Genomic DNA, 57,671 nt, shown 5'->3' on the forward strand with positions numbered 1-57,671 from the left:
TCCTCGCCTAAACTTATCTTGCCCCTTCGAACCCTGATTCTTTCCGCCAATTTTTCACTTATCCGACCTGCTCCCATTTTTGGATATTTAAATTCCGGTACCAAGGAGATAACCTTGTTGCGATTAAAACCCAAAGCATTCGTCAGAGCCGTCACCATTGACAAATTTTTCACCCTTTGATTTACAAAATCAGCCGACATTGTCTCGCAACCATTTTCCCCCCAAAGCTTGTCGTTGTATTCCCGGTTAAACCACTTGTACAACCCCCATCCAAATCTCGATACATAAGCATCTTTCATAGTAATAATTTTTCTTTTATAAAACACGGACCTTATTTTTTCCCATAAATATGTTAAAAACATATAGAAAGTTTTTGTCGGACTGATATTTTTGACCACATCGGAAATCCTGATAGGATATTCAAAAAATTTACCGAATTGATACATCGGAGTAAGCTTTTTTACCGTAATCATTTCTTTGCCAATTAACTCAGTTAACCATTTGTTTAGCTCTTCATTTTTTGTATACCAGCGGTGTGGTGCCAAATCATAGTTATAGCCACCTTCCCTGATAGTTGCTGCCAATCCACCAACATACTTATTTTTTTCCAACACCAACAATTTTGTTTTTGGCAAGTCTCTCAAAATTTCGTCGGCGCACGACAGTCCGGCCACTCCGGCTCCAAGAATTAAAACATCATAACTTTCGGCCATATCACTTATCTATTTAGAACATATACTCCGACAAAAATCAACAACACTCCGGCAATTTTTTGAATACTAATTACCTCATGAAAGGCTATTGTACCGACAAGTAAGGTAACGACATAAGTCACAGCCAGAGAAGGATAAGCCACCGATACCGGAAATTTCTGCAATACAAACAGCCACATTATCGAAGATAACCCATAAAAAACAAATCCTAGAAAAACCACCGGACTGAAAATTGTTTTAAAAATTGAGGCAATATCAAAAGTCAGACTCGATGAAGTAATTCCTTTTTTCAAAAAGAATTGACCCAACAATGCCCCAATCATTGACATAGCCATAAACAAATACCTCACCATATGTTCAAAGCATAACACAAGCTTTATTCTAAAACTCCATCATCTTTTGGCCAAATATCTCCTGCCATTTTTCTTGGTTGAATTTTACTAAACCTATTTCCCTGTCATTCATCAAATCAGAAAAACATTTTTTATCGCTAAATTGCAAACATCCATATATTTTATCTTCTAAATCAAATAAATTTTGGGGCTGATAACTACCATAACCATTGTAAAGATAACAACCGTGATACAAAGACGACAAGTGTATCCGAGTTAGATAATCAATTCCGGCGATTGCTCCACCCGAATAGCCAAAATGAGTCACGGGTATCTCGAGAAGCACCTTTTTTTCTGCTTGGCATACTTCTTTTATTTCTTCATACCCAGTTTTATAATCTCTTGCTTCCGATGCAAAAAATGGTAGTGATTCGGCCAGGAATATAACTACCAAAATCAACCAGACACGACTGCTCTTGATTTTTTTCAATCCTTCAAGGGCAAAAAATGTCAGTCCAAAATATAATAGAAAATTCCACCTGGCCATGGCTCGAATCGAATCAGCGAAAGGAAAATACCGCCCAATTAGCACATACAGAGTTGGTACTCCGTAAACCCTCGTCCCCAACGAATTTACCAATCCCAAAATCATTATTATCAAAAAAAATAATCGCTTTTTATCAAAGACGAAATTTATCTTTATTTTTTTATTCAGGGCAATCTTTACCAGTCCCGCCAACGCCAGCAAAGACAGAACTATACCGGGAAATTTCCCTTTCTCTCCCTGAACATGCAAATCAAAAGAATTCCATCTTTTCGTTATCGATGTTTTACCAAATATGGTTGGGGAATCGGTTGTAAAAAAATAGTCTGTTAAATGGGCCGCATACATTTCATATTCCGCCCGGTTTCGGACAAAGCCATACATATTTTTCATGCCTATATATCCACCGATAAATACCCCATCAAGCATCAAAAATACTAAGACTACTATCAAAAAGTCCTTAACTTTCCCATGTTTCAGCAGCGCCGAAATCGCCAGAGCTACAAGTAAGTACACCACCAAATATACTGATGCCAAAAATTGAACCGCCAAAGCTACCCCAACCAGCACCCTCTTGTCTTTAAACCAAAAGTACAATGCCAAGAAAAACGGCCAGAATGAAAGCATTTGCGGATGGTTTTGTTGCAAAACCAAAAATGGCCCAAATATAAAAAAAATAGCTCCCAAAAATGCCAAAATATGTGTTTTAAAAATCAGCTTCCAAAAAATAAACAAAGACCAGTAATTTAAAATGAGTGTCAAAAGCAATACTAAATTAAAAACTAAAATTGGATTGTTTGTAAAAAAAGTTAAAGGTAAAGCAGTTAATGACTGGGGGATCAGTAAATCAGAAAAGAACAACGATAATTTATTTGGATAAAAAGCGTTCGTTTCAAAAAATTCGGTGACATTTCCGCTTTTGATATGCCCGATATTCTGAAACATTACCCATATCAGATACGGAGGATCGGACCAACTGACCAGATTAGTACCTATATGAATTATCAAATCCCAATAACTAGCCGTTAATAGTCCCAAAAATACCAAAAAAAACCCAAAACTATTTATCGATCCCAACCTTTGGGATGACCTTTGTACCATTTTATGAGTGATTCTACACTATCCTTGACCGTCCTCTTTGGTACCCAACCCAAAAGCTCAGTTGCCCGACTAATATCGGCATACACCTCAGCATATTCACCTTTTCGTGTCTCACCACTGCCCACCGGAAATTTTATACCCGTTAACTCCTGTACTTGATTTACAATCTCCAAAACCGAATTCCCGCTTCCGGTTCCAAGATTAATCGTGGTGCTTTCTTTGCCTTCCTGCAAATATTTCAATGCCGCCAAGTGCGCCTCGACCAAATCGATTACGTTAATATAATCTCTAATCGGTGTCCCATCTCTGGTATTAACTTTTGGGCAAGTAAGCTTAAAAGGTTCTATCCCCAAAGCACCCCGTACCACATTTTGGATCAACAACTGTGATGGTTTTTTACTATCTCCGATCAATCCGTCTTCAGCTGTTCCCGAAACATTAAAATATCGAAAGATCACATAATTCAATCCATGGATTTCTCCAAACCACCGCAGCATTTTTTCCACTAACAACTTTGACTCACCATAGGGATTGGCCGGAGAGGTCGGATGCTTTTCGTCCATTGGTAAATATTTGCTTTCTCCGCATACGGCACAAGTTGAAGAAAATACTATATTTTTTACTCCGGTAGCTACCATTGCTTTTAGCAAGCTCAAACTTCCGCCAACATTATTTTCAAAATACAGCTCCGGTTTCTCCATTGACTCATTCACCAAACACAACGCTCCGAAGTGGAGTATCCCTTCGGGTTTTGTTTCCAGAAGAATTTTTTCTATGGCCGGATAATCTCTTAAATCTGCTTTATAAAAACACAGTTTATGTTGTCCGTATTTTTCCTGAAGTATTTCTACTGGCTGCATATATCCCCTGAATAAATTATCCACAATCCCCACTTCATATCCGTTTTCCAACAACAACTTTACCGCATGTGACCCGATATAACCGGCTCCTCCTGTTACTAAAATCATTTTATTTATCCTCCGACTTTAAATTACTAATTAAAATCATCACTCCGCCAATAAGGGCGCACAGCACTCCGATTATACCGCTATAGGTGGACACCAGCAAAATTTTTTCGCTTGGTATCCCAATTTGGGAAAAGAAATAAACAAAAAGTCCCTCCCGTGGGCCAAAACCAGCAATCGATATCGGCAAAGCAATAATCAAATTGATAATCGGCACAAAAATAAAAATCGGAATTAACCCGATTCCGGCATCAAAAATCAAACTATATAGCCAATAAGCAATAGTCCAAATCGGTTCCCATAAAAAGGAAAATAAAAGCACTTTAAAGACTCTATTTTTATTTTCTTTTTTCAAAACTATCATTAGCTCAAAAACTTTTTTCAACACAGCAACTTTGCCCACAAATTTTTCAAAATCAAAAAAGAATACTAATATATAAAACAAACAAAACCCCACAAATAATATTATAAAAAACCAAAAAAGTGCGTCCGGAAACTGATACCCCAAAAGCTTTCCGACAATTACCACAATAAATGCCATAGCTGAAAAGGCAGACATCCCGATCATCCTATCTAGCAATACCGAGCTCATTAGCCGGGTTTTTGAAAGATTCGGATACCGCTTCATCAGCGGCATCCACTTAACCAAATCTCCTCCTATTGTCGAGGCCAAAAAAATACTATAAAAATTTCCAATATATGACGCCTTTGTAAACTCCCAGATATCTTTAAACCTAGGTTTATCGAGTAAAAGCATGCTCCATCTCCACGACCATAAAATATTTCCAAACAAAAAATATACCAAAATCGACAGAGTTGCCCACACCGGCACACCGGCGATTTTGACCAATATACCCACCATATCCACCCTTTTGAAGGCAATAAAAATCAAAACGGCAGAAAAGACTACCCGAAAAACTTTTGAAAAGAATATTTTCTTTAACGTATCCTTCACTATTTCATTCTACAATATACATTGAAATGAAGTTCCTATTGTTTTCCCACATCTCCCCGCCAGCCACCGATGGGGGATCAAGACTCTTGTCCCAAATCGGCCAACACCTCTCCAAAAACCACACAGTAGAAACCTTATCTTCCGACTGTCAAAGCACCGATGATTTTATTAATCCCCGCTCCAAATCCCAAAAAAATGGCCTTCCAGTTTATAAGTTTCTTTACCGCCCCTTCAAATTACTGTCTCTGATTTTCCCCTCTATTTTGATTTTTGCCAAAGGCCCGATTTTTAAATTTATCCCGCTTGTTAAAACTATTATAAAAATCCAAAAGTTTAAACCTGACTTCGTAATTGCCGGGCCTTTCCCAACCACTATCCCGATCTATGCCCTGATTTTTTCAAGACTGATAAACCCCCGCCCAAAACTTATCCTGATCCCTTGTTTCCACTTTAGCGATCCCGTATTTTCAAAAAATATTCTCCTAAACATCTTAAGGCAAGCCGATTTTATCTGGTCTCTTACCGGTTTTGAAACCACCATGTACATTAATAAATTTGGTATCCACTCAAATCACATTCTCACTCTGGGGGCCAGTATAGACATAGACACAACTCCCTTGCCCAAACCCAAAATCGGCAATCAAAACTTACTCTATGTCGGTAGTTTTGCCGCTCACAAAGGTATCGATGTCCTAATCGACTCCTTTTCCGCTTTGTCCAAAAAATTCTCATCTCTATCACTCACTCTGGCCGGCCATCCTACTTTATATTCACCATTTATCTATCAAAAAATTCAAAAACTCCCAAAAAATTTAACTCAAAGAATTACGGTCATTCCCAACTTTAAAGATTGCAAGTTGGCCGCTATCATCGATAAATGCTCTATCCTTGTCTTGCCCTCAAAACAGGAGAGTTTTGGCCTGGTGCTCCTGGAGGCCATGAGCAGAAAAAAACCAATTATTACCAGTGACATCCCCGCTTTAGCGGAAATGGTTGATTGCTCCCGTGCCGGTAAAACATTCAGCATTAATCATCCGTCTGATTTGAAAAACGTTTTAGACGAATTGCTACAAGATCCGACGTTGAGACAAAAATTAGGTCTATGCGGATATAAGTACCTTCAAAACAGCTGTAATTGGGATAAAATAATAGATAACCTATGCCAAAATATCTATCCATAGTTGCAATTCTAATCTTGTTCGGATTTCTGGTTTACAAAATCTTGTCAAAAGATTCACCCAAGGGAGTCGTCACCCTCGCCATCAACAATCAAAATTTCGATTTGGAGATTGCCAAAAGTATGGGGCAAAAAAGCGCCGGACTTTCGGGAAGACCCTCCCTGTGTAAAAACTGCGGTATGATTTTTGTTTATTCAACAGATGGTATATATCCGTTTTGGATGAAAGACACTCTTATCCCTCTTGACATGATTTGGATTAGCAAAGACGGAGTGATTACTGATATTTTTACCGCCCACCCGCAGCCCGATACCCCGATTACCAGGCTTACCCTCTATCAAAACACTACTCCCGCCCGATATATTATCGAGCTAAACGCCGGCATATCTACTCAAATCGGGCTAAAACCCGGTAATCGCATATGGATCGATCCCCCAACTTTTCCATAATAATTCCGAACTTGAACGGTAGTTCGTATCTGAAACTCTGTTTGCCTTCTCTTCTCACCTCGGTTTCTAACACCAGAAGCTCAAAATTTGAAATAATTCTTATCGATAACGGCTCAACCGACGACAGCATTGATGTTTTTGGCAATCTTTTGCCGCCATCCGACTTACTTTCAACCAAAATTATCCTGCATACCAAAAACACCGGTGTATCAGCGGCATTCGCGCAGGGGATAGAAAGATCGTCTTTCCCCTGGACTGTAATACTAAACAACGATATTACTTTCAAACCAGACTGGTTTCCTTTGATTTCACAAGCTATTTCCAAAAATAATGACCCAAAAGTTGTCACTTTTTTGGGCACCATCCTAAACCACGACGGTTCGAAAATTGAAAGCCAAGGGCTGAAATTTTTCTACCGTGGCAAATGCCTCAATATCAACAACGGAAAACTCTATAGCTCCAACGATCCATCGCTTCAAAGCTCTCCTACTCTAATTTGGGGGGCTCCCGCTGCCTGTGTCGTTTACCATCGCGATACTATTTTAAAAGTCGGCAACTTTGATCCTGACTTCTTTGCCTACGAAGAAGATGTGGATTTAGCTCTCCGGCTTAGTAACCTAGGTTACAAAACACTCTATATTCCGCAAGCTATCTCTTATCATTTGGGAGGCGCCACCTCCTCAAAGATGGGAAATTTCCGTCATTGCATGGACGCCAAAAATTGGTTTTTCATCATCATAAAAAATTACTCCCTCAAAGAATTAAGAGCCAATTTATTTCCCATTATTGAAGAAAGGCTGAGAAATTTGTCATATCTTGTAAAAAAAACCCCTCTCCGTCTAGTTTTTAATTCAATAGTTGCAACTTATTGGGGAGTAGCCAAACAAATTCCTGCCATGATTCGCAAGCGTAAAGCGATCAAAAAATTGATAAAATCAGCTACATGATCATCTGCATAGACATAACTTCGATTCCTTATGGCACGGGTGTCAGCAACTATACCCTCAACCTGGTCCGTAATTTGGTCAGACTGGACAAGGGCAATAATTATAAGTTATTTTTTTCGTCTTTCCGCCTGCCGATTCCCTCCGAAATCACTGAGCTGAAAAAGTACCAAAACGTCAAAATTTATCGCTATTTCCTACCCATCAGTTTTCTTGAAATTATCTGGAACCGTCTGCATATTTTCCCGATTGAATTTTTTGTCGGCAAATGCGACATTTTCCACACCTCAGACTGGACCCAACCACCCACCGCTCAAGCCAGAACCATAACCACCGTTCACGATCTAGCTCCGTTTTTATTCCCCCAGTGGCAACACCCGAAAATCATTGAAACCCACTCCCGTAAGCTAAAACTAGCCACCAAAAAATGCTCTCGGTTTATCTGTGTTTCCCAAAATACAAAAAAGGACCTCCTCCATTTTTTCCCTCAAATTTGTACCGACAGAATTTCGGTAATTTATGAAGCAGCCGAAGATAAATATGATAAATTCGTCAAACTTTCCAAAGAACTACAAAAGAAAAAAAAGGATATTATCCACCACCAATACGGACTTAACAAATTTATATTAGCTCAGGGAACCAGAGAACCACGAAAAAATCTTACCAAGCTTATCGAAGCCTTTAATCTCTTCAAAAAAGCTAACCCCAGAAGTACTATCGAGCTAGCTATTGCCGGCAAGTATGGTTGGGGACAAGATGTGATTCATCTTAAAAACCCATCTGTAAAAATACTGGGGTATATACCGGAAAAAGATATGGTGGCTCTCCACGCCAGTGCTCTTTGCCTGGTCTATCCCTCGCTTTATGAAGGTTTTGGCTTACCGATTGTAAAATCAATGAAAGTCGGCACCCCGGTCATCGCCGGTAATACTTCTTCCCTGCCAGAAGTAAGCGGAAATGCCGCTATCCTGGTAGATCCCACCAGTGTCGGTAATATCGCCAAAGCCATAGAAAACATTGTTAAGTCGCCCAATCTCCGCCGTAACCTAGTCAACAAAGGCTACAAACAGGCAGCAAAATTTAGTTGGAATTTAGTGGCAAAAAACACTATAGATGTTTATAACTCACTGTGATTATCGGCATCGATGGCAATGAGGCAAATACCTACTCCCGATTTGGGGTAGGACAGTATGCCTTTCACACGCTTATAGCCCTCTATAAACTCGACTATAAAAACCAATACCACATCTATCTAAAAAATCCACCGTTGCCTGATCTCCCGCCAAAAAGAAACAATTGGACCTATCATATCTTTGGCCCATCCCGACTCTGGACCAAAATAACTCTCCCCCTACACTTATATTTTGACCGAGTTAAACTCGATCTTTTTTATTCTCCGGGGCATTACTCTCCCCAATTTTCTCCCTTTCCCACCATGCCCACCATCCACGACCTTGGATATCTTCAATCCCCCAAGCAATTTACAAAAAAAGACTTTTATCAGCTGAAACATTGGACAGAAAATTCCTTAAAATCCGCCTCTCACATCGTTACGGTGTCCGAATTTTCCCGATTGGAGTTAATGAAAATCTATCAAATCCCATCCACAAAAATCACTCTCGCCAGAAACGGAGTAGGGAAGCCGCTTCCCATCTCAAACAACCTATCTGACAAGATTCTCTCAAAATTTAAGATAAAAAAACCATATTTTTTGTGTCTTGGGACCCTTAAACCAAATAAAAACATCCCCTTTCTAATCAAGGCTTTTTCCGAATCAAAAATTGCCGACCATCAGCTCGTCATTGCCGGAAAAAAGGGTTGGCTTTTTGATGATATTTTTGAGGCAGTTCTTAAGGAAAAAATGGAGAACAAAATAATATTTACGGATTTCATCAGCGAAAAAGAAAAATGGGCACTATACCAAAATGCTATCTGTCTGGTCATCCCAAGCCTCTACGAAGGTTTTGGCATCCCTGCCATTGAATCGATGAAAGTCGGCACTCCGGTAATTGCTAGCAACATCCCCTCTCTTTCTGAGGTAACAGGAAATGCCGGGCTGCTAGTAGACCCCTTCGATTCAAAAAGTCTGGTTTCAGCCCTCAGACAATTGACAAACCCGAAGATCCGTCAAAAGTTATCCGCCAAATGTTTACCTCAAGCCAAAAAGTTTACCTGGGTCAACACTGCCCGGTCCCTCATCTCTGCATTTACTAAAGTAACCAGGATTTAATATAATCAAACCATGAAAGATAAAAACGGCAAAAACCTTGAATCCGGGGAGGTCTTTGAAAAAATATCCAACCGCATCGGCTCAGTCAGTCTGGAATTTTGGCTGATGGTTCTTCGTTTTGTCGGGTTTATTCCCCTGCATACGGTACGAAAACTTTTTTATCTTGCCTCGGGTCTAAAAATTCCATTCTTTGGCTCTACCATCCATATTGGCGCCAACTTTTTTAATCCCGAAAACATAACAATTGGCCACGATACTATTATTGGCGACCACTGCTTTTTGGACGGACGAGCTTCGCTGACTATCGGCAGTCATGTCGGCATTGCTTCCCAAGTCTTAATCTACAACGATGAGCATGATATAAATTCACCCGATTACGGCAACTCATTTGGGCCAGTAACTATTGAGGATTATGTTTTTATTGGCCCTCGGGTCATTATTTTACCAGGAGTAAAAATTGGTAGGGGAGCGGTAATTGCCGCCGGAGCTGTTGTTACCAAAGACATCCCTGCCCTTGAAATCTGGGGAGGGGTACCGGCTAAAAAAATAAAAAATAGGGAGATAAAAAACTTAAATTATCGTCTCGGTCGACCAATGCTTTTCCAATGAACATAAAAAAAATCGCAAAATTTGTTCCCTTGTTCTTTTTTAATCTTCTGGCTGTCTTTTACCTGATCGCCCCCCTCCCGGCAATTCCGGACTTATCAAACAGCGCCAAATCTGACGAACCCGGAGACACCACCCAACTACAAAACGTAGCCGGGTATTACACCAACCTCAGCCGCACCGAAGTTATAAATTTCTATAAAGCCAATTATAATGGATTCTTTCGAATCCAAATCAACCATCCACCTGAAAAAGCAAAACAGATTATCAGAGATACTATCCAAAGCTACTATCTGGAAGAATTTATCCTGCCTTTCAGAGAATCATTGTTCGTTAATGGTTTTGAATGGAAAAACGACGTATTTACAAAACCGGAAAAAAGAATTGCCAATCGTCTTCTCTTTAAAGGCATAGAATACCAAGCAAAAATTACTACAAAAACTTTCCCCGTCCCGATTTTAAACCGATTAGTCTCTTTCTTCTTTATTGAAACAGTCGTAATTATTCTCTTAAAAATCTATTCGGGTTTTATCTTTAAAAAACGTCATGCTTAAACCGGTAATTTCCATCATCATAGTTTCTTTTAACACCGAAAAAATCACTTTCGACTGTATAAAGTCGGTCCTAGCTGACAAAGGATTATCTTTTGAGCTCCAAAGAATCGATCTGTCGGGAAAAACTCCAGCAGAACTTATAGTTGTCGACAACTACTCCCGTGATAATTCATTAAAAGAAATCGCCAAATTCCCCTTTATCAAGATAATAAAAAATAAATCAAATCTGGGATTTGGTAAGGCCAACAATCAGGGGATCAATAAAGCCCTTGGCAACTACCTCCTTTTTTTAAATTCCGATACCGTAATCCTTCATTCCGCCATCAGCCAAGCCCTAAACTGGCTCTCTTCACATCCTGAAGCCTCTGCATGTACTGCTCAATTACTCAACTCCGATCAAACTATTCAAGCATCTGGAGGTTTTTTCCCGAATTTGCTAAATGTTTTTACTTGGTCGACAGGGCTTGATGACCTACCTCTGATAAACAAACTAATTCTACCCCTCCACCCTCACACTCCGCAGTTTTACACCCATGATGATTTTTATAAAAAGGATCATCCCCAGGACTGGATAACCGGAGCATTCATGCTCCTCCGAAAATCAGCGTTGACCGAAAATCCCGGATTTGACGAAAACTACTTTATGTACGGCGAAGAACTGGAGTGGCTGTACAGAATTAAAAAAAGCCACCCCACAACACAAACATGGTATCTTGTTGGACCGCAAATTATTCACCTGGGCGGCGCCTCTGCCACCAACAAAGCCGATCCTGTTATCAATGAGTATCTTGGTATTATGTCATTTTTCAAAAAACACAAAAGTGACCTCCAATTCCGAACGGTCAGGTTACTTTTGAAAACTAACTGCTCTCTTCGACGTATAATATATTCAATATTTGGCGAAAAAACCAAATCTTCTATTTACACCCAAGCATGCTCAAAAATTTAAAAATCTTGCGACCGGTTTTAGCTTTACTAATTCTGTTTATTCCTCTCTATCCAAAGTTCCCCCTGTCTTCCGTAAAAGGAACCTATGTTGCTATCAGACTTGATGACATCATTGTTTCTATTGCCATCGTCATTTGGGTGATATATCAGTTAAAACATAGGCTCCCGATTATAAAATTAAAAATTAGCCAATTATTTATTGCCTATTTTCTAGCAATCATTGCTAGTACTATCAATGCAATTCTTGTTTATCAGACTGACCCGATCAACATCCTTGTTCTCCACTTAATCCGTCGCTTCGAGTATATGGCCTTATTTTTTATCACCATCGATGCCATTAAAACAAAAAAAGACCTGCTCTTTCCATATATATTCCTCCTGGTGGCGACCGTATCAGTCACTGTCTACGGATACGGTCAAAAGTATCTGGAATTTCCGGTAGTTTCTACCATGAATTCTGAATTTTCTAAAGGCCAACTCCTGCAGATGGATATCTGGACCAGAATCAATTCAACCTTTGCCGGGCACTATGACTTAGCCGCTTACCTGAGCGTCGTGCTGATAATCATCGGCTGTGCGTTTGTCATCTCAAAAAATAAATATCTAAAAATTGCCAGTCTCTTAGCTTGGCTTCCTGCTTTTCAAATTTTTACCTTTACTGCCTCAAGAATATCCACCTTTTCTTTTTGGGGAGCCATAGTCCTGACCTTATTTTTAATTAGAAAATATCTCTGGATTATTCCTGTTTCCGCCATCGTCATTTTTAGTATTATGAACTCCAAAGACTTAAACCAAAGACTTTTGGCCACTATCCCCTCCATTGCCGGGATTTTTCAGGCCAAAGCTACCGTCACCCCGCTTCCGACCATTACCATCGCCGCCCCCACACCCCAAGTTATTGTTACTGTCATCCCCACCCCTACGATCATCATCGTTGCTACCCCTATCCCCACTATCTTTCGCCACCCGCCCATAGATGAATTTATTCCGGTTGATAGCGATGTTGGTGTCGTCCGCTCGGGTGAAATCCGTTTTAATGCCGAGTGGCCAAGAGCCATAAGTGCCTATTCTAAAAATTACCTGGTTGGTACTGGTCTAGGTTCAATCACCCTAGCCACCGACAATGACTATCTCCGACTGTTGGGAGAAAGCGGTCTTTTGGGTTTTATTTCTTTCATGGCCATAATTGTCTACTTCATCGTTCGATCAATCCCTTCAGTTTTCAGAAAACAACAAACAACTCTGGATATCATCAATTTAATCCTACTGGGTGGACTAATCGCCACATTGGCAAACGCCATGTTTATCGACGTGTTTGAGGCCTCCAAGACTGCTTACACTTTTTGGATTATGATGGGTATCTTTTATCAGAGTCTAGCCCTCAATGTCAAAAAATCTTAAACCAATTCTGGTCTTGGCTCTGTTGGCTCTCGGGACCTTTGTCCGCCTTTACAAAATCACCAATCCCGTTGCCGATTGGCACTCGCATCGCCAAGCAGATACCGCCTCAGTCACCCATAATTTTCTTGAAAATGGAATTAATTTTTTTGTCCCCATTTATCACGATCTATCCAATGTTCAGTCGGGAATCGACAACCCAAAAGGCTACCGAATGGTAGAAGCCCCGATCTACAATATCGCTTCAATTTTCGTCCATCGGATAATTCAAATTTTTGACAAAAATATTACCATCGATAGATCATCGCGCCTCACCTCCGTTCTTTTTTCCGAAATTAGCGCCCTCCTAATTTTTTTTATCTGCCAAAAATATACCGGCAATTTTTTTGCCTCGATTCTGAGTATGGCCGTATTTCTTTTTCTACCTTTCAACATTTATTACTCCCGATCAATCCTTCCCGAAAATACCGCCATTACCCTAATGCTTTTGTCCATTTGGACTTTTGACAAATCCATTATTTTATCCGGTTTCTTTATCTCTCTTTCAATCCTTTGTAAACCCTTTACTGCCCTTATCTCATTTCCAACGCTTTTATATCTGTCATATCAAAAATATCGACATACCATAAATTTAAAAAGCCTGCTCTCCCTACTTCTGTTCGGCGTAATTGCCCTGATTCCTTTTTATTTTTGGCGTCGTTGGATCGCTCAATTCCCCGAAGGTATCCCCGTAAACGCCTGGCTTTTTAATGACAACCCCACTCCTTTTCTTCCCGAATGGTACAAAGGGTACAACCTGACCTTTTTTAATAAACTTGTGGCTTTCCGTCCTTTTTGGTTTAAGTGGCTTTTTTTTGAACGAATCAATAAACTCATTCTTGGCTCTTTTGGCCTAATTCCATTGTTCCTGGGCTTTGCTTATAAAAAAAACCACAGCCAAAAAATTACCCTGTCCTTGGTCCTTGGAATTCTTTTATATTTTATTATCGTTGCCCAAGGGAATATTCAACACGACTATTATCAGGCTCTAATTATTCCATCCATATCAATTATCGTCGGCTTCGGATATTTTTATATGGCCAACTTTGTTTTTAAAAACAAAACCATCGCCTGGTTTTCAATCCTTATCGTTTACCTTTTTTCCTTTTACTTTTCCTGGGACCAGGTAAAGACATACTACAAAATTAATAACTCCGCCATTGTCGCCGCCGGAGACAAAATCCGAGAGTTGACCCCCAAAAACGCCCTTGTCGTTGCCCCCTATAACGGTGATACCGCCTTTTTGTATCAAACCAAACGATCGGGCTGGCCGACCGAAATCTATAACCTGGATGAGTTAAAATTAAGACACGGGGATAACCCATTTTATTTAGTCTCCGTCAGTTTTGACAAATACACCACAGACTTTGCCGCTCAATACAAAACTGTCTACAAAAATGACCAATTTATTATTTTGAATCTAAACTGATGGGTACAAATACAAAACGAAAAATTTTGATGATTACCCCTTATATCCCCAGACTTTCTCAATCAGGCGGTCAAAATAGCTCTTATTATTCTATAAAATACCTTGCCAAAGATAATGACATTACCCTCATATGTTTTAGTAGGGATGCCGAGGGACTCGAAGAAGTTAAACCTTTTTGTAAAAAGGTCGTCGTCGTCAAGAGAGGCAAAACCTGGGATCTGAAAAAAATTCTTTCTACCGGTTTCGGGCCTTACCCGTTTTTGGTTACAAACTACATCTCTGCTGAATTCAAAAACGCCATCCAATCAGAGCTAAACAACAATCGATTTGACCTGATCCACTGCGATTGTTTTTACCCAATGCCAAACATTCCCAAAACCGATATCCCCATCGTCCTGGTTGATTTAACAATAGAATATGGAGTCTATCAGCACTTTGTAGAAAATTTAAAAGGTATAAAAAAAATATTTGCTCCATTTCTTTGGATTGATGTCCTAAAACTGAAATACTGGGAAACTCACTACTGGAAAAACACCCATACGGTTGTTGCCTTCGGCCACGATGATCAAAAATTAATCTCCCGTGTTACCGGCCGAAACGATATTCAGGTTTTCCAAAACGGAGTTGACAAAAAATTCTATGATTCGCCGCCAAAATCAAAAAAAAGCAATCAACCTTCGATGATCTTTGGGGTTTCCAATATGAAGTGGATGCAAAACCGAGAATCCGTCGACATGATAATCAGAGACATTTGGCCCAAAATTAAAAAAGAAATCCCCTCATGTCAGCTTTATATCATCGGTCGTTTTGCCCCCGACTTTTATGGACACCTCCAGTCAGAAGACATTATAGTCACCGAAGCAGACCACGACGGCGAACCAAAAGACCCTCAATATTACTACCACCTGTCCTGGATTCTTCTGGCTCCGATGGGCAGTGGGGGTGGAACCAGAAATAAATTTCTGGAGGCCATGGCCTGCCGATTACCAATCGTTACTACTCCGGAGGGGATGGGGGGAATTGCAATTGAAAATTATAAACACGCCATCGTCTGTGACTTAAAAGATATCACCACAGAGGCCATAAAACTTCTCCGTAACAATAAAAAAAGATTGCAAATTGGTATTGAGGCCAACAAGCTCATCAAAGAAAAATATTCCTACGAGCAAAGTGTCCGGGAGTTAAACCAAATTTATGAAAATATCACTCGAAAAAAGTAACCATCCGATACTATCCATAGTAATTTTAAATTACAATTCCGGTGAATACCTAAAAAACTGTCTCTTGAGTCTGTATCACTCAACACTAGCCGCTCAAAATTTTGAAATCATAGTCGTGGACAATTCCTCGACTGACAATAGTATCATCCAGGCCCAAAAAATTTCCGTCCCACACACGAAATTCCTGAAATTAAAAACAAATAGAGGATTTTCTTTTGGGAACAATAGGGGAGTTGAAGCAACAAACCCTAAAAGTAATTTTATTCTCTTTTTAAACCCCGACACAATTGTCAAAGAAGCAACTCTCGAAAAAATGATCGGATTTTTTGAAAAAAATCATCAGGTTGATGCGGCTACCTGTAAAATAATTCTGGCAAAAACCAATCAAATTCAACCAGAATGTCACCGGGATTTCCCGACTCCATTAAACGCTTTCATGCATTTTGGCGGTATTTCCAGTCGACAATATTTTATGGAATATCTCGACTTTTCAAAAACTCAAAAAATTAATGCCTGTGTCGGGGCATTTTTTATGATCAAACGGGAAATCGGAAACAAAGTCGGCTGGTGGAATGAAAAATATTTTATGTACGGCGAAGATTTGGACTTTTGTTTTAAATTAAAACTAAAAAAATATAATTTGTTTTATTACCCCAAAACACATATTACTCATTTTCAGGGAATCTCGTCGGGAATTAAAAAGACCGTCTCTGCCGCCTCCCGCGCCACCAAAGTCCGGTCCGCTCTTGCCACCACCAACGCAATGCGCATTTTCTATCAGGAAAACCTTTTTTCGAAATACTCACTTTTCACCCAAACCCTCGTCCTTGGCGGAATAAAACTATTGGAAATATTTAGAGTCTTTAAAGCAAAATACCTATGAAACACCTGGTAATCGATGCCAGACTATATGGCAGCACCCACACCGGTATCGGCCGATATACCAAAAATCTTCTTGTTGCTCTGACAAAAATTCCCGACTTTCAAAAAGTCAAAACCACTTTAATTGTCTATCCTGAGCTCCTGGATGAAATCAAAAAAGACCTGGGCACTAATTTTTCATACGTCATCACAAATATCCGACATTACTCGCTCCAGGAACAGTTATTTCTGCCCTTTTTGCTATACCGGCTCAAACCTAACTTAGTCCATTTTACCCACTTTAATAAACCCCTTTTATATTTTGGAAAATCACTAGTTACTATCCACGACCTTATCAAACACTTTTTCCATGGCAGACAAGCCACGACTAAAAATTCATTTATGTATTGGCCAAAATATCTGGCCTATCTTTTGGTAACCCACATTGTCATAAAAACCAGTGCCATTATAGTTCCGAGTAATTTTTGGAGAAATTATCTAATCAAAAATTATCATGTCTCCCCAAAAGACATAACTACCACCTACGAAGCCGTCGACCCGAAATTTATTACCAATTACGGATTACCGATTACTAATTACAAAAATTATATTCTGTATACCGGCAACCTTTATCCCCACAAAAATATCCGGATAGTAATCGAAGCTCTGAAAAAAATACCTGACTTAAAATTAAAAATCATTTGCGCCAGAAGTATATTTTCTCAGCGGGCCCAACGACTAATTCAAAAATACCAAATAGAGCAGCAAGTAGAATTTTTGGGCTATGTACCGGACAGCGATTTTAAAAATATTTACCAACATGCTCTAGCTCTGGTTCATCCTTCTCTTATGGAGGGCTTTAGCCTGACCGGGCTAGAAGCAATGGCCCTGAATTGTCCGGTAATTTCCTCAAACGCCAGTTGCCTCCCCGAGATTTATGGAGACAAATCAGTCCTCTATTTTGATCCCTACGATCCCGATGATCTGGTTATAAAAATCCAACAACTCCGGTCATCCGACAGGCTTCGTCAAAAATTGATCAAGTGGGGGCATCTACAAGTTGCCAAATATTCCTGGTCAAAAACAGCCATTCAAACACTAGACCTTTACTCAAAGATACTTTCTACAAAATGAAAACACCCAAGGTTGCCCTGTTTTATGATTGGCTCAACCAATGGGGAGGAGCCGAAAGGGTACTTTTAGATCTCCATAAACTATACCCAGACGCGCCTATTTACACCTTGGTTTACAATCCGGAAAAAACCGCTTGGCTCAAAAACGCAAAAGTTATTACCCCAGATTTTTTGTTCAAATACCCTTTTTTTTACCCCTTAATGGCGCAACAGCTCGATTTTTCCGATTATGATATTGTTATCTCGACCACCTCATATTTTGGTCATTGCCTCCTGACCAAACCACCCACCAAATATTTTTGTTATTGTCATACTCCAAACCGCTATGTCTGGCATAAAAATTATCTAAAGTTCTATCGCCCTACCGATTATATTTATGGTCAACGACCGGATTTTTTTATCGCCAGTTCGAAAAATTCACAACAACGGATTTTAAAATTTTACAATCGGGATTCAACACTAATTTATCCCGGCATTGATACCAATAAATTTGTCCCCAAAGTTACAGATTACAGATTACAGATTACAGATTACTTCCTCATTGTTTCCCGTCTGGTCCCTCACAAAAAAATTGATCTGGCCATTCGCGCTTGTCTTCAATCTCACCGGCATTTATACATCGCCGGCACCGGCCGTTGTCTTGGACAACTTACTGCCCTGGCTTCCCAAAGCCCATTAATCAAATTCCTGGGTTATGTTTCCGAAAAAAAATTACTTAATCTATACCAAAACTGCCGGGCTCTTATTCATCCCCAAGAAGAAGATTTCGGACTTACCGCCCTTGAAGTTCAAAGTTGCGGTAAGCCAGTAATTGCTTTCAACCAAGGTGGCAGCCTGGAAACAATAATAGATGGGAAAACCGGATTATTTTTCAATAATCAATCCACAGAATCGCTGACGGAGGCTCTGGAAATTTTTGACTCGTATAATTTCAAGCCAGCAGATTGCCGGCGCAACGCCCTCAGATTTTCAACCCAATCATTTATGCTAAACTTTAGAAATTACATAAACTCAGTATGCAGTTACCGGTAACCCCTAACGACATTTATATTCTAATTCTCTGTGGCGGATCAGGCCCCAGGCTTTGGCCCTTATCCCGTGCCGACTCCCCGAAACAATTTTTAAAGCTGTTTGGGCCTAAATCAATTCTCGAACAAACCATCTCCCGCTCCAGAAAAATCACCAGAAAAGAAAATATTTATCTAATTACCAACCATAAATATCTTGACAAAGTTCTCAAAGAAACAGCCGGAAAAGTCCTCCCCAAAAACATCCTTTCTGAACCCACAAAGAAAAACACCACCATGGCGCTAATTTATGGAACTATCGCTATAAAAAACATTAACCCCAATGCCATTATTACCAGTTTTCCCTCCGACCACCTCATCCTTGATACCAATCTTTTCAAAACCACCATCCTCTCTGCCGCTAAACTGGCAAAAAACACCAATTCTATCGTTGCCATAGGCACAAAACCAACCAATCCCAATCCTTCTTACGGCTACCTTATCCCCAAAGAACAAAAAAAGGGGGTTTTTACAGTTTCAAAATTCGTTGAAAAACCGGATTTTGTACAAGCCCAAAAACTAATCAGCCAGGATGCTTATTGGAATTCAGGTATTTACACTTTTTCGGCAGAAACATTTGTTAGTGAAATCGCCAAAAACCAACCCGGATATTTCAAGATCCTTAATCTCATCGAAAACAATTTACACCACAAAAAAATAATCACCAAAGCTTATCAGCTTTCTGAAAATCTCTCCTTTGATATTGCCATTTCCGAAAAAACAAAAAACCTTTTAATGCTTCTGGCTACCTTTGATTGGAGTGATATCGGCGAATGGGGCTCAATTCATAACCGTCTGAAGAAAGACCAAGACGATATTTCAATACTAAACAAAAAAACTCAAACTATTAGCCATAACTCAAAAAACTGTCTTGTTTCAGGATTAGACAAAAAATTAATCGGGCTTGTCGGAGTCAAGAACCTCGCCATTATCGACACTCCTGATGCACTACTTATATGTTCGTTGCAAAACAGCTCAAACGTCCGGGATTTAGTGGGTAAAATTGTTAAAAGCAACAAAACCATTAGTTATTTTTTGACTAAAAGTTATAATGATTAACGAAAAGTCGCACAAGCTCTTTTTAAAACAACGGATTGAACTATTTAATCTCTTCAAACGATCGATCGACATTTTCGGATCCATCTTTTTGATTTTTCTGTTTTCCCCTATAATGCTTGTTACCGCTGTTTTGGTAAAGCTATCCTCCCCCGGTCCGATCTTTTTTAAGCAACAAAGGGTAGGTAAAAGTAGTAAACCGTTTCATATGTTCAAATTTCGGTCAATGTACATAGGCGACAATGATAAACGACTAAAAGAAAACTATCCTGATTTATGGGACAAATACAAAAAGTCAGGCTGGAAACTACCCATGAACGAAGACCCTAGAATTACACCAGTTGGCAAAAAGATTCGCTCACTTACTATCGATGAATTCCCCCAACTCTTTAATGTATTAAAAGGCGAAATGAGTTTAACCGGCCCCCGCGCCTACCGGGAAGAAGAACTAAAAGAATATGAGGCAAAATACCCTCTCACCAAAAAATATATAGATGATATCCGGTCCGTGAAGCCAGGAATCACCGGTCCGTGGCAAACATCCGGTCGAAATGCTCTAAATTTTGAAGACCGGGCCAAACTCGACTCTCATTATGTGAGAACCCTGTCTGTCAGGCAGGAACTCCTGATTCTGATAAAAACTCCTCTGGCTATGATTTCGCGCTGGTAAAAGAAAATATGTTAGTATAGACTCATAGAATGGAAGAAATTATCAACCTCGCCCCAACCGTCGATACAGAAAGCAAACCGGTGTCTAAACAACCGGGCCAAAAGCTTCTAAAACAAAAGACTGTCCTCCAAAAAATCCTAACCGTTTTATTTTCCATAATTTGTGTTTTGTTAATTATCATTACTATTACAGGTACTCTGGCTTTCTTTTTTGTCTATGTCCCCGGTAAAAAGCTTTACGACAAGGTTGACCTGGCAAAAACCGAAGTTGCAAACCTCCAACTTGCTCTATCAGAAAAAGACCTAAAGAGAGGACAGGAGAGTTTAGTAGCTCTAAGAAGTCAGCTCTCGACCATTGAATCCGACTATAAAAAACTTTCCCATCTCAGTAAATTACCCTATTCAAAAGAGTATTATGCCGACGGTGAACAGGTCATTATTATCGCCAAAGAAGCTCTTGATACAGGTGAAATTATTATAAAAGCGATAGAACCCTACACTGATTTTCTCGGGCTAAAAGGTGCTTCCACCGACAGCGGAAAAACCACCGAGGACAGAATCGCCTTTTTAACCCAATCCGTTGAAGGGTTAGTCCCTCATTTAAAAACAATCGAAGAAAAAGTAGGCAAAATTGAAAGCTCGCTTAATAAAATTGATCCTAACCGTTATCCCGACGAATATAAAAATATAAAAATAAAATCCACCCTTCTTAAGGCCAAAGAAACTATTTCAGAAACCCGAAAATTAATCAGAGACGGTAGCCCGATCCTCACCAAAACCTCCTGGCTTTTGGGCAAAGATAAACCCCGAACCTACTTAATGATTTTTCAAAATGATGCCGAGCTTCGGCCCACCGGTGGTTTCTGGACCGCCTATGGATTATTGAAAGTCACCGACGGCAAGTTTACCCCCTTGGGTTCCGACGATATTTATTCGCTTGATGCCAAGTTCAACAGCACGATTCCCGCTCCCCGGCCGATAAAAGCCTATCACATCAACGTCCCGTACTTTAATCTTCGGGATATGAACATATCACCGGATTTCCCGACCAGTATCAAAGAATTTATGGTTCATTACAACAAAATTACCGGTAATAAAGACAAGATTGATGCTGTCGTTGCTCTGGATACAAACTTTCTCGTCGACCTCGTAAAAGTTCTCGGGCGGGTAGGTGTATCCGGATTCGGAAATTTTTCTGCCGAACCGGACAAGCGGTGCGACGGTTGTCCTCAGATCATCTACCAACTCGAATGGATCGCCGGACGGCCTAGAAATTATATAGAAACAGACCGCAAAGGTTTCCTGGGGCCTCTCATGAACTCTCTTTTGTCAAACGCCATGGGTTCAGAAAAAAGCAAAATCGGTCCTCTGGCTCAGGCTGGATTTGACAATATCTTTCAAAAACATATCCTTTTCTATTTCATCGACTCGGATATGCAAAATGCAGCCGAACTGGCAAACATTGGCGGAAAAATTGTTGATCCGGGATCCGACGTAGATTATTTTCACCTCAACGATGCCAATATGTCTTCGGCAAAAACCAACCTCTTCCTCCGTCAAAAAATCAAGCATGAGATTATCAGTAAAGATGGAAAAGTAGAACATAAAATTACCGTTACCTACATCAACCCCAGCAAAGGGTCCAATTGTAATTTGGAGAAGGGAGACCTCTGCCTGAACGCTTCCAAGTATCGAAATTGGTTTAGATTTTACGTTCCGAAAGGTTCCACCATGGTCAAAATGACCGGGTCTGAGGTTGAGCCTGTTTTATACGAAGAACTCGGCAAACAGGTTTTTGAAGGCTTTTACGGGAATCGGTTTTTCCTGGCTCCGGAATCCAGTGTAAAAACATCAATTCAATACACTAGCAGTATCCCGGCAAGCTCAAATTACACTCTATATCTCCAAAAACAACCAGGGACAAAAGCTACCGAATACGACCTCACGGTAAACGGCAAAAAACAGGACACTTTCAGCTGGGTGGCCGACAAAACAATCAAACTAGCTCTGTAACAATGAACCGTTATTCCAATACCCAGGGATTGGTTATCAACAAGAAAAGTATAAATGAAGCGGATATCCTGATAACCCTTCTAACCCCCGCCAAAGGCAAAATCACCGCTCTGGCAAAAGGTGTAAAAAACATCAAAAGCAGCCGAATCGGCAGCCTTCAACTAGGTAACCTGATAAAGGTAAATCTATACGCCAAAGATAATTTTAACTGGATTTCCGAAGCCCAAACAATTACTCAATTTCTTAGAACCAAAAAAAATCTTACCCAGGTAAATTTATTGTTCTACTTTTTGGAAATAATAAACACCCTGATTGCCGAAAATCAACATATACCCCAGGTTTTTGACATTTCCAAAAACATTATTGAATCCATCAACAAAAATCAGGTCAGCCAATATATTGAAAATGAAATCAAACTCCTACGAATTCTCGGATTCGGTGTCACCACGGAAATCGAAAAATCCTATCTGGCAAAAGACTACCGAACCACCCAAAAATATGTAAAACAATATTTTGAATCAATTATTGAAAAACCATTAAAATCAAACGAATTATTCAGATGAGATATAAGCTGATTTTTATTATTCTATTTTTTACCACCTGTTTTCTTAGACTTTACAATATCCAAACCACGGCCAGGTTTACCAGAGACGAATCAAGCGATTTGGTAAATATAAAAAAAATTTATGATGCCCGAAAAGTCACCCTCATCGGACCGATAGGGGAGGGGAATGTCGCCATATTTAGCTCGCTTACCTATTACCTTTGTCTGCCTTTCACCATCCTCTTTAACTTTGATCCCATCAGCCCCGTTATTGCCACCTCCTTTTTTGGGATTGTCACGGTTTTACTTATTTGGAAACTACTGTCTCTAACCAACTTCAAACATCATTTATTGTTTCTGATTCCCGTTTTTATTTTTCCCTACCTTGAATCTTCACGTTGGGCCTGGAACCCGCACTTTATCCCTTTCTGGCAAGTAATCGGTCTAATACTTTTTTACCTGAATATCCCTTTTAATTTTCTTTTGTCCGGTCTCGCCTTTGGGCTAACTATTCACCAACACTGGTACGCTGCCTTTTCTTGTCTCGGGGTGGCAATTCTTTTGTTTGCCGAAACAAAAAAAATAAAAACTCTGATTAGCTTCGGCCTGGGTCTTACCGCCTCCATTTTTCCTTTTGCCCTTTTTGATCTGACCCATCCACCGGGTTTATTTTTTAGCCGAATGATCAACTTCACCCCCATCTCACCCGGTTTGACCAACACCAATATCATCTCAATTGCCGGTCAATTTTTCTCTTATCTCGTAAACAACAACAGGAATATCGGAATTATTGTTTTTATCCTGAGTCTTGGTCTGATTCTCTACCGACAAAATAAATACCTCATCCCCATAATTTTTCAATTCATTGGTCTTTCTTTTATCTCCACTCCGATTGCCAATCGATATCTTCTGCCCGGCGTTCTTTTTTATATTCTTTGGCTATCTCAAAACATAAAACAGAAACTGACAAAAATTATAATTGTCATAATTCTGGTCACCAACATCTATTACCTGCCTAAAGTTTTTTCACAAAACGACTGGTCAACCAATATCAAAGCCCTAAAACAAATAACAAAGCAAATCGCCTCAGAATCCAAAATTGATAATTTACCCTTTAATATAATTGTTCTCCAAAGTCAGGACGGCAACACCAAAGGCAGCCGTTTTCGCGACCTCCTCTCTCTTCAAAACATCACCCCTCTTCCCCCAAACGACTATGACAATCCCCGAAGTTTATTTGTCATCAGCCAGAATACCTGGGATAACTTAAAGACCGATGCCGCCTATGAAATCAACAACTTCCGTTCTGACACCCCCACCTCTTGGTGGAAAATCGACAATTCGGTTTGGTTTTTATATAAAGTAAACAAAAATTAAAGGTATAATAGGCTCATGGAGAATAATACAGATGACTTAGTAGCCAAAATTGTTTCCCTTTGTAAACGCCGGGGAATTATTTATCAAAACTCAGAAATTTATGGCGGCATTCAGGGATTTTATGACTTTGGACCCATCGGTTCCCAAATGAAACTTAATTGGAAAAACCTTTGGTGGAGAGACAACGTCACCAGAAGGCGGGATGTTGTCGGAATCGACGGTAGTATTATTACTCACCCAAAAGTTTGGGAAGCCTCCGGACACGTAAAGAATTTTGGTGATATTTTGGTCGAATGCAAATCCTGTCACAAACGTTTCCGTCCTGATCTAATCGGTAATGTTGCTAAGTGCCCCGAATGCAGCGGCCAATTCACCGAAGGTCGAAAATATAACATACTGTTTGAAACAGATATCGGTGTAATCGAAGGTGAAAAAATGCATGCTTATCTTCGGGGAGAGGCCTGCCAAACAATTTATCTGGATTTCAAAAATATCGTTGACTCCTGCCGGGTTAAAATCCCCTTTGGCATCGCCCAAATTGGTAAAGCCTTCAGAAACGAAATTACCCCAAAAAATTTCCTTTATCGAACCCGGGAGTTCGAACAATGGGATATTCAGTATTTTGTCCACCCCTCCGAGATGGATAAATGGTACGAATATTGGAAAGAAAGCCGGATGAACTGGTATCGATCACTATTCAACAATTCCAAAAGTCTTCGATTCCGTGCCCACGAAAAAGATGAACTGGCATTTTATGCCCAAAAAGCATTTGATATCGAATACCAAGCCCCGTGGGGTTGGGCCGAAATGGAAGGTCTTCACTGGCGCGGAGATTATGATCTGACGCAACACAGTAAATTCAGCGGACAAGACTTAAGCTATGTCGATCCTGTCACCCATGAAAAATATTTACCCCACATCACTGAGTGTTCCGGGGGTGTTGACCGAAGTTTCTTTTTCATGCTTCTTGACAGCTACAATGAACAAACATTGGAAAGCGGAGAAACCCGAATCTTTTTGAAAATTAATCCCAAAATTTCCGCCTACAAAATCGCCATAATTCCCTTGGCTTCAAATAAGCCCGACCTTGTTAGTCTGGCAGAGACTATTTACTCCGAACTTAGCTCTAGATACTCCGTGGATTGGGACGACAGCAGTAATATCGGTAAAAAATACCGTCGCCAGGACGAGATCGGTACCCCCTGGTGTCTTGTGGTTGACTTCCAGACTCTTGAAGACGGTACGGTTACTATCCGGGACCGTGATACCATGGAACAAATCAGAATCAACAAAGACCACGTCGATTCCTGGTTGCAGGAAAAACTTATCTAAAACCTTTATAATCATTACTATGCAAAAACAAAATCGAATAATAACTCTCAGCATTTTATCTCTATCAATGTTACTTCTTTCTGCCTGTGGAGCCAAAAAACCCGAATCCAATACCCAGCCAACCCCTACCGTCACTAAGTTGATTGAATTAACCCCGGAAGAACAACCCTACATTAAACTTATTCCCAGAGCCGATGGCCACGAGCTAAAGCTGGTCATTCAAAAACTAAACACCAACATCAGTGAAATCGACTATGAATTAATCTATACCGCCACCGACAACGGCCAGGAGATTGAAAAAGGAGTAAGCGGCAACATGAAGGTAGAGGGTAAATCAGTTGAAAGGGATTTGCTGCTTGGAACTGCCAGTTGCACCAATGGCTGTAAATACAAATATGACACCGGTATCAGTCAGGGGACATTAATGCTAACTTTGGCCACTTCTTCCGGCCAGGTTTCGACTTTTGAGACCCCCTTTACCCTTAAATCAGCCGCCGCCCTAAAAACAGAAAAGGAAATTAAGCTCCCCACCGCAAATTTTTCGGTTAAGGTCACACCAAAGACCGGAGAATACTATACCGTCATCAAAAACGCCCTTGTCTATTCTGTATTTTCCAGTAACACCAGCAATCCCCTGGTTAGCGAAACTCCGCTTGACAATTAAAATGCTCTATCACACCCCGGTTCTGGTTGAAGAGACAATCCAATTTTTCGACCCAAAACCTGGTCAGATATATATCGACGCTACACTCGGAAATGGCGGACATACTATAGAAATTCTAAAAACCGGTGCTAAAGTTTTTGGCATTGACCAGGATCCACTTAACCTGAAAATTGCCACTACAAGAATCAGCGAGGCGAACCTTGATAATAAATTTATTCCTATCCACGGAAATTTTAACGATTTAGAAAATATATTTTCAAAAACTATTCAGACTCCACCCGATGGTATCCTGTTCGATTTGGGATTAAGTCAAAACCAACAATTATCCCGAAACAGGGGATTCTCTTTTAATGACGATCTTTCTCTGGATATGCGACTCGATCCCGAAAACCAGGAAATTACCGCCGAATATATTGTCAATACCTATTCTTTTGACGAACTTTACGAAATCTTTACAAAATACGCCCAGGAAATATATAGTAAACCACTAATCATTAGAATTATAAAAGCCCGTCAAAAAAAACCGGTCAAAAACAGTTCTCAACTGGCAAATATTATCAGGGATTACTATCGGGAAAAACACAACCAGTCACGCATTGACCCAAGTACAAAAATATTTATGGCCCTAAGAATTGCCGTTAACAACGAATTTAGTAATCTCAAGTCAGCCCTAACTCAAGCCGTCAATATTTCAAAACCCCAAACCACCATTTGCGTTATTACCTTCCATTCCGGGGAAGATAGAATTATAAAACAGTTTATTAAAAAAAATTTCCCAAACGCCCCCAAACCCATAATGCCTACTCAAAAAGAAATAACGAAAAACCCATTATCCCGCTCTGCCATCCTCAGATCGTTTAGAATTAGCTAATGCCGATCAAAAATTTCTTAATCCTGTCGCTCGCTTTTTCACTCTTACTTCAGATATCTTTTTCCATTTATTACTCAAGTGAAATTACTACCCAAAATACCAACCACAAAAACCTATTGGAAAATATCGATAAATTAGAAACTGAACACCAGAATCTTCAAGCGATCCTGGCTACTGAAACCTCACTCACTAAGCTCGAGCCATACCTAATCGGGAAAAATTATCAGCCGATTTGGCAACTTATTGACTTAAATCAACCATAATATGTATCAAAAGAGAGCTAAGACAGTTTTTCTGACAATATTGTTAGCATTTTCCGCCATTATATTGAGATTATTTTATTGGCAAATCATAAAGGGTGATGAGTTCAGAAAAAAAGCAATACTTCAAACTTATAAACTTGAAAAAATCCTTCCGGCAAAAGGCACCATAAATTCAGCAGACGGCTACCCCATGGCTCTAAGTCAGGACATCTACCAAGTATCGATTTATAAACCAAATCTTAAGACAAATATCGACAACGTTATCTACCAGATAAATCAATCTATTCCCAACCTTATAGACTCCACCCATCCAACGGTAAAATCATTCATTACAAACCAAAATATAAAATGGGTAGACCTGCCGACCAAAATCTCCAAAGACAAAGTTGAAAAAATTAATCTACCAGGAATTAGTTTCAAGAAATATCAATCAAGGTTTTACCCGGAAAATCACCTGGCAAAAAATATTCTTTCCGGCCTGGAAAATTATTATATTAAACAACTTGCCGGAAAAACCGGCTTTTCCTTAACCGCCAAAGATGCCGTCGGCAACATCCTTCTGACCAAAAAAAGCTGGAATAAACTGGCAGTAGATGGACAAAATTTGCATCTTTACCTAAACCGCGGTATTCAGTTACAAACCGAGCAGCTGTTGTCAAAAGGGATAAGACAATTCTCGGCCGACTCAGGATCAATTATTATTATCGATCCGCAAACGGGGGGAATACTTGCCATGTCTTCCCAAGGGGCCACAGACTCGGCAATACTAAATACACCACAAAACACTACTATTTCTAATCTGTTCGAGCCCGGTTCTATCTTCAAGCCACTGGTTGTTTCCATGGCTCTGGACATAAGTGCAATTCAGCCCGACTATATCTGCACTAAATGCAACCAGACTATAACCTTCGGTGAATATACCATTGGAAACTGGGACAATCAAATCCATCCCGACTCAACCCTAAACGATATTATCAAAAACTCCGACAATATCGGCATGAGCCATATTATTGCCCGGCTCAGACTCGATAATTTTTTGAAATACTACTCGGAGCTTGGTTTAACTCAAAAAACCGGAATAGACCTCCAGGGAGAAACAAAACCTGTCGCAAAAAAATACTGGAGTGATGTTGATCTGGCCACCGCCTCCTTTGGGCAGGGGATAGCCGTGACTCAAATTCAGATGGTTCAGGCTTTCAACACCATTGCCAACAACGGCATTTTGGTACCTCCGAAACTCGTTAAATCAATTACTGAAAACAACAAAACCATCAAAACAGGTCAACAAAAAATCAAAAGAGTTTTTCAGGAATCAACCATAAAAGAAGTAAAATCCATCCTTAAATTTGCAGTAGAAAACGGCGCTATTTCCGGATTGAAACCAAAACAAATGGAAGTATGTGCCAAAAGTGGTACTGCTCAAGTGGCTGTTAAAGGCGGGTATTCAGAAAGCTCAGGTATCGCCTCATACATCGGTTTCTCCCCCTGCCAAAATCCAAAGTTTACCATGATTGTCACCATCAACAACCCAAAAACATCTTCCTGGGGATCGAGTACTGCTGCTCCGATATGGTTCGATTTGGCCAGTCGTATCTACAATTTGCTATAATTAACCCAATCTCAATGTTTTTTCTCCAAAAAATAAAAAACCTGTTTTGGCACCTACCGAAAAGTATATTTTTTAACCTATATTACGGTCTCCCTTCGAGAAAACTAATATTAATCGGTGTTACCGGTACGGACGGGAAAACTACTACTTGTACTTTGATTCATGAAATTCTGAAAAACAACGGCCTCCAATCCGGCCTGATAAGCACCATCCATGCCAAAATTGGCGACAAAATTATCGAAACCGGACTTCATACCACCAGTCCGGACCCAAAATTAATCCAACAACTATTTCGCCGGATGGTCAAGGCCGGTCTTACCCACTGTGTATGCGAAGTCACCTCCCATGCCCTGGATCAAAACAGGTTTTGGGGATGTCAGTTTGAAATATCCGCCATTACCAATACTTCCCATGAACACCTCGATTACCACAAAACAATGGAAAATTATCTTCGCTCAAAAACGAAACTTTTCCGAATTTCTAATCACGCCATTCTAAATAAAGACGATCCTTCATACAACATTATTTCCCCCACCGTCACTGTCCCTCATAAAACTTATAGCATTAATAAAAAATCTGATTTTCAGGCGAAAGATATCACCATCAAAAAAACTTACATGGAGTTTATGGTCAATGGAGTCAAAATTAAAACCGACAGTAACTACCACTACCAAATATACAATATCCTTGCCTCATTGGCCGTTACTAAACACCTCGGAATAAACATCCATACCGCCAAATCAACCATCGTAAAATTTCCCGAAACCAAAGGCCGCCGAGAAGAGGTTCCCAATGAATTTGGTATCAAAACTATCATCGATTTTGCTCATACTCCCTATGCCCTGGAAAGTACTTTAAGCGCTCTTAAAAATATAACTCCAAACAATCTGATTGTAATTTTTGGGGCAACCGGTGGACGAGACAAAAGTAAAAGGCCACTTATGGGCAAAACGGTTTCCCATGTCGCCAATATTGCCCTTCTTACTTCCGACGACACCAGAAACGAAAAAGTTGAAGATATCAACGAACAAATTATAAGTGGAATTGACAAGAATTTATCCGAATTATGGGACTACAAAGAAGTTCAGTCTCAAAATTTATATTCCAAAGTGACCCAAGCCGCAAGAAAAAAATTTACTTTTATGAATATCCCCAATCGCCAGGACGCTTTTAACATCGCCGCCAAACTGGCTCACCCGGGTGACACAATAGTCGCCTGCGGAAAGGGTCACGAAACAACTATTTTACACGGCTCAACCGAATATCCATGGTCAGAATCAGAAGCCTTCAGAAGTGCTCTTAGATTTCGAAATATCTAATATGACTCAATACAACCTTCAAATTAATTCCCCCGTTGACGAAAACTACGAACATGGGTTTTTACCCCAAAGAAACAACAAAAACCTCTTTTATCAGGAAACTAGCTCACGCTCAAATCTTCACCACTTCTCCCTCAGTTCAGAAAACAGAAGAATTATTTCTAAAACCACACAATATAACTACGACTTTCTACCGCTAGCTGATTTTACCTATAGTCTGTCCATAAAAAAAACAATCAATACCTGGATTCACAAACTTGGCTGGATTTTTCCGATGGGTTCGGTAAAAACAATATTTAATAATCATATCTTTAATTACCTTTATATCTGGAAAAATGAGCAACAACAAGTTATTGCTTATTCGATATGTTATTTTTCTGAAAAAATTTCTCATATTGCTTACGTTTTTTACGACCCCACTTATTCGCACACCAATTTCCCGATCAGATTAACTCTGCAAACAGTTATCGACAGCCAAAAGAGGGGACTCGATTATTGTTATCTGGGCAGGTTCTCAAAAGATTCTGGATACTATAAAAGAACCATGCCCGGCTTCGAATATTTTAAAGATAATAAATGGATTACATTATAAACTTTAAGACTTTTAGACTTTTAGACTTCATAAATTAATATGCATATTCACGTTATAGGGATTGCCGGTACCATGACTTGTCCCCTGGCCATCGCCTTAAAAAAAGCCGGTCACACTATCACCGGATCAGACCAGGAAAAAATATACCCACCGATAAGTACAAATTTAAAAAATGCCGACATCCCCATAAACACCCTCAAGAACTTTAAAATTGTTGATTTGGCAATTATCGGCTCTTCCTATTTATCGTTTTCTAACACAAAAAGCGAGTTTGATATCATAAAAAAACTTAATATCCCCTACATTTCCGCCACCAAATATGTCGGCCAAAATATTGTCAAAAAAAATTCGATATTGGTCGTCGGCACCGGCGGCAAAACCACAATCACAAGTCTAATAACCTGGATCTTTCTGAAGGCAAAACTAAATCCCAACTATATGTTTGGAGGCCAAAGCCTAAACAAAATTCCCTCCCTCGATTTCACCACCGGGGACTGGTCGATTGTTGAAGGCGATGAATCGATAAACGGACTAGATACTAAAGCAAAATTCCTTTACTACCCGGCAAAATATGTCATTCTAACCGGTGCTAATTGGGAACACAAAGAAAGCTACAAAAACGAATCTGACAATCTGGAGTCTTTTCGGACACTTATCAAAAAAATCCCTCCGGACGGGTTATTGATTACCAATTCGCTAGGACACAAAACCGAAACGCTCTCCCTAGCCTCACGAGCCAAGGTAATTTTTTATAATGGGCAAAAGTCAGATTACAAAATAATCAAAAAGGAAATATCTCAAATTTCAAAATTAACTTTTGTTACTCCTAAAGGCAATTTATCGATAAAAACCAGTCTTCTCGGTACATTTAATTTTGAAAACATCCTTGCCGCCGTCACTTTGTGCATGGAAATTGGAATTAATCCCAAAATTATCCAAAAGGCGGTATCTTCCTTTAGGGGAATCAGCCGAAGATTGCAGAAAATTATTTCAAAAAACAACCTTCACTTTTACGATGACTTTGCTCAATCTCCCGAAAGAATCAAGTCGGCACTCGACGCTGTCAAGCTTCATTTTCCAAATCAAAGAATTTTTGTTTATCTTGAACCTCACGCATCATTTCTTCTCACCACATCCGGGCTTATCGGCCTTGGAAACGCCCTGTCGGATTGTACAAAAATAATTCTGTCAAAAATTCCATTCAAAACCAATATCCCAATCTCTACTCGGGCTACGGCAAAACACTATTCCGACGAGATTGGTGATAACCTTATATATATTCCTCAAAACAAAGAGCTTTATAAATATTTCCATCAAACGTTAAAACCAAACGATATTCTGGTTCACTTTAGCTCTGGAGGAGCAGAAGGTCTCAAAACCTTCAAAAAAATTACTAGTTATCGCACACAATAAATGTCAAGATACGTCATCAGTGGGGGAAAGCCACTATCGGGCGAAGTGTCCATTCGCGGCGCTAAAAATGCCAGCTATAAACAACTTATTGCCACATTACTCACCGCTAAGACTTGTCAATTAACCAATGTTCCTCAGATATCCGACATAAGAATAACCGAAAGCATTGCCAAAAGTCTTGGTTCCAAAGTTACCTATACCGGAGAGCACAGTCTGGAGGTAAAAACCCCAAAAATTACCAACTCAGCCGTCCCTATGGGAGTCGGTGAAAAATCAAGGTCGTCGTTTATGTTTGCCGCCCCTCTTTTGGTCAGAACCGGATCCGCCACCGTTCCGATTCCGGGAGGAGACAGGCTCGGTGCTCGACCACTAGACCGTCTTTTTGATTGCTACAGAACGATGAATATCCAAACCGAGGAATTCCCAAACAAAATTTTTTTTCGAACCGACAAGATAAAACCAACCCACTATACCTTTGCTAAACCATCCCACACCGTTACCGAAGTAATAATTATGACTGCCCTGGCCGCAACCGGAGAAACGATTATCGACAACGCCGCCAGAGAACCGGAAATCGATGATTTGATAAGCATGCTCAACTCTATGGGTGCCACCATTCAGCGAGACCCAAAGAATTCCGGTCGGATTATCATCCAAGGTGGTAAGTCACTAAATGGAACCAACCATCAAGTCATCTCCGACAGAAACGAATCTGTCACTTTTGCCTGTGCCGCCCTTGCCACGAAAGGATCGGTAAATATTTTACGAATTGACCCAAAAATTATTTCTAAATTTTTAACTACCATTGAAGCCATGGGAGCAAAAGTATATAGGGGAAAAGACGAAGTTGCCGTCACCTGGTATCAACCACTAAAAGCCATCGACATTGAAACAGAGCCGGAACCGGGATTTATGACCGATTGGCAGGCACTTTTTACTATTGTACTTACTCAGGCAGTCGGGTGTAGCAGTATTATCGAAAGAGTCCACCCGTCTCGATTCCAGCATATTAAAAATCTTGAAATCATGAATGCAAAAGTAAAATATTTTAATCCTGAAATCAACCACCCCGAAAACTATTACCACTTTAATCCGGAAAACGATCACTCGGACTACTTCCATGGTGTCAAAATTTACGGACCAACCAAGCTAATCGCCAACAACTTTTCAATCAATGATTTAAGAGCCGGCGCATCGATCACTCTGGCGGCCATTACTGCTGAAGGTAAATCAGTGGTCGACGGGGTTGAATATATTGAAAGAGGCTACGAAAAACTAGCCGAACGTCTTTGTTCCCTCGGAGCTCAAATAGAGTATATTAAAACATAATGACACATTTGTATTTGGGTTTGATGCTATTTTCGTTTCTTTCAACCAGTATTTTGGTGATTCCCTTTATTAACCTTTTATACAAGTTAAAATTTCAACGTCAAAAGCAAAAAACCCTTGATTTTCAAAATAAAAGAACTCCCATTTTTGACAAGTTTCATTCCCAAAAATCCGGAACTCCGGTGGGAGGTGGACTTTTGATTATTCTCTCCGTCTGCATCCTTTTTATTTTTCTTTTCCCAATATTAAAGGTAGCCAAAATTTTTATCTCTAGCAATTACCAAATTAATCGTGAACTGGAAATAATTTTCTTTACCTTTATCAGTTTTGGGCTTTTAGGTCTCTACGATGATGTGATGAAATTCTTTGGTTTCAAAAAAACAGGCTTTTTCGGGCTAAGAATGAAACACAAACTACTTTTGCAAATGTTTCTCTCTACCGTTATTTCGTTCATGATGTATTTTGGCCTAAACATCAACTTCATCTATATTCCTTTTTTCGGCGCCGTCAACTTGGGTCTCTTTTTTATTCCGATATCATCAGCCCTAATTATCGGTTTTGCTAATTTCTTTAATATCACCGATGGTCTTGACGGCTTATCCTGTGGTCTTTTAATGATTGCTCTTTTTGCTTTTTGGGTACTAGCCGGAAACTCTCTGGACACTCCGATTTCTCTTTTTTTGGCTCTTTGGCTAGGAAGCTTGATTGCATTTTTGTATTTCAATATTTTTCCGGCCAGGCTATGGCTAGGCGACGTTGGAGCCTTATCGTTTGGGGCCACCTTCGCCGTGATAGCTCTGCTATTAGGCCGCGTGGTTCCTCTCCTAATCGTTGGCGCACCATTTATTGTAGAAGGGGGAAGTAGTGCTATCCAAATAATTTCTAAAGTTTATTTCCACCGAAAACTTTTTCCGGCCGCCCCACTCCACCTCACTTTGCAAACCATGGGCTGGGAAGAACCAAAAATAGTCACCAGGGCTTGGCTAGCCGGTATTATATTAGCTATCTTTGGATTATGGTTGGGGCTAAACTAATTTCCTTGCTAGAAAAGGAAGTGAACAATTACCTAAGAATACCTTACTTATATGGCGGCAAAAACACCTGGGAAGAAATCAAAAAGAATTTTTCAGAATACAAACAGCTCAAGAAAAACAAACAAGGAATAGACTGCTCTGGACTGGCCTATCATCTCCTCGACTATTATTCAAAACTTTTGGGACTAGGCAGCATTTACGGTCATCTGATAGGCACCGAGGGTAAAAGAGGGGCTAGTCGAGTATCGGCCAATTTATTTACATCTCCCCCAAACTCATTTCCTTTATACACTTATTCCGACATCCGAACCGGAGATTTGATTAGGCTAGATTCCGGCCGACATATCTTGTTCGTCCTGGAATACAAAAAATCGCAAATTCGCTATGTTCACAGCAGCCACAAAACCAAAACTAGGGGGGTCCATTTGGGGGAAATTCAAATTGTTGACCCCTCAAAAACCTTGGATCATCAAAAATGGAATGAAACCTACTCCAATGGAAAAAATTACTCCTCAATTTTCAACCAAAAAAATGGTGACGGAATCTTTCGCCTATTTCTCTTCAAACAACTCTGATATCTTTAAAGGCTTCAAACCAACTATTTCAACCTCTGTCCCACACTCCTGACATTCGAGAATTTCACCAACCTGCAAGACACCCTTTGTTTCTATTTCCGACTTACAATCTGGACAAAATATTTTATCTTCCATAACAAAATTATATAATCAATAAACCTCAGTTATTATATGACATCAACACCCCTAATAAAACTAGAAAACTTCTACCTGAAAAGAGAAGATAAAAATCAAACCGGTTCGATAAAGGACAGGGCAATATCACTGCAAATAGAAAATCTCGTTGGCAAAGGTATCTCGGCGGCGGTTATCTCCAGTACCGGCAACGCCGCCATTTCCGCTCTCTATTATTGCTCCAAATCAAACATAAAACTGACCATCTTTCTTTCCCCAAAGATCAACCTGTCAAAACTATCACTCATCACTGAAAAAACAAAAAACTTTATCATTTCCGACAGACCAATTAGTGGTGCCTTTAAATATGCCAAAAAAACCAATAGCTTTTTGCTCCGACAATCCACCGATCCCATAGCTCAAATCGGCTATCAGTCGGTCGGCTTGGAGTTATCAAAAGATATACCCGATATTACCAGCATATTTATGCCGGTTGGCAGCGGGACAACCTTGTTGGGCATTTCAAAGGGGCTCCCAAAAACTGTCAAAATTTTTGCCATTCAGCCCGCCTCTCACTGCCCCATCAGCCAAACATTTGACCCTCAATATATCAAAGAATCACACACCATCACCGATGCCCTATCCGTAAAACTTCTGCCCCTAAAGTCAGATATTTTAAAAACCATTACCGAGTCCGGTGGAGGAGGCATGGTTGTCCAAAACACAACGGTTGTTGAAACTCAAAAATTTCTCCTCACAAATAACATTTTTACTTCACCGGAAGGCGCCTTGGCCTTGGCCGGGTTCCTAAAGGCTGAAAAACTGGGAATCAAAGTTGGTGCCTACCCCGTAATTATTTTAACGGGTGAACAAAGATGACATCAAATTTGCTATCCGCTCTAAACCAATCTCCATACTACTATTTCTTCCTGGTTGTCGACGACTCGCTTAGAATCTCCCTCCCGCAGCTAAAATATTTCACCCCGGTAAACTCCAATCAGTTCGACAATGAACTTAACTCAGGTAAGCTTCTTTCAAATCCAAAAGTAAGGGACTTTATAGAAACTACCTCAAAAAAACACCATAAATTACCGGCAATTATCCCATTTAAACCATCCGCCAAAATCGATTTTATCTGTAAAAATAGAAATTGGCTTAAAGTCAGTAATGACAGTAGCTTAAACCGTGTAATTGAGGACAAATTAAAATTTCCGCTAATCTGTAAAAATCACGATATTCCGATTTTGCCGTTTATTATCGACAAGCTAAATAGATTATCTTTTGAAAAGGCCAAAAACCTACTCGGCCCCGAACTTATAATCCAAACTCACTTTGGTTGGGCCGGTAAATCCACTTTTCAGGCAGATTGCTTTGACCATCTCAAAAAAACAATTCCACCCGACACTGTTGTAAAATTTTCACCCCACCTCAAAGAGAGTTACACCCTTCTAAATAACTGCTGCCAAACTAATAAGGGGCTAATCCAAAGTCCACCGGCAGTTCAATTTACTGGGATTAGGTCGCTGACTACCAATCCTTTCTCCACCGTCGGACGTCAATGGCCATCCTTTGCCCCCCCCGATATTATCGACCAGACTTTCAAAATTACCCAAAAATTTTCCGACTATCTTGAAAAGAAACACTATAAAGGTTTCTTTGGTCTCGACTTTATTGTTGATCAAAACAAAGTATACCTTCTCGAATGCAATCCCAGACTAACCGCCTCATTTGCCTTTTATACCCAAATTGAGCTGAAAGCCAATTTAAATCCGCTTTTCCTTTTTCACCTTGCCGAATTTAGTCTTAAAAACTATCTCTTTGACATCACCACCGAACAGACACGTTTCAAAAACCCAAAAATCATCGGCACTCAACTTACCAGAAGAAGCGAGTCAGGCAAAATAGACGGAAAATACGAAACCAATAATTTTATCGTTACCTCTCCCAAAAATTCAACTATAAAAAATGAGATCATCTCCAAAATCAACTAAGCAAACTCTCCGGCTCTCCCCGATTGTTATTTTAACCTTCATCCTTATTCTGATCGGGTTTCTATTTATTTCCATTTCGTCTTTAACCGAAGCCAGTAGTACTATCGGGGATAAATTTTTCTTTTCAAAAAAGCAATTAATCTGGATTGTAATCAGTTGGGTAGTATTCTTTGTCACCTCAAAAATACCCCTCGAAACAATAAAAAAGGCCTCTCCCATTCTTTACTTCTCATCATTATTTTTGTTATTTTTGGTGTTAATTCCCCAACTCGGAAACAAGACCCTGGGCGCCAGACGATGGCTCGACATCGGCTTTACCGAAATTCAACCTTCAGAGATTTTGAAGCTATTTTCAATAATCTATTTTGCCAAACTATTTTCTCAAGCCGATAAAAGAACTATCAAAAACTTATTGCTCTACCTGGGAATTCCCTTTGTATTAATCATTGCCCAACCAAACCTTAGCACTGCCATTCTGATCTCTGCCATTGTTATCACTATTTACTACCTTTCCGGAGGAGAAATCATTCATCTTTTTACCCTCGGTTTTTTTGCTACCATAGTTAGTTTTTTACTGGTTATCTCTTCTCCATATCGAATGGCCAGACTTCAGGGACTGTCTACCGGTTCTTACCATAGCAACCAAATCATTATGGCGCTCGCTTCGGGAGGAATATTTGGAAAAGGGTTTGCTAATTCCGACCAGAAATATCGTTTTCTACCCAAAATATCAACGGATTCCATCGTCGCAGTAATCGGCGAAGAAACAGGAATTATCGGCATTATAACGGTCATTTTACTGTTTATTTTTCTGATCGTAAATATATTTAAAATTGCCAATAGTTCCAAAGATTCATTTGAGTCACTCCTGATCTCGGGAATCGGCTGTTGGATTGCATTCCAAGCGTTAATTAACATTTCGGCCATCGTCGCTCTCATCCCCCTAACCGGAGTCCCTCTTCCCTTCATTTCCTACGGAGGATCATCATTAATTTCCCTCATGTCTGCCATGGGGCTAGTCTACAATATCGAAAGGAATAGACCAAAACTGCTATACTACTCTGCCGATGACAATATACAAAAAGAGAGTAAAAACCATCTGCATAACCGGCACCCACCACACCCCCGCAGTTGAATTAATCAAACAGCTAAAAGCGGATCCAAAAACTTTGTGGAATATAGAATATATTGGCCATATTTATCCCTCAGAAAATCATATTTTACACACCATAATTCCCAAGTTAAAGGTAAACTTTCACCAAATTGAAGGTGGCAAACTTGATCGACGATATTTACCAAATACCATTCGCGGTCTCCCCAAAACCATTAATGCCATTTTTTCCTCGTTAAAAATTATTAAAAAGATAAAACCGGACGTCATCGTTTCCTTCGGCGGATATATTTCTGTCCCGGTAATTATTGCCGGATATTTACAACACGTCCCATCTATTACCCATGAACAGACAACAACCATCAGCCTTTCCACAAGAATTAACAGTTTTTTTGTCAATAAAATTGCCCTCTCTTTTAAAGAACCTACCAACAATCCTAATCTCCCCCAGGACAAAACTGTCATTACCGGAAATCTTTTAAGGTCAGACATCTATCGGCAGAAATCCCCAAAATATAAAATCCTCAATAATGTTGTCAGCAAATACCCACTGATTTACATTACCGGTGGCAATCAAGGCTCTTCTCCCATTAATTACATTATCGAAAAAGTTATAAGAAAAATAGCACAAAAATACACCATTATCCATCATACCGGTAAAATTGATTATCCGCACTTTAAAGAAAAATTTGTTGGTGAAAAAAATTATTATCCAACTGAATTTGTTGATCTTGAAGACATTGGTTGGGTTTTAAACAATGCCAAAATTATCATAGGCCGATCCGGAGCCAATACCTGTCAGGAGATTGTTGCGCTTGAAAAAAAATCCATCCTCATCCCGCTACCTGTCTCACAACAAGACGAACAGCTTCTGAATGCTGTTTGGACCAAAAAAGCACTCCCGCTTCAAACTATTATTGTCCCACAGTCAAGACTGACAGCAACAAAAATATATAATTCTATAGCTGCTCTGGAAAAGATTCAGATGAACTCACCTTGCCTCCTCCCTAAACCAAATAAAAAAATTCTTAATCTAATTTATGAAATTATTTAAAAAAATTTTTATTCTATTATTGCTTCCCGTCTTACTTGTTAGCAGTTTTGCAATTTTAATTAAATCCCAAAACATACCGCACCTGAATCCGATCTCCGGAAACAATAATTACCGCCAAAACCTGGAAAAAGCCTTTGTCCTGGCCGATATTAAACCACAAAAAATTACTCACCGGGAGTTTTTAAATGAGGTTGAATTTTACCTCGATGATATTCTAATTATCCTCTCTACTCGAAAAGATCCATTTTGGCAAATTTCATCTTTACAAGATATTTTAAAAATAGCTAAAATTAACCATCAGGTTATTACATTTATCGATCTGAGCTCTGCTCATCCGTATGCAACAACACTCTAAAATCATAAATGGTGTCGATATCGGCACCACTAAAATTACGACTATAATAGGACAATATTTTGAAAATGAAGATCGCTTTAATGTCGTCGCTGTTTCCTCTATCCCAAGCCTGGGTTTTCGAAAAGGACAAATTATCGACCTAGACCAAGCCACTCAAACCATTACACAAAGTATAGAATCTGCCGAGCGAATGGCTGGTTTTCAAATTAATGATGCTTGTGTCTCTATCGCTGCCAGCCACATTGAATCCATAAATTCCCAGGGGGTCGTTGCCATCAGCGCCCAAAACGGCGAGATTGAACCGTCTGACATTGAAAGAGTAGTAGAGGCAGCAAAGGCCGTTTCTTTACCAGCCGGCAAGGAAATCATTCATGTTATTCCCCATATCTACACTGTTGACGGCCAAGAGGGAATCGTTGATCCGGTCGGAATGAACGGGATTAGACTCGAAGTGGAAGCCCACATAATTGTTGCCAGTAGCCCGGCTATCAAAAACCTTAAAAAATGTTTTACCGATATTGGAATCAATATTAATTCGCTCGTTTTCTCAGGGCTTTCAACAGCAAAAGCCGCTCTGACACCGACAGAAAAAGAACTTGGGGTGGCTCTTGTAGACATTGGGGGTACCATAACCACCATCACAATATTCAGCGAAAGCGCTCCCGTCTATTCCGCGGTCATCCCCATCGGAGCAAACAATGTCACTAATGACCTTGCTATCGGATTACGTTTCTCCCTTGAAGACGCGGAAAAAATAAAATTAAAATTAGCAAAAATTATCGAAACCAAAAAGTACGAAAATGAGATTGAGCTTTCCCATTTCGGTATATTAAATGATGAAAAGAAGAAGATATCAATCCAAACTGCTGTTTCCGGCATTATAAAGCCGAGACTAGAAGAAATATTTAGCCTTATTTACAATGAAATCGGTAAAAGTGGTTTTCAAGAATCAATCCCGGCAGGGATAGTCTTGACCGGCGGTGGCGCTCTGACAGTAAATGCCAAAGACATATGTTCAAAAATCATTCCCTTGCCACTTCGTATCTCCGAGCCACCTAAAGTCGGCGGCATCGTTGATGACATAATAAACCCATCCTTTACCAGTTCTGTCGGACTCCTTATGTATCATCTTGAAGAAAGTAAAAAAAATAATTTCTCCACCCTTAAGAAAATCAAAAAACCATCTATAAACCTCTTCGCCAAGATTAAAAGTTTACTGGAACCGATTCTACCTTAGGTAATTTTATGGGTCTTATAAGAACGCTAAACGGGCAGTTTGCTAAAATTAAAGTTATCGGAGTCGGGGGTGGTGGTAATAATGCCATAAACTCCATAATTTCTGATGATAGTATCAAGGGAGTAGAATTTATTGCCGTAAATACCGATTCACAAGTCCTCCTAAACTCTCAGGCATCGATTAGAATTCAAATCGGTGAAAAACTTACCAAAGGTTTGGGTGCCGGCGGCAATCCACAAATCGGCCAACAAGCCGCTGAAGAATCAAGAGAAAGAATCAAGGAAGCTTTGGCTGACACCGACATGGTCTTTATAACCGGAGGTATGGGAGGAGGAACTTGTACCGGTGCCGCTCCCGTCATTGCCCAAATAGCCAAAAAAGAACTAGGAATCCTGACCATTGCCGTAGTTACCAAGCCATTCCTCTTTGAAGGTAGCCGAAGAATGACCAACGCTGAAGACGGAATTACGGAACTTAGAGAAAACGTTGATACTTTAATTGTAATTCCAAACCAAAAAGTTATGGATGTAGTCAACAGTAAAACATCCTTGCTCGAAGCCTTCAAAATCGCCGACTCGGTCTTGAACAAAGGCACAAAAGCTATTGCCGATCTCATCACCGTTCCCGGACTTATTAACCTCGACTTTGCTGACATAAAGTCCGTCATGAGCAACGCCGGATCGGCTCTTATGGGGGTCGGAGAAGCGCAGGGCGAACAAAAAGCAAAAGAAGCCGTGGAAGCTGCTATTGATTCACCCCTCGTTGACGTTGATATAAATGGTGCCAGGGGAGTTTTGATCAATATCACCGGAGGACCTGATCTGACGATGGCTGAAATTGAGGAATCAGCAAAAACCATTACCGAACATACCTCACCAGAGGCAAACATTATTTTCGGAGCCACAGTCGATCCCGACTACAAAGACAAAATCAAAGTTACCGTAATCGCCACCGGTTTTGATACTAGCCGATCAAGAATCTACTCATCGCCAAAAGTTGTATCGCCGTTAAAACAACAAACCTTACCCACAGAACATCCCCCCGCCGCCAACCCACAAATCCAAAAGATACTTGAAGGCCAGGAAATCCCAAAAGGTATCGATATTACTGATGAGTACGACATTCCGGCCTTTCTTAGGAAAAATAAATGATCAATAAAAATTGGTTGCCGGTATTAATAACCCTTTGTATCTTGATGTCCATTAATTTATTGATGGTCAGTTCTCTCGCCCCGGTCTATCTTTTCCGACAAATATTGGCCTGGGTAATCGGTATACTTCTTTTTTTTGTCGGAAAACAAATCAACCCCAAAATAATGAGTATCTCAAAATTTCCGATATTCATTGTTTGCTGTTTCCTACTCGTGGTCCCGATTATTCTCAACAATATCACCCGAGGTTCCCGAAGATGGATTGATCTTGGTTTTACCTCGATTCAACCCTCAGAAATTGTAAAGCCATGGTTAATGATAAATTTAGCCAATTCCGCTCTTCCGTTTACTCATGCCATCCCGGTTGCAATTGTTATGGCCCAACCTGATCTCGGCAGTGCCATCTCTATTTTGTTTCTCATGATCCCAGTTGTTCTTTTCAACAAAAAACTAATAAAAATATCGATCGTTTTGGGAATAATCGCGCTAGCAGTTTCACCGATTATTTATAAATATGTGCTTCATGACTATCAAAGAGATCGTATCATTAATTTTATCAACCCAAACCAAGACCCTCTGGGTAAAGGCTATAATGTTATTCAGTCAAAAATAGCCATAGGTTCAGGAGGAATCTGGGGGAAAGGCTACAAAAAGGGAACTCAGGGGCAACTTCTTTTCCTGCCCGAAAAACACACCGATTTTATGTTTTCGGCCACCGCCGAAGAACTTGGGCTTTTGGGAGTAATAATTCTTCTGACTTCTTATTACATTCTCATAAACACCCTCATCAAAAAAGCTTTCGCTTCAAAAAATAAAGTTGGTCTCATTTTTACTCTCGGAATAACTATCCAAATATGGCTACAAACAGTAGTCAACATTGGCATGAATATTGGCCTCCTGCCAGTTACCGGAATACCGCTGCCTTTTATTTCTGTTGGCGGATCATCGCTGATTTCATATTTATTTTCCCTGGGAATCATCTATTCATCCTAAAAGCGAATAATTAGTACTGGATAGTTAACTCCTATATGCTATAATCAAAAAGTATGAAATACGCGGTTATTGCCATTTCTGGCACACAATTCAAAGTCGAAGAAAATAAGACTATCACCATTGACAACCTCGATGCCAAAGAAGGCGATATGCTAACTTCAGACCAGGTTCTTTTAACCGTCGACGGAGACAAAGTCACCGTCGGGACCCCCATTGTAAAAAATGCTTCTATAGAATACGAAGTTCTCAAAAATTATCAGGGAAAGAAGCTAAAAGTGTTTACCTATAAGTCTAAATCCAGATACCACAAGACAAAAGGCTTCCGCCACCAATTAACTGATGTAAAAATCACCAAAATAACTTTTTAACATAACATTAAACTCATAAACAATGGCACACAAGGCGTCACAAGGAAAAACAAACCAAAAAGCAAACCGTCCCGGGCAAAGACGGGGGATTAAAGTTTTTGGTGACCAAAAAATTGCCGTCGGTCAAATTATCGTAAGACAGGTTGGCAGCAAATTTCACATCGGTGAGGGAACCAAACTCGGAAAAGATTTCACCGTCTATGCAGGAAGACCCGGTATTGTAAAATACTATTCTAAATACGGCAAAAAATATGTGTCGGTTGTAAAGGCCAAAAACTGATTTAGTCTGTTCTATTTTCACTCACTTTTTTCACGGGCAGTTTCATAGTAACCTTACTCTATGAAACCAGTGACTCAAATTGCGACCAACCAGTTGGAACCAAACCCTCTTCAACCCCGGGGGGTAATCAGTCCCGATTCAATTTCTGAGCTTATCGACTCGATTAAGGAACACGGCATTCTGGAACCTCTAATTATCGCCAAAACACCGGCCGGATTTCAGATAATTGCCGGGGAAAGGCGATGGCGCGCCGCCAGATATTTAAAACTCGAATACGTTCCGGCTATTATCAAAGAAACTAGCCCCCAACAAATGTTGGAAATGGCTATCGTTGAAAATGTCCAACGCAAAGATCTCAATCCTATCGAACGGGCCAAGGCCTTTCATCGTCTCAAAGAAGAATTTAACCTGGACAACCACCAGATTGCCAAAAGAGTCAGCAAAAGTATCCCCTATGTCATAAACGTTTTAAAACTCCTTACCCTCCCGGACGCCCTCAAAGACGGTCTGCTGTCCGGATTGATAAGCGAAGGTCACGCAAGAGCATTATCAGGTATCGGCGACACTAGACTTATGATTGAGGGTTATAAAATTGTTCTCAAAGAAAAAGCCTCTGTTCGTCGGGCCGAAGATATTGCCAGAAGGATGAGAAAAAAAATCGAAGAAGGCACCATCCCCATTAACAAAGAAAACCTGCCTCAGTTTTTAAAGTCTAAACTCGATAATATCAGCACCGACCTGGAAACAAGTTTCCGCGACAAACTGGCAAAGGTAAAAATCACTCAAACCAATATCCTAACCAAAGTTACTTTCCAATTCCGTGGACCAATTGATCAGCGATACCAAAATCTCCGGACTCTCTACAAACAAATCTGCGCAAAAGATATCCAGGAAGAAAACAAACCCGAAAATTAAAACCTGACCGCCGGAACAAAACCAAGTTTATCCAGTGGTTTGTAGATAAAAAATGCTTTCCCGATTATCAGCTCTTTTTTAATCGGGCCAAACTCCCTGCCGTCTCTGGAATGCGACCTGTTATCACCAAAACACAAATAATGCCCGGCCGGGACAGTCACTTCAACTCCCTCCACGCTATATGATCCGGCCGATGTCACATAATCATCAGGCAAAAAATCCTGCTTTAAAAAACTACCATTAAGATATACCTGCCCACCGGAGACCTTTATCCTGTCGCCGGGAATCCCGATAATTCTTTTAATATACTCACACTCATCCTCAGCACACGGCTCCGATGGGGGAGCCTTAAAGACCACCACATCACCCCTTTTTGGATCAGAAAATTGGTATGTCACCTTGTCCGTCAGCAAATATTCCCTGTCCAAAAAGTTGGGCACCATCGAATTTCCCTTAACTTCATTCGGCTGGGCCACAAAAAGATACAGTAACACAAAAACGGATAAGGCCAATACAATCGATTGGACAAACTCTAAAATAAAATTACCAACTGAAAAACCATTTTGCAATCTAAAATTAATCCTCATGAGCTTAAGTTTATCCTCAAACATTGATATAATCAAGGCATCGGTTGTTTAGCTCAGTTGGTTAGAGCGCATCGTTCACATCGATGAGGTCAGAGGTCCGAGTCCTCTAACAACCACCCAAATCCGACTGTAGACATCTCTGCCCCACTACTCCCACAAAACTATTCCTTTCACCGGTCAATCCCCCCCCAATTAACCGAATTATGCTAAATTTAATCAATGAAAATTCATTTGAAGATACTGTTTTCCCTGTTTTTATTTCTGGCTTTTTTAATCATCTTAGAGCCATATCTTCCGAAATTTCTTTCAAAACAAAACCTAATCAATCCGGGCACTATCAAAGACGACTATGATAAAAATGCAAAAATTGCCATATTTAACAATCAAATTCTCTCCCCACCCCACGACTCCCCACCAACAAAGCTAGCAAACATTTTGGGTGATACAAACGAGTACAAAAGAATCGAAGTCGATTTAACCGCTCAAAGGGTTTATGCCTACGAAGGTAACCGCCAGGTCTATAATTTCCTGATCTCATCAGGCTCGTGGGACAGAACTCCAACCGGTACCTTTCGGATATGGACAAAAATTAGATCACAAAAAATGTCCGGCGGCTCAAAGGCGCTAGGAACTTATTATTATCTTCCGAATGTCCCATATATCATGTTTTTTTATAACGAAAAAACATCAAAGGCTATGGGCTACAGTTTTCACGGAACTTACTGGCACAACAATTTTGGCGTACCCATGTCCCACGGTTGTATCAACATGAAAACACCCGAGGCCGCTCAATTATTCTCCTGGGCAGAAGTAGGGACACCAGTTACTATATCCGGAAAATATCAAACAGTCCTCCCCAAAGCACACGAAAAAAGCTAGTTTATTTTATCTCTTTTGCCAACCGCGATATCAAAACCGAATCGAAAACTGAAACATAATTCGATTTTTTGAGATCAACCCCCATCTTTCCATAGACCTCTATCATTTTTTCATAATTTTGCGCCCCCAACAGGCTTAGACTGGCTCTTTTATTTAACAAACTATCAACTAATTTAACCTCAAAGCCACTACCCTTGTATAAAAAGGATGCCATCAGCCTATTATTTATTTTTTGGCCATAAATTGCCATATAGGAACGAAGATAACCGATTACTCGCCCCGACACCCTGTCCTCGTTCGTCTGTCGTCTGAAATCAGTTAACCTCTCGTAAAATAAATTCCAATTTTTTTTCTTGAATGCACCGTAAGCTGACAATAAACTCTTATTTTGCGGATATTTTAACTTCAATAATGTCAGATCCCGATCCATCAATTCAAAAATGGTTACGCCATTTTCGGTACTTGAAGCAACCTCCATCTTCTCCATATCAACTTTTAATTTTATTTCCTGCCCTCCTTCAATCTCACCTTCAATATATTCCCAACTTTCCGCCCCAGAGGTATCACCCCACACTAAATGATATTCACCGCCATCGGCAATCCCCGTTAAATTAATCTTACAAAACCTGTAACTATCTCCCACCACGATAAATCCCATCTCATCCATATTAAGAGTATCTCCATCACAGTCAAGCGACATGGTAGCCGGAGAACCAATAAAGAAAATTTTTGCGTTGTCATGATAAAAATCTGAAACTATCCCTATCGGGACCCCCAGTTCTAGTTCAGTTAATATCCTATCAATCAACACAGACGGAAGAACCCCATGATCAGACACCACTTCATCATGTATATCTCCGGGGAACACCGCACTCCGAAGAAGTACGGTTCCATCACCATTCCCGTATTTCCATCCTACCGGATGACCATCGGGCCAAATTCCAAACGACCGATCAATGATATTTCTACAAGTCAAGTTTATCCACTCTTCGGTTGATTTGCCAACCCCGGTCATTGCCTTAAATGGTAAAAATATCGAGCTTGACCCGGCATTTTTCTGAGATAAATATTGATTCACCGTGCCCAACTCAGAGCAGGGAACAGATACATTATTCTTCTTGATAAAATCAAAAGTAGGCAAAATATCTTTCAAAACCGGAGCGTAACCTCTGATAGTTTCCAACTTAGTTTGATAGTTTTTTTTCTGAAGTTGGACCAATACGTTTAAAGCAATATTATCCGGGCTAAAACCCTCTCCAATCTTTGCCCCGCTCCAAACATCATATGCCTTAACCGCGCCAAAGTGAGGACTGCCTAAACTTATAACTCTCCCCAACGACAAACTATCGCGATGATCCTGAGTCCATATCCGCGCGACTAACCCACCCAGACTATGACCTATCAAGTCCACCTTTTCTCCATCAGATATTTTTCCCGCAATAAAATTATTTAATTCCTCAACAATTTCGGAAACCGGCCGTCTCCAATCATAATTCCACACGAATAAATCCTCGTTTTCAACAAAACCTTTATTCTTTAGCGCCAAAATTAAATTATCGTAGTTCCTTACAAAGGGGGTCATTCCCCATTCGCTATTTCCAACCGTTTTGTTGTATACCATCGCCTCTGAATTCCAACTCGCCCCTAATCCCGGGATAATTATAATTTTGTGTCGTGTGGTCGGTGTCGGAGTTGGTATTTCTGTCGGAGTTGCTGTGGGGGTTGGAGTACTGGTAGGTATTAACGTTGGAGTTAGTGTGGGCGTAGGAACTAGGGTAGAAGTCGGCGTAGGTGTTAAAGTTGAAGTAGGTGTGGGTGTCGATGTCTCCGTCGGAATAACAGTTGGAGTTTGTATATATATTTTTACACTGTCAATTTCAATTTGAGACCAACTTGTGTAATTCCCAAGTCGATTTCCAAACCAAATATTACTTGGAATACACTGTCCGCCATTTGAGCGATAAATAAATACATCGTTTATGGATACATCATAACTTGAACCCACTCCCAATATTTTTAAAGTATTCCAATCATTTTTTGACAGACTAATCCTAGGGATAAGCACCCTACCGGCAAGATCATTTACCGCTTGAAAATTAACACAACCGTTCGTTCGGTCATAGAAATCATTATAGTAAAACGCATCACCATTTATTGAAGAGTCACTCCATATTCCAAATTGAGAGTAGTTTCTACCGTCTAGTCCAGTATAACCAATTCCGATACCCACCCCAGAAGCACGTGAATCGGGAAACCTAAAAATAACCTCCATTCCGTAATCGAATGATGCCGGAAAAACGACTGCTGAATTTCCAATGACGTAAGGGAAAGAGGTTGATGTACTATACAAACCAAGTTTACCATCAACCTTAATCCAGCCATTGTTTTCTTGAAATGTCCAATTTTCTTCATTTTTTACATCAAAACTATCATAAAATACGTCATTAGCAAAACAACGGGTGGAAAAAGTCGATGATAATATTAATAAAAAAAAGCCAACACTTAGTATTTTATTTAACATAAAAAAATATTAACTGACCAAACTATAAATAACAATATGAAAATCGCTGTATTTCACAATTTATACACAGGAGGTGCATTAAATTACATGAACAACCTCGTCAAATGTCTGTCTATACAAAATTCAGTCGATATATACTCTTTTCAAAAAACAACCCCAATTAATATAAAAAACGTAAAATACTACACATATGACTTAAACAAAACCAACAACCTTTTTCAGCACCTATTCCAAGTTCTGGTTGAGTTGAGGATCAAAAACAAAATAATTGCAGAAAAGATAAATTCATCATCAAATTATGACCTAGTATTAATATTCCCCTGCCTCATAACTCAATCTCCATTTCTACTAAGATACATCGATCAAAAAAAAATAAAAACCATCTACTTTTTTATGGAATCAAAAAGAGAATTCTATGAAAAAACTACATATGACCACTGGTCTCTGAAGAGAATCATAGCCAGAATCATAAGGTGTCCAATCAAGCTCATAGATCTATCTAACTGTAAAAAATCAAATATTATCGTATCTCTTTCTTGTTATTCATCGAATCTGTTGAAAAAAGTATATAAAAAAAAGTCATTCGTAATACATCCCGGTTTAATTAATATAAAACCAAAAACAAAATTTAAAAATAATAACCAACAATTTATCTCCGTTGGACTATTATCGGCAATAAAGGGTCATGATTTCTCGATACAACAAACTACAAAAAATAACTGCAATCTGCTGATTATTGGAAGAGAGAACAAAAATGAAATCATACCAACAAATTCGAGTAACACAAAAATTATACATACAGAAAACAATAAACTAGTTTATAAATTAACCAAAAAAGCAACGTTTTTTCTCGCCAATCAAATTAACGAACCATTCGGAATTTCAACACTAGAGGCAAGTAGTTTAAATACTTTTGTGCTTGGCAAAAACGAAGGAGGTACACCAGAGATTGTAAGACACGGACTAAACGGCTTTTTATATCCTAGTAACCTCCCGCTTGCAATAAAAATAACAAACAAATTTAAAAATATTAAACAACTTAGATATCAAAAAACATGTAAAATAAGTTGGAGTAAAACTACACACAACCTTCTTACCCTTTATCACCACCTAAAAAATGAGCCGACTGAATAAAAAAACACAAAATATTTCCCTTCTTCTTTTAACGAAAAACGAATCAGAAAATATAAAAATTAATTTTGACTGGCTTTCAGAATGTCCCACTATCAACGAGATAATCGTTGTTGACGATAACTCAACAGACGACACAAAGAAAATAATAAAATCACTCGAAACGAAAACTTTAACCGTCAAAATATTCAATAGGGGACTGGCAAACAATTTTTCGGCCCAAAGGAACTACGGCATTGAAAAAAGTAAAAATAACTGGATCCTATGGCTTGATGCTGACGAAAGACCAGACAACAAAATGATTAGCTTTCTTTCCTCCTTTGATTTTTCCGGCTCCAATTATTCTTTTGGACGAAACGACTTCTTTCTGGGCCACCAACTCAAACACGGAGAAACCGCTAATTTATCTTTTGTCAGACTGTTCGACAAAAAACATGGAACCTTTGTAAACCGAGTTCACGAAGTATGGAAATCCGACTTACCAGTGAAACACACCAACTTTCACATTCTTCACCATCCTCACAAAACTTTTTACTCTTTCATCTCAAAAATAAATTTTTATACCACTATTCGCTCGCAAGAACTTTTCGATACTAAAGTAACCAGCAACATTTTTGAAATAATTTTCTATCCACTTGGTAAGTTTATCCAAAACTATATTCTACGCTTAGGACTACTTGACGGAACCCCCGGAATCATTATGGCACTATCCATGAGCCTTCACTCATTCCTAGTCCGGGCAAAACTATGGCACTTGTATCAAACCTCTTATTAATCGCCATCTGTATTACATTTTATTACGGCCAGCTTCTAAGAATCGACTTTCATGGTATCTCTATCCCCGTTATTGATGTCCTAATTGTTTTCCTCGCTTCTGCCAATTTGGTCTACCTCTATCGCCAAAAAAAACTAACAATAGCAAACCGTCCTCTCTTTGTTTTTCTGGTAATCGCCGTAATTACCTTTATCCCTGCCTATTTTAAGTTTCAAAGTTTGTCTCTGAAACCGATTATGTATCTCATTAGGTTAATTTCAATTTTTTCATTGTCTATTTTTTCTCATAGTCCCAAAATTACCACACCTCTCGCCAAAAAATTTTTCCTTATCTGCCTTTTCGCAAATATAATTTTTGGGATTATTCAGTATATTTTTTGGCCGGATTTAACCTTTTTCAAATCTCTTAATTGGGACCCCCATCTTAACCGACTAGTTAGTACATTTTTTGATCCAACTTTTACCGGAATAATTTATCTTATTTTTCTAATCACCATATTTTTAAAAGAACTCTTTCCATTCAAACTCCCGGTATTGGCAATTACCTACCTTGCTATCGCTCTTACCTACAGCCGTTCAACCTTTCTCGCCTTTTTTATTTCCTTTTTTTATATATCTATTAAAAAAAGGAACCCAAAGATAATTATTTTCGCCACCGCTCTTCTGATTACCACCATCGTTTGTCTCCCGCATCCACCCGGAGAAGGAACTAATCTCGAAAGAACATCCTCTATTAAAGCCAAAATTGAAAATTACCACGAGGGGATAACTACTTATCTTCGATCTCCCATCATTGGCCATGGCTACAACTTTCTGTCTCTGGTAAGACGTCCGATTCCGCAAGAATCATCTCATTCGTCTTCGGGTTTCGATTCGAGTCTGTTAACTGTTTTGACTACCACCGGCCCGATTGGGCTAATTTTTTTTGTTCTCGGACTTAAAAAACTATTCGCAAATGGGAGTCTAACTACAAAAACCGCCCTGATTTCAATACTCATACACTCCTTGTTTGCAAACTCTCTTCTCTATCCTTGGGTAATAATCTGTCTGTATCTTATCGCCTAAATATCATAAGTAATATTTATCTTCTTTTTCGTTTCATTTCCGGCCAAATCCCTCGCCACTATCTCAATCTCATTTTTTCCGGCAGCAAGTTGAAACTTTAGCTTAAATTTTCCCTCATCATCAACCATAGCTACTCTATTATTGACCAACACACTTGCATCTTTTTCTGCCTTTCCTACAATATCAAAATCAGAATAGTCGACCGTCAGTACATCCTCGCTAGGATTCATCATAACGATCTCTGCCGGTTGATTATCATAAACCACCGTCACCATTTTTGACATTTCACTGCTACCACCCTTCTCAGACATTGCCACAGCGCTAAAGCTATTCTCTCCATTTTCGAGGGCCACATCATCAAAAACAAAATCACCCTTATCTGTCATATCAACCTTACCGATGGAAACATCATTTTTTAATAGCTCCACAACGGTTCCAATCTCACCCAATCCCGAAATGGCAATGGTTGAACTGTTGGTCGCCTCATAAGGCATGATAATCCTCGGAGCCAACGGGGGAATAACTTTTTCTGTATCAACACCGGCATCCTTGTTTTTAAGGTCACCCAAAAATACGGAAAATTTGACCAAAAGAGGTAAACCAAAAGTGATCGTTAAAACAAACAACACTACTGTTATAAATCCCAATAGTACAGTTTTTTTAGTAATCTGCTCTTCTTCTTTTCTCTCTAGTCTTGATCTTACAAACTCAGCCATAACAAGAATAGTTTAACATTTTATATTTTTAATTGAGCCGAAGGGGAGAGTCGAACTCCCGACCCCGGCTTTACGAAAGCCTTGCTCTACCAACTGAGCTACTCCGGCACTCAGAGCGGCTAGAGGGAATCGGACCCTCGACTAATCCTTGGGAAGGACTCGTTTTACCACTAAACCATAGCCGCAACGTCAATATTTTATCACGGCAAAGCTAATTTAGTTCCCACCTCGATAAAATTAGGATCAGAAATCAAGTTTCTATTCTGATTCCAGATATCCGACCATTTCATACCATCGCTATACAAATCAACCGAAATTCTCCACAAACTATCTCCCTTCTTAACGATATACTCTCCCGATGGCCCGGGGGCCGCATCAACCGACAACAAACCCAACTCCTGTCCCACTGATAATAAATTAGCATCCGCAAGATTATTTCTCTTTGCTATTTCCACCCACTTATGGCCATTCCCATATATTTTTACAGCAATATCCCATAAATTGTCACCATTTTCAACCTTATAATATCTCCCGCCTTCCTCGTTTTTCACTTTAGTTTCAGTGGGGACAAGAGTTACATTATCTGCGACTGATATTTGATTGCTCACTCCAGGTACAGAGACATTCCCTTTTCTTCTCTGGATGAAATTAAATAATAAACCAATTACCACCCCGACAATTACCAGACCCAAAACCATACTCATCAAATCTTCTTTTGAACTATCAGTCAATAATTTATCTTTTCTCTTCATATGTATACCCCAAAAATTATTAACACACTTTACACAATTTCAGTCCTATAGTCAATAAAATATTAACAAAATAGGTGACTCATTTTGCCTGTATAATCATAGTTAACCAAACAATATGACAGTTTCCATCATTATCCCAACATACAATCGGTCTATAACACTAAGAAAATGTCTTGACTCAATTAAGGCCCAAAGTTACGATCAAGACAAGATAGAAATTATCGTTGTCGACGACGGATCTACTGACAACACCAGTAAAGTCGTCAAAAATAACATCGGTTCCTTAAATATCGCATACTACTACCAATCAAACAGAGGGCCGTCTGCGGCCAGAAACCTCGCAATCCGAAAAAGTAAAAATAAAATAATTCTGATAATCAACGATGACACGATATTATCAAAAGAAATGGTAGAGGAGCATGTCAGATTTCACAACAAATTTAAAAGCGAAAATTGTGCCATTTTAGGATATGTTGAATGGGATAATTCCATCAACCTTACCCCGTATATGAAGTGGCTCCAGGAAAAAGGACCACTTTTTGCTTACTATGAAATAAAGGGAATAAAGGCCAACTGGGGATTTGCCTTCACCTGCAACATTTCTTACAAAAGAAAATTCCTGCTGAAGAATGGCTTATTTGATGAAGATTTTCCGTATGCTGCCTGGGAAGATATTGAATTAGCCTATCGTCTCAGTCAAAAAGGAATGATTCTCTATTACAACAAAAAAGCCATCGGTTATCACCACCACTTCACCACTTTACAAAGCAGCCTTAGAAAAATGATTACCCAGGGGAAAAGCGCTATTATTATGTCTCAAAAAATTAAACAACAAGCCGATCTCCCACCAATCAGTAGAAAAATTATGGGAAAAAATCTGCAAAGACTTGATTCAATTTTCCTCAATAAACCCATTGCCTGGATTTTAGAAAAAATTGCCTTTTTTCTGGAAAACAAATTTATAATTAGCCCTTTATTTACAATCCTGCTACTCCACTATCGGCTAATCGGCAGAAAAGAAATGCTAAAAATCTATGCTCAAAAAGATAATTAATATCGTAAGAGGATCCTTTAGGCCTAAAAAGATTAACCAGATAATTTTTTTTATAACCGGAAATTGCAATCTAAAATGTCAACATTGTTTTTATTGGAAGAATTTAAATGATCAAGAAGATATATCAATTGACAAAATTAAAAAGTTAAGCCTATCCCTGCCAAAGTTTAATTTCCTTCTTCTGTCAGGAGGAGAACCGTTTCTAAGAAAAGAAATCGAAGAAATTATCGACATTTTTTCCAAAAACAATTTCATCAAGGCAGTGGCGATACCAAGCAATGGTTTTGCTGTTGACTTAACCATCAAAAAAATTAAACTCCTGACAACAAAATTTCCAAACATCAATTTCTATATAAATTTTTCTTTGGACGGCCTTAAAAAAACACACGAAGAAATCAGGTCTGTTAAAAACAGCTACAGAAACGTCATTACCTCTATAAAAAGGGCGGGGGTGGTCTCCCAAAAAACACCAAATCTTTTTATTGGTATAAACTCCGTTATCAGCGCCAAAAACATTGATCAAATTGATCCGCTCATAAAAAAACTCAAAATAATAGGAAGAAAATGGAATTATAAACACTATTTCGAAATTATTAGGGGCAATCCTAGAATGCCGCTAATAAAAAACCTCAATAGTGCCAAAGCAGAAAAGTTATTTTTCGGTACTATTATCGACTACCAAAAATATCTTTGGTCAAAGAACAACAATAGTTGGCTCAATGCCTCGATTAATCGTCTTATCACCGAAATAAATTTTTATTTTCAATACAAACTTCAGTTAGACAACGTTTTTCGCCGCAAACCATGGCCCATGCCATGTATGGCCGGTAAAACCATCATCACCGTTAACCATAGAGGGGAAATTGGTTCTTGTGAATTAAGAAAACCACTTGTTAACCTAAAAAATATTGAATATAACCTTGGTAAGTTCCTGAAAAGTAAAAAAATGAATCAAGAAATAATCTCGATTAAAAACGATAGATGCTTTTGCAGTCATATCTGTTTTATTAGTGAAAGCCTCTATAACAATCCAAAAACATTAGTATTCACTCAGCTTTACACTTGGTTAAAATATAGAATGTTTAACCCTTGAAAAAACAAAAACAACAAGGGACAATACACACATGAATCACATCCAAAGAGAAAGGACCTTAGCCATTGTTAAGCCTGACGGCTTACAAAGATCGCTTGTCGGGGAAATAATGTCACGGATCGAAAGAACTGGGCTGAAACTGGTAGCTGTTAAATTTGCCTTCGCTACCGAAGACCAGTGTTGGGAACATTACAACAAAAACGAAGAATGGTTCGCCTCCAAAGGGCAAATGACCGTTGACAACAGAACCAAAAACAATCTGCCTATTGAAAAATCTGCATCTGAATACGGAAAAGACATTATAAGAGCTAGTGTAAAGTTTATGACCTCTGGTCCTCTCTTGATGATGGTTTGGGAAGGAAATCAAGCAGTAGGCATTGTCAAAAAGTTAGTTGGCGGAACCGAACCCCTAACCTCAGATGTCGGCACCATAAGAGGGGATCTTACCCTTGACTCATATGAATTATCAAATCTAGACGGCAGATCCGTAAGAAATTTAATCCACTGTACTGACAAAGTTGAAGAGTCAAAAAGAGAAATCGATATTTGGTTCACCCCAACCGAAATCCTCAGCTACAGACTAATTGCCGATGAAATTCTCTACGACATCAACTTCGATGGCAAAAACGAGTAACATCCTCAATTCAGTTAACCCAAATCACAACCTCGACTCCATCATATACTCTCATGGTGGATTTTAAAGAAAAAACAAAAAATCCGTCACATAGACGGATTTTATTTGCGGATCCAATGGGATTCGAACCCACGATCTTCCGCGTGACAGGCGGATGTGCTAGACCGCTGCACCATGGATCCACGCATTTCTGCCCTGATAATATATCAAAAAAAACACTCACAAACAACGGACAATTTACAAATGTTCTATAATCTTCCATGAACAAAAAATTCTACCCGCTTACAAACTCCGAAATCGCAAAACACTTGACCGACATTGCCATCGCCTACGAGATAAAAAATAAAAATCGCTTTCGAATAACTTCCTACCAGAATGCAGCTGACACCATTTTAACTTATCCCAAATCTATTTTTGAAATCTGGAAAAAAGACAAAACGGATCTCGATAATATTCCCGGAATCGGATCAAACATAATGGAAAAACTTGACTTTCTATTCACCAACGGGAAACCACACCCAGCACTTAAGAAAGTATTTAAGGGCATCCACCCCTCAGTATTTCTGTTTGAACGCATAGACGGCATCGGCCCCAAAATCGCCTATAAACTAACCCAACATCTTAAATTTCCCAAAGACCCTGCTAAATCTATAGACAGACTTATCTTTTACGCACAAAAGGGCAAAATAAAAGGCATCCCTTCTTTTGGGGAAAAGTCAGAAAAATTAATACTCGAAAACACTCTGAACTATGCCGGCCGAAAAAACAGAATGGCCTTATCAACCGCACAAGATATAGCCCAAAAGATAATCATTTATCTAAAATCAAAATTTCCGTCAACAGAGTTTGTCGCCCTTGGAAGTCTTCGCCGATTATCAGATACAGTCGGAGATATAGACATCGCCGGTAAAGGCAAAAACACAAAGGAAATTATTAATCATTTTATTAACTATCCGGAAAGCATCCAAACAATAGTTCAAGGGCCTAAAAAAGCATCTATCAGAGTAGAAAACGATGTTCGTATCGACATTATGATCGAACCACAAGAAATTTTTGGATCACTTCTCCAACATTTTACTGGCTCCAGGCAGCACAATATTAATCTTCGAAAATATGCGCTTTCCCTTGGCTATAGCCTATCCGAATACGGGATAAAAGATACAAAAACAAAAAAAATACACGCTTTCGAGAATGAAGTTGATTTCTACGAATTTCTTAAACTCTGTTTCATAAAACCGCAAGACAGACTGGGCAAAAACGAGATTGAAATTGCTCAAAAGTGCTATAATAAGACTAGATTATCAAATTAACTTTACAAAACCATGCCACTTCTAATAATACTCGCCGTTGTTACCTTCATAGTTGTTTTCTTAATTTCATTCTTCAACCATCTACGCGCAATCCAAATTCAAATTCAGGCATCAATTCAGGAAATCGGAAATCAACTAAAACGCCAATCTGACCTTATCCCCAACCTAGTGGAATCAGTCAAAGGCTATATGAAGCATGAAAAGGATATCTTTACCAGCCTAACGGACGCCAGACGTCTTATAAACCGGGCTTTGGAAACT

Annotated in this window: 60 protein-coding genes and 4 tRNA genes (2 of these 64 cut by a window edge); 51 read left to right on the forward strand and 13 right to left on the reverse strand. The window is 39.5% G+C overall.

Annotation, left to right across the window (positions count from 1 at the left end; translation table 11 throughout):
• The 5 genes in view from WC841_01775 to WC841_01795 are tightly spaced (at most 10 nt apart) and all read right to left on the reverse strand, a layout consistent with a single transcriptional unit that may run on beyond the window.
• Positions 1–713, reverse strand: partial view of an FAD-dependent oxidoreductase gene (locus tag WC841_01775; GenBank protein MFA5828080.1) — the 5' portion only. It extends 694 nt beyond the left edge of the window; only the first 713 of its 1,407 coding nucleotides appear in the window; it begins with the start codon at positions 711–713; the stop codon falls past the left edge of the window.
• Positions 714–718: 5 nt separating this feature from the next.
• Positions 719–1,084: a hypothetical protein gene (locus WC841_01780; GenBank protein MFA5828081.1), complete on the reverse strand. Its 366-nt coding sequence runs from the start codon at positions 1,082–1,084 to the stop codon at positions 719–721.
• Positions 1,085–1,094: 10 nt separating this feature from the next.
• Complete coding sequence (locus WC841_01785) at positions 1,095–2,690, reverse strand: hypothetical protein (protein MFA5828082.1); 1,596 nt, start codon at positions 2,688–2,690, stop codon at positions 1,095–1,097.
• Positions 2,654–3,658, reverse strand: coding sequence for a UDP-glucose 4-epimerase GalE (gene galE, locus WC841_01790; GenBank protein MFA5828083.1), 1,005 nt, complete (start codon positions 3,656–3,658; stop codon positions 2,654–2,656). Before galE ends, WC841_01785 begins: the two co-directional genes overlap by 37 nt.
• Position 3,659: 1 nt before the next feature.
• Positions 3,660–4,610, reverse strand: a complete 951-nt coding sequence (locus WC841_01795; protein MFA5828084.1) for a lysylphosphatidylglycerol synthase transmembrane domain-containing protein — start codon at positions 4,608–4,610, stop codon at positions 3,660–3,662.
• A 26-nt stretch (positions 4,611–4,636) separates the two neighbouring features.
• On the opposite strand from WC841_01795, the gene WC841_01800 reads away from it, so the two are divergent.
• From WC841_01800 to WC841_01945, 30 genes are read left to right on the forward strand one after another with little or no spacing between them, the layout of a single operon-like run.
• Positions 4,637–5,791, forward strand: coding sequence for a glycosyltransferase (locus WC841_01800; protein ID MFA5828085.1), 1,155 nt, complete (start codon positions 4,637–4,639; stop codon positions 5,789–5,791).
• The gene (locus tag WC841_01805) at positions 5,770–6,237 is read left to right on the forward strand and encodes a DUF192 domain-containing protein (GenBank protein ID MFA5828086.1); all 468 of its coding nucleotides are present in this window, start codon (positions 5,770–5,772) and stop codon (positions 6,235–6,237) included. The genes WC841_01800 and WC841_01805 overlap by 22 nt, the downstream gene beginning before the upstream one ends.
• Complete coding sequence (locus WC841_01810; GenBank protein MFA5828087.1) at positions 6,210–7,184, forward strand: glycosyltransferase family 2 protein; 975 nt, start codon at positions 6,210–6,212, stop codon at positions 7,182–7,184. The genes WC841_01805 and WC841_01810 overlap by 28 nt, the downstream gene beginning before the upstream one ends.
• Positions 7,181–8,314: a glycosyltransferase family 1 protein gene (locus tag WC841_01815; protein MFA5828088.1), complete on the forward strand. Its 1,134-nt coding sequence runs from the start codon at positions 7,181–7,183 to the stop codon at positions 8,312–8,314. Before WC841_01810 ends, WC841_01815 begins: the two co-directional genes overlap by 4 nt.
• Positions 8,311–9,411 carry a glycosyltransferase family 1 protein gene (locus WC841_01820; protein MFA5828089.1) on the forward strand — a complete coding sequence of 367 codons (1,101 nt, stop codon included), beginning with the start codon at positions 8,311–8,313 and terminating at the stop codon, positions 9,409–9,411. The genes WC841_01815 and WC841_01820 overlap by 4 nt, the downstream gene beginning before the upstream one ends.
• 12 nt (positions 9,412–9,423) lie before the next feature.
• Positions 9,424–10,020: an acyltransferase gene (locus tag WC841_01825; protein MFA5828090.1), complete on the forward strand. Its 597-nt coding sequence runs from the start codon at positions 9,424–9,426 to the stop codon at positions 10,018–10,020.
• A complete protein-coding gene (locus WC841_01830; GenBank protein MFA5828091.1) occupies positions 10,017–10,571 on the forward strand; it encodes a hypothetical protein in 555 nt (184 codons plus the stop codon). The genes WC841_01825 and WC841_01830 overlap by 4 nt, the downstream gene beginning before the upstream one ends.
• Entirely contained in the window at positions 10,564–11,520 is a 957-nt protein-coding gene (locus WC841_01835; GenBank protein ID MFA5828092.1) for a glycosyltransferase family 2 protein, read from the forward strand. Before WC841_01830 ends, WC841_01835 begins: the two co-directional genes overlap by 8 nt.
• On the forward strand, positions 11,505–12,920 hold the full coding sequence (locus WC841_01840) for a hypothetical protein (GenBank protein ID MFA5828093.1): 1,416 nt from the start codon (positions 11,505–11,507) through the stop codon (positions 12,918–12,920). The genes WC841_01835 and WC841_01840 overlap by 16 nt, the downstream gene beginning before the upstream one ends.
• Positions 12,904–14,385, forward strand: a complete 1,482-nt coding sequence (locus WC841_01845) for a glycosyltransferase family 39 protein (protein ID MFA5828094.1) — start codon at positions 12,904–12,906, stop codon at positions 14,383–14,385. Before WC841_01840 ends, WC841_01845 begins: the two co-directional genes overlap by 17 nt.
• Entirely contained in the window at positions 14,385–15,605 is a 1,221-nt protein-coding gene (locus WC841_01850) for a glycosyltransferase family 4 protein (GenBank protein ID MFA5828095.1), read from the forward strand. Before WC841_01845 ends, WC841_01850 begins: the two co-directional genes overlap by 1 nt.
• On the forward strand, positions 15,580–16,488 hold the full coding sequence (locus WC841_01855; GenBank protein ID MFA5828096.1) for a glycosyltransferase family 2 protein: 909 nt from the start codon (positions 15,580–15,582) through the stop codon (positions 16,486–16,488). The genes WC841_01850 and WC841_01855 overlap by 26 nt, the downstream gene beginning before the upstream one ends.
• Positions 16,485–17,600, forward strand: a complete 1,116-nt coding sequence (locus tag WC841_01860; protein MFA5828097.1) for a glycosyltransferase family 1 protein — start codon at positions 16,485–16,487, stop codon at positions 17,598–17,600. Before WC841_01855 ends, WC841_01860 begins: the two co-directional genes overlap by 4 nt.
• Positions 17,597–18,631: a glycosyltransferase gene (locus WC841_01865; GenBank protein ID MFA5828098.1), complete on the forward strand. Its 1,035-nt coding sequence runs from the start codon at positions 17,597–17,599 to the stop codon at positions 18,629–18,631. The genes WC841_01860 and WC841_01865 overlap by 4 nt, the downstream gene beginning before the upstream one ends.
• The gene (locus WC841_01870; GenBank protein ID MFA5828099.1) at positions 18,616–19,725 is read left to right on the forward strand and encodes a mannose-1-phosphate guanylyltransferase; all 1,110 of its coding nucleotides are present in this window, start codon (positions 18,616–18,618) and stop codon (positions 19,723–19,725) included. The genes WC841_01865 and WC841_01870 overlap by 16 nt, the downstream gene beginning before the upstream one ends.
• Positions 19,718–20,392: a sugar transferase gene (locus WC841_01875; GenBank protein ID MFA5828100.1), complete on the forward strand. Its 675-nt coding sequence runs from the start codon at positions 19,718–19,720 to the stop codon at positions 20,390–20,392. Before WC841_01870 ends, WC841_01875 begins: the two co-directional genes overlap by 8 nt.
• A gap of 29 nt (positions 20,393–20,421) precedes the next feature.
• On the forward strand, positions 20,422–22,404 hold the full coding sequence (locus WC841_01880; protein MFA5828101.1) for a DUF4012 domain-containing protein: 1,983 nt from the start codon (positions 20,422–20,424) through the stop codon (positions 22,402–22,404).
• A gap of 2 nt (positions 22,405–22,406) precedes the next feature.
• Positions 22,407–22,967 (forward strand): DNA repair protein RecO, encoded by a 561-nt coding sequence (gene recO, locus WC841_01885; protein MFA5828102.1) that lies wholly within the window; start codon positions 22,407–22,409, stop codon positions 22,965–22,967.
• Positions 22,964–24,325 carry a hypothetical protein gene (locus tag WC841_01890; protein ID MFA5828103.1) on the forward strand — a complete coding sequence of 454 codons (1,362 nt, stop codon included), beginning with the start codon at positions 22,964–22,966 and terminating at the stop codon, positions 24,323–24,325. The genes recO and WC841_01890 overlap by 4 nt, the downstream gene beginning before the upstream one ends.
• Positions 24,326–24,340: 15 nt before the next feature.
• Positions 24,341–25,657 (forward strand): glycine--tRNA ligase, encoded by a 1,317-nt coding sequence (locus WC841_01895; protein MFA5828104.1) that lies wholly within the window; start codon positions 24,341–24,343, stop codon positions 25,655–25,657.
• A gap of 19 nt (positions 25,658–25,676) precedes the next feature.
• A complete protein-coding gene (locus tag WC841_01900; GenBank protein MFA5828105.1) occupies positions 25,677–26,321 on the forward strand; it encodes a hypothetical protein in 645 nt (214 codons plus the stop codon).
• Between the two features lies 1 nt (position 26,322).
• Entirely contained in the window at positions 26,323–27,192 is an 870-nt protein-coding gene (gene rsmH, locus WC841_01905; GenBank protein MFA5828106.1) for a 16S rRNA (cytosine(1402)-N(4))-methyltransferase RsmH, read from the forward strand.
• Entirely contained in the window at positions 27,192–27,455 is a 264-nt protein-coding gene (locus WC841_01910; GenBank protein MFA5828107.1) for a hypothetical protein, read from the forward strand. Before rsmH ends, WC841_01910 begins: the two co-directional genes overlap by 1 nt.
• Before the next feature lies 1 nt (position 27,456).
• Positions 27,457–29,064: a penicillin-binding protein 2 gene (locus WC841_01915; GenBank protein ID MFA5828108.1), complete on the forward strand. Its 1,608-nt coding sequence runs from the start codon at positions 27,457–27,459 to the stop codon at positions 29,062–29,064.
• Positions 29,065–29,078: 14 nt separating this feature from the next.
• Positions 29,079–30,383, forward strand: coding sequence for a UDP-N-acetylmuramoyl-L-alanyl-D-glutamate--2,6-diaminopimelate ligase (locus WC841_01920; GenBank protein MFA5828109.1), 1,305 nt, complete (start codon positions 29,079–29,081; stop codon positions 30,381–30,383).
• A gap of 1 nt (position 30,384) precedes the next feature.
• Complete coding sequence (locus WC841_01925) at positions 30,385–30,975, forward strand: hypothetical protein (GenBank protein ID MFA5828110.1); 591 nt, start codon at positions 30,385–30,387, stop codon at positions 30,973–30,975.
• 39 nt (positions 30,976–31,014) lie between these two features.
• Positions 31,015–32,388, forward strand: coding sequence for a Mur ligase family protein (locus WC841_01930; protein MFA5828111.1), 1,374 nt, complete (start codon positions 31,015–31,017; stop codon positions 32,386–32,388).
• On the forward strand, positions 32,389–33,717 hold the full coding sequence (gene murA, locus WC841_01935) for a UDP-N-acetylglucosamine 1-carboxyvinyltransferase (GenBank protein ID MFA5828112.1): 1,329 nt from the start codon (positions 32,389–32,391) through the stop codon (positions 33,715–33,717).
• The gene (locus WC841_01940; protein MFA5828113.1) at positions 33,717–34,751 is read left to right on the forward strand and encodes a hypothetical protein; all 1,035 of its coding nucleotides are present in this window, start codon (positions 33,717–33,719) and stop codon (positions 34,749–34,751) included. The genes murA and WC841_01940 overlap by 1 nt, the downstream gene beginning before the upstream one ends.
• Positions 34,733–35,326, forward strand: coding sequence for a hypothetical protein (locus WC841_01945; GenBank protein ID MFA5828114.1), 594 nt, complete (start codon positions 34,733–34,735; stop codon positions 35,324–35,326). The genes WC841_01940 and WC841_01945 overlap by 19 nt, the downstream gene beginning before the upstream one ends.
• Here WC841_01945 and WC841_01950 read toward each other — a convergent pair.
• Positions 35,303–35,461 carry a lysine biosynthesis protein LysW gene (locus WC841_01950; GenBank protein ID MFA5828115.1) on the reverse strand — a complete coding sequence of 53 codons (159 nt, stop codon included), beginning with the start codon at positions 35,459–35,461 and terminating at the stop codon, positions 35,303–35,305. The two genes, WC841_01945 and WC841_01950, sit on opposite strands and share 24 nt — an antisense overlap.
• Before the next feature lie 36 nt (positions 35,462–35,497).
• On the opposite strand from WC841_01950, the gene WC841_01955 reads away from it, so the two are divergent.
• The 11 genes from WC841_01955 to WC841_02005 are packed head-to-tail and all read left to right on the forward strand — an operon-like array spanning position 35,498 to position 44,894.
• Positions 35,498–36,319: a PLP-dependent lyase/thiolase gene (locus WC841_01955; protein ID MFA5828116.1), complete on the forward strand. Its 822-nt coding sequence runs from the start codon at positions 35,498–35,500 to the stop codon at positions 36,317–36,319.
• Positions 36,316–37,431 (forward strand): ATP-grasp domain-containing protein, encoded by a 1,116-nt coding sequence (locus WC841_01960; protein ID MFA5828117.1) that lies wholly within the window; start codon positions 36,316–36,318, stop codon positions 37,429–37,431. Before WC841_01955 ends, WC841_01960 begins: the two co-directional genes overlap by 4 nt.
• Positions 37,406–38,566 (forward strand): FtsW/RodA/SpoVE family cell cycle protein, encoded by a 1,161-nt coding sequence (locus WC841_01965; GenBank protein MFA5828118.1) that lies wholly within the window; start codon positions 37,406–37,408, stop codon positions 38,564–38,566. The genes WC841_01960 and WC841_01965 overlap by 26 nt, the downstream gene beginning before the upstream one ends.
• Positions 38,499–39,596, forward strand: coding sequence for a glycosyltransferase (locus WC841_01970; protein MFA5828119.1), 1,098 nt, complete (start codon positions 38,499–38,501; stop codon positions 39,594–39,596). The genes WC841_01965 and WC841_01970 overlap by 68 nt, the downstream gene beginning before the upstream one ends.
• On the forward strand, positions 39,583–39,951 hold the full coding sequence (locus tag WC841_01975) for a hypothetical protein (protein MFA5828120.1): 369 nt from the start codon (positions 39,583–39,585) through the stop codon (positions 39,949–39,951). The genes WC841_01970 and WC841_01975 overlap by 14 nt, the downstream gene beginning before the upstream one ends.
• A complete protein-coding gene (gene ftsA, locus WC841_01980; protein ID MFA5828121.1) occupies positions 39,935–41,188 on the forward strand; it encodes a cell division protein FtsA in 1,254 nt (417 codons plus the stop codon). Before WC841_01975 ends, ftsA begins: the two co-directional genes overlap by 17 nt.
• Positions 41,189–41,196: 8 nt before the next feature.
• Positions 41,197–42,339: a cell division protein FtsZ gene (ftsZ, locus tag WC841_01985; protein ID MFA5828122.1), complete on the forward strand. Its 1,143-nt coding sequence runs from the start codon at positions 41,197–41,199 to the stop codon at positions 42,337–42,339.
• Positions 42,336–43,331, forward strand: a complete 996-nt coding sequence (locus WC841_01990; GenBank protein MFA5828123.1) for an FtsW/RodA/SpoVE family cell cycle protein — start codon at positions 42,336–42,338, stop codon at positions 43,329–43,331. Before ftsZ ends, WC841_01990 begins: the two co-directional genes overlap by 4 nt.
• 53 nt (positions 43,332–43,384) lie before the next feature.
• Positions 43,385–43,699: a 50S ribosomal protein L21 gene (gene rplU / locus WC841_01995; protein ID MFA5828124.1), complete on the forward strand. Its 315-nt coding sequence runs from the start codon at positions 43,385–43,387 to the stop codon at positions 43,697–43,699.
• 22 nt (positions 43,700–43,721) lie between these two features.
• On the forward strand, positions 43,722–43,979 hold the full coding sequence (locus WC841_02000) for a 50S ribosomal protein L27 (protein MFA5828125.1): 258 nt from the start codon (positions 43,722–43,724) through the stop codon (positions 43,977–43,979).
• Between the two features lie 60 nt (positions 43,980–44,039).
• The gene (locus tag WC841_02005) at positions 44,040–44,894 is read left to right on the forward strand and encodes a ParB/RepB/Spo0J family partition protein (GenBank protein MFA5828126.1); all 855 of its coding nucleotides are present in this window, start codon (positions 44,040–44,042) and stop codon (positions 44,892–44,894) included.
• Here WC841_02005 and lepB read toward each other — a convergent pair.
• Positions 44,891–45,481, reverse strand: coding sequence for a signal peptidase I (gene lepB / locus WC841_02010; GenBank protein ID MFA5828127.1), 591 nt, complete (start codon positions 45,479–45,481; stop codon positions 44,891–44,893). The genes WC841_02005 and lepB overlap by 4 nt on opposite strands.
• 42 nt (positions 45,482–45,523) lie before the next feature.
• Here lepB and WC841_02015 point away from each other — a divergent pair.
• Both WC841_02015 and WC841_02020 read left to right on the forward strand, forming a co-directional pair.
• Positions 45,524–45,597, forward strand: a tRNA-Val gene (locus WC841_02015).
• Between the two features lie 103 nt (positions 45,598–45,700).
• Complete coding sequence (locus tag WC841_02020; protein MFA5828128.1) at positions 45,701–46,360, forward strand: L,D-transpeptidase; 660 nt, start codon at positions 45,701–45,703, stop codon at positions 46,358–46,360.
• A 1-nt stretch (position 46,361) separates the two neighbouring features.
• On the opposite strand, the gene WC841_02025 is transcribed toward WC841_02020, so the two are convergent.
• The gene (locus WC841_02025) at positions 46,362–48,881 is read right to left on the reverse strand and encodes a hypothetical protein (GenBank protein ID MFA5828129.1); all 2,520 of its coding nucleotides are present in this window, start codon (positions 48,879–48,881) and stop codon (positions 46,362–46,364) included.
• 36 nt (positions 48,882–48,917) lie between these two features.
• On the opposite strand from WC841_02025, the gene WC841_02030 reads away from it, so the two are divergent.
• The 3 genes from WC841_02030 to WC841_02040 are packed head-to-tail and all read left to right on the forward strand — an operon-like array spanning position 48,918 to position 51,851.
• Positions 48,918–50,015: a glycosyltransferase gene (locus WC841_02030; protein MFA5828130.1), complete on the forward strand. Its 1,098-nt coding sequence runs from the start codon at positions 48,918–48,920 to the stop codon at positions 50,013–50,015.
• Positions 49,999–50,787, forward strand: a complete 789-nt coding sequence (locus WC841_02035; GenBank protein MFA5828131.1) for a glycosyltransferase family 2 protein — start codon at positions 49,999–50,001, stop codon at positions 50,785–50,787. The genes WC841_02030 and WC841_02035 overlap by 17 nt, the downstream gene beginning before the upstream one ends.
• Positions 50,760–51,851, forward strand: a complete 1,092-nt coding sequence (locus WC841_02040) for an O-antigen ligase family protein (protein MFA5828132.1) — start codon at positions 50,760–50,762, stop codon at positions 51,849–51,851. Before WC841_02035 ends, WC841_02040 begins: the two co-directional genes overlap by 28 nt.
• On the opposite strand, the gene WC841_02045 is transcribed toward WC841_02040, so the two are convergent.
• The 4 genes from WC841_02045 to WC841_02060 form a co-directional block, all read right to left on the reverse strand.
• Positions 51,848–52,567: a hypothetical protein gene (locus WC841_02045; protein MFA5828133.1), complete on the reverse strand. Its 720-nt coding sequence runs from the start codon at positions 52,565–52,567 to the stop codon at positions 51,848–51,850. The two genes, WC841_02040 and WC841_02045, sit on opposite strands and share 4 nt — an antisense overlap.
• A gap of 35 nt (positions 52,568–52,602) precedes the next feature.
• Positions 52,603–52,675 (reverse strand) — tRNA-Thr (locus WC841_02050).
• Between the two features lie 6 nt (positions 52,676–52,681).
• Positions 52,682–52,752 (reverse strand) — tRNA-Gly (locus tag WC841_02055).
• Between the two features lie 15 nt (positions 52,753–52,767).
• Positions 52,768–53,319 carry a LysM peptidoglycan-binding domain-containing protein gene (locus WC841_02060; GenBank protein ID MFA5828134.1) on the reverse strand — a complete coding sequence of 184 codons (552 nt, stop codon included), beginning with the start codon at positions 53,317–53,319 and terminating at the stop codon, positions 52,768–52,770.
• A gap of 115 nt (positions 53,320–53,434) precedes the next feature.
• Here WC841_02060 and WC841_02065 point away from each other — a divergent pair, with 115 nt between their 5' ends.
• Genes WC841_02065 through WC841_02075 form a run of 3 tightly spaced genes read left to right on the forward strand, consistent with a single transcriptional unit; the run spans position 53,435 to position 56,100 of the window.
• Positions 53,435–54,373, forward strand: a complete 939-nt coding sequence (locus WC841_02065; GenBank protein MFA5828135.1) for a glycosyltransferase — start codon at positions 53,435–53,437, stop codon at positions 54,371–54,373.
• Positions 54,354–55,466: a radical SAM protein gene (locus WC841_02070; GenBank protein ID MFA5828136.1), complete on the forward strand. Its 1,113-nt coding sequence runs from the start codon at positions 54,354–54,356 to the stop codon at positions 55,464–55,466. The genes WC841_02065 and WC841_02070 overlap by 20 nt, the downstream gene beginning before the upstream one ends.
• A 31-nt stretch (positions 55,467–55,497) precedes the next feature.
• Entirely contained in the window at positions 55,498–56,100 is a 603-nt protein-coding gene (locus WC841_02075) for a nucleoside-diphosphate kinase (protein ID MFA5828137.1), read from the forward strand.
• A 108-nt stretch (positions 56,101–56,208) separates the two neighbouring features.
• Here WC841_02075 and WC841_02080 read toward each other — a convergent pair.
• Positions 56,209–56,282: transfer RNA gene (locus tag WC841_02080), tRNA-Asp, on the reverse strand.
• Between the two features lie 78 nt (positions 56,283–56,360).
• Between WC841_02080 and WC841_02085 the strand changes: the two genes are divergently transcribed.
• Together WC841_02085 and WC841_02090 are read left to right on the forward strand one after the other, a co-directional pair.
• Complete coding sequence (locus tag WC841_02085) at positions 56,361–57,410, forward strand: nucleotidyltransferase domain-containing protein (GenBank protein ID MFA5828138.1); 1,050 nt, start codon at positions 56,361–56,363, stop codon at positions 57,408–57,410.
• A 12-nt stretch (positions 57,411–57,422) separates the two neighbouring features.
• A protein-coding gene (locus tag WC841_02090; GenBank protein MFA5828139.1) for a LemA family protein crosses the window boundary here: on the forward strand, positions 57,423–57,671 show its 5' portion. It continues 336 nt past the right edge of the window; the window shows 249 of its 585 coding nt (coding positions 1–249); it begins with the start codon at positions 57,423–57,425; its stop codon lies beyond the right edge, outside the window.

The organism is Candidatus Shapirobacteria bacterium, from assembly GCA_041659325.1.
GTDB lineage: Bacteria > Patescibacteriota > Microgenomatia > UBA12405 > UBA12405 > JBAZYN01.

Excerpts from the sequence above, each read along its gene's own strand:
- rplU (MFA5828124.1), top strand. The coding sequence starts at position 43,385 with ATGAAATACGCGGTTATTGCCATTTCTGGCACACAATTCAAAGTCGAA.
- ftsZ (MFA5828122.1), top strand. The coding sequence starts at position 41,197 with ATGGGTCTTATAAGAACGCTAAACGGGCAGTTTGCTAAAATTAAAGTT.
- WC841_01845 (MFA5828094.1), top strand. The coding sequence starts at position 12,904 with ATGTCAAAAAATCTTAAACCAATTCTGGTCTTGGCTCTGTTGGCTCTC.
- ftsA (MFA5828121.1), top strand. The coding sequence starts at position 39,935 with ATGCAACAACACTCTAAAATCATAAATGGTGTCGATATCGGCACCACT.
- WC841_01860 (MFA5828097.1), top strand. The coding sequence starts at position 16,485 with ATGAAACACCTGGTAATCGATGCCAGACTATATGGCAGCACCCACACC.
- WC841_02060 (MFA5828134.1), bottom strand. The coding sequence starts at position 53,319 with ATGAAGAGAAAAGATAAATTATTGACTGATAGTTCAAAAGAAGATTTG.
- WC841_02005 (MFA5828126.1), top strand. The coding sequence starts at position 44,040 with ATGAAACCAGTGACTCAAATTGCGACCAACCAGTTGGAACCAAACCCT.
- WC841_01815 (MFA5828088.1), top strand. The coding sequence starts at position 7,181 with ATGATCATCTGCATAGACATAACTTCGATTCCTTATGGCACGGGTGTC.
- WC841_02000 (MFA5828125.1), top strand. The coding sequence starts at position 43,722 with ATGGCACACAAGGCGTCACAAGGAAAAACAAACCAAAAAGCAAACCGT.
- lepB (MFA5828127.1), bottom strand. The coding sequence starts at position 45,481 with ATGAGGATTAATTTTAGATTGCAAAATGGTTTTTCAGTTGGTAATTTT.
- WC841_01835 (MFA5828092.1), top strand. The coding sequence starts at position 10,564 with ATGCTTAAACCGGTAATTTCCATCATCATAGTTTCTTTTAACACCGAA.
- WC841_01900 (MFA5828105.1), top strand. The coding sequence starts at position 25,677 with ATGCAAAAACAAAATCGAATAATAACTCTCAGCATTTTATCTCTATCA.
- WC841_01830 (MFA5828091.1), top strand. The coding sequence starts at position 10,017 with ATGAACATAAAAAAAATCGCAAAATTTGTTCCCTTGTTCTTTTTTAAT.
- WC841_01990 (MFA5828123.1), top strand. The coding sequence starts at position 42,336 with ATGATCAATAAAAATTGGTTGCCGGTATTAATAACCCTTTGTATCTTG.
- WC841_01925 (MFA5828110.1), top strand. The coding sequence starts at position 30,385 with ATGACTCAATACAACCTTCAAATTAATTCCCCCGTTGACGAAAACTAC.
- WC841_01920 (MFA5828109.1), top strand. The coding sequence starts at position 29,079 with ATGTTTTTTCTCCAAAAAATAAAAAACCTGTTTTGGCACCTACCGAAA.
- WC841_01940 (MFA5828113.1), top strand. The coding sequence starts at position 33,717 with ATGACACATTTGTATTTGGGTTTGATGCTATTTTCGTTTCTTTCAACC.
- WC841_01805 (MFA5828086.1), top strand. The coding sequence starts at position 5,770 with ATGCCAAAATATCTATCCATAGTTGCAATTCTAATCTTGTTCGGATTT.
- WC841_01890 (MFA5828103.1), top strand. The coding sequence starts at position 22,964 with ATGAGATATAAGCTGATTTTTATTATTCTATTTTTTACCACCTGTTTT.
- recO (MFA5828102.1), top strand. The coding sequence starts at position 22,407 with ATGAACCGTTATTCCAATACCCAGGGATTGGTTATCAACAAGAAAAGT.
- WC841_01810 (MFA5828087.1), top strand. The coding sequence starts at position 6,210 with ATGGATCGATCCCCCAACTTTTCCATAATAATTCCGAACTTGAACGGT.
- WC841_01965 (MFA5828118.1), top strand. The coding sequence starts at position 37,406 with ATGAGATCATCTCCAAAATCAACTAAGCAAACTCTCCGGCTCTCCCCG.
- WC841_02040 (MFA5828132.1), top strand. The coding sequence starts at position 50,760 with ATGGCACTTGTATCAAACCTCTTATTAATCGCCATCTGTATTACATTT.
- WC841_01880 (MFA5828101.1), top strand. The coding sequence starts at position 20,422 with ATGGAAGAAATTATCAACCTCGCCCCAACCGTCGATACAGAAAGCAAA.
- murA (MFA5828112.1), top strand. The coding sequence starts at position 32,389 with ATGTCAAGATACGTCATCAGTGGGGGAAAGCCACTATCGGGCGAAGTG.
- WC841_01975 (MFA5828120.1), top strand. The coding sequence starts at position 39,583 with ATGAAATTATTTAAAAAAATTTTTATTCTATTATTGCTTCCCGTCTTA.
- WC841_01800 (MFA5828085.1), top strand. The coding sequence starts at position 4,637 with ATGAAGTTCCTATTGTTTTCCCACATCTCCCCGCCAGCCACCGATGGG.
- WC841_01960 (MFA5828117.1), top strand. The coding sequence starts at position 36,316 with ATGACATCAAATTTGCTATCCGCTCTAAACCAATCTCCATACTACTAT.
- WC841_02025 (MFA5828129.1), bottom strand. The coding sequence starts at position 48,881 with ATGTTAAATAAAATACTAAGTGTTGGCTTTTTTTTATTAATATTATCA.
- WC841_01875 (MFA5828100.1), top strand. The coding sequence starts at position 19,718 with ATGATTAACGAAAAGTCGCACAAGCTCTTTTTAAAACAACGGATTGAA.
- WC841_01785 (MFA5828082.1), bottom strand. The coding sequence starts at position 2,690 with ATGGTACAAAGGTCATCCCAAAGGTTGGGATCGATAAATAGTTTTGGG.
- WC841_02035 (MFA5828131.1), top strand. The coding sequence starts at position 49,999 with ATGAGCCGACTGAATAAAAAAACACAAAATATTTCCCTTCTTCTTTTA.
- WC841_01895 (MFA5828104.1), top strand. The coding sequence starts at position 24,341 with ATGGAGAATAATACAGATGACTTAGTAGCCAAAATTGTTTCCCTTTGT.
- WC841_01915 (MFA5828108.1), top strand. The coding sequence starts at position 27,457 with ATGTATCAAAAGAGAGCTAAGACAGTTTTTCTGACAATATTGTTAGCA.
- WC841_01825 (MFA5828090.1), top strand. The coding sequence starts at position 9,424 with ATGAAAGATAAAAACGGCAAAAACCTTGAATCCGGGGAGGTCTTTGAA.
- rsmH (MFA5828106.1), top strand. The coding sequence starts at position 26,323 with ATGCTCTATCACACCCCGGTTCTGGTTGAAGAGACAATCCAATTTTTC.
- WC841_02030 (MFA5828130.1), top strand. The coding sequence starts at position 48,918 with ATGAAAATCGCTGTATTTCACAATTTATACACAGGAGGTGCATTAAAT.
- WC841_01850 (MFA5828095.1), top strand. The coding sequence starts at position 14,385 with ATGGGTACAAATACAAAACGAAAAATTTTGATGATTACCCCTTATATC.
- WC841_02065 (MFA5828135.1), top strand. The coding sequence starts at position 53,435 with ATGACAGTTTCCATCATTATCCCAACATACAATCGGTCTATAACACTA.
- WC841_01970 (MFA5828119.1), top strand. The coding sequence starts at position 38,499 with ATGACAATATACAAAAAGAGAGTAAAAACCATCTGCATAACCGGCACC.
- WC841_02075 (MFA5828137.1), top strand. The coding sequence starts at position 55,498 with ATGAATCACATCCAAAGAGAAAGGACCTTAGCCATTGTTAAGCCTGAC.
- WC841_02085 (MFA5828138.1), top strand. The coding sequence starts at position 56,361 with ATGAACAAAAAATTCTACCCGCTTACAAACTCCGAAATCGCAAAACAC.
- WC841_01950 (MFA5828115.1), bottom strand. The coding sequence starts at position 35,461 with ATGGAAGATAAAATATTTTGTCCAGATTGTAAGTCGGAAATAGAAACA.
- WC841_02020 (MFA5828128.1), top strand. The coding sequence starts at position 45,701 with ATGAAAATTCATTTGAAGATACTGTTTTCCCTGTTTTTATTTCTGGCT.
- WC841_02045 (MFA5828133.1), bottom strand. The coding sequence starts at position 52,567 with ATGGCTGAGTTTGTAAGATCAAGACTAGAGAGAAAAGAAGAAGAGCAG.
- WC841_01870 (MFA5828099.1), top strand. The coding sequence starts at position 18,616 with ATGCAGTTACCGGTAACCCCTAACGACATTTATATTCTAATTCTCTGT.
- WC841_01955 (MFA5828116.1), top strand. The coding sequence starts at position 35,498 with ATGACATCAACACCCCTAATAAAACTAGAAAACTTCTACCTGAAAAGA.
- WC841_01840 (MFA5828093.1), top strand. The coding sequence starts at position 11,505 with ATGCTCAAAAATTTAAAAATCTTGCGACCGGTTTTAGCTTTACTAATT.
- WC841_01945 (MFA5828114.1), top strand. The coding sequence starts at position 34,733 with ATGGTTGGGGCTAAACTAATTTCCTTGCTAGAAAAGGAAGTGAACAAT.
- WC841_01865 (MFA5828098.1), top strand. The coding sequence starts at position 17,597 with ATGAAAACACCCAAGGTTGCCCTGTTTTATGATTGGCTCAACCAATGG.
- WC841_02070 (MFA5828136.1), top strand. The coding sequence starts at position 54,354 with ATGCTCAAAAAGATAATTAATATCGTAAGAGGATCCTTTAGGCCTAAA.
- galE (MFA5828083.1), bottom strand. The coding sequence starts at position 3,658 with ATGATTTTAGTAACAGGAGGAGCCGGTTATATCGGGTCACATGCGGTA.
- WC841_01910 (MFA5828107.1), top strand. The coding sequence starts at position 27,192 with ATGCCGATCAAAAATTTCTTAATCCTGTCGCTCGCTTTTTCACTCTTA.
- WC841_01930 (MFA5828111.1), top strand. The coding sequence starts at position 31,015 with ATGCATATTCACGTTATAGGGATTGCCGGTACCATGACTTGTCCCCTG.
- WC841_01855 (MFA5828096.1), top strand. The coding sequence starts at position 15,580 with ATGAAAATATCACTCGAAAAAAGTAACCATCCGATACTATCCATAGTA.